At 59.7% G+C, this 57671-nt stretch carries 39 protein-coding genes and 13 pseudogenes (1 of these 52 only partly in view); 36 read left to right on the plus strand and 16 right to left on the minus strand.

Going from position 1 to position 57671, the window contains the following annotated elements; translation table 11 throughout:
- From AC1D3C_RS04365 to AC1D3C_RS04415, 11 genes and pseudogenes are all read left to right on the plus strand, one after another.
- Window positions 1-1433: the 3' portion of a hydantoinase/oxoprolinase family protein gene (locus tag AC1D3C_RS04365; protein ID WP_477482053.1), read on the plus strand. 613 nt of this gene lie to the left of the window's left edge; the window shows 1433 of its 2046 coding nt (coding positions 614-2046); the start codon falls outside the window, past its left edge; it ends in the stop codon at window positions 1431-1433.
- The gene (locus AC1D3C_RS04370; RefSeq protein ID WP_477482054.1) at window positions 1433-3043 is read left to right on the plus strand and encodes a hydantoinase B/oxoprolinase family protein; all 1611 of its coding nucleotides are present in this window, start codon (window positions 1433-1435) and stop codon (window positions 3041-3043) included. Before AC1D3C_RS04365 ends, AC1D3C_RS04370 begins: the two co-directional genes overlap by 1 nt.
- A 23-nt stretch (window positions 3044-3066) precedes the next feature.
- On the plus strand, window positions 3067-4113 hold the full coding sequence (locus tag AC1D3C_RS04375; protein ID WP_477482055.1) for an SIS domain-containing protein: 1047 nt from the start codon (window positions 3067-3069) through the stop codon (window positions 4111-4113).
- A gap of 133 nt (window positions 4114-4246) precedes the next feature.
- Complete coding sequence (locus AC1D3C_RS04380; protein WP_477482056.1) at window positions 4247-5140, plus strand: fructoselysine 6-kinase; 894 nt, start codon at window positions 4247-4249, stop codon at window positions 5138-5140.
- Window positions 5141-5151: 11 nt separating this feature from the next.
- Entirely contained in the window at window positions 5152-6855 is a 1704-nt protein-coding gene (locus AC1D3C_RS04385; protein WP_477482057.1) for an ABC transporter ATP-binding protein, read from the plus strand.
- Window positions 6852-7829 (plus strand): ABC transporter permease, encoded by a 978-nt coding sequence (locus AC1D3C_RS04390; RefSeq protein ID WP_477482058.1) that lies wholly within the window; start codon window positions 6852-6854, stop codon window positions 7827-7829. Before AC1D3C_RS04385 ends, AC1D3C_RS04390 begins: the two co-directional genes overlap by 4 nt.
- The gene (locus AC1D3C_RS04395) at window positions 7826-8662 is read left to right on the plus strand and encodes an ABC transporter permease (protein WP_477482059.1); all 837 of its coding nucleotides are present in this window, start codon (window positions 7826-7828) and stop codon (window positions 8660-8662) included. The genes AC1D3C_RS04390 and AC1D3C_RS04395 overlap by 4 nt, the downstream gene beginning before the upstream one ends.
- Before the next feature lie 50 nt (window positions 8663-8712).
- Window positions 8713-10248: an ABC transporter substrate-binding protein gene (locus AC1D3C_RS04400; protein WP_477482060.1), complete on the plus strand. Its 1536-nt coding sequence runs from the start codon at window positions 8713-8715 to the stop codon at window positions 10246-10248.
- Window positions 10249-10394: 146 nt separating this feature from the next.
- Window positions 10395-10957 (plus strand): annotated as a pseudogene (locus AC1D3C_RS04405) (DUF1403 family protein); the annotation flags it as partial.
- 16 nt (window positions 10958-10973) lie between these two features.
- Window positions 10974-11141, plus strand: a pseudogene (locus AC1D3C_RS04410) (SMC-Scp complex subunit ScpB); the annotation flags it as partial.
- A 236-nt stretch (window positions 11142-11377) separates the two neighbouring features.
- Window positions 11378-11860, plus strand: a complete 483-nt coding sequence (locus AC1D3C_RS04415; RefSeq protein WP_477482061.1) for a hypothetical protein — start codon at window positions 11378-11380, stop codon at window positions 11858-11860.
- A gap of 128 nt (window positions 11861-11988) precedes the next feature.
- Here AC1D3C_RS04415 and AC1D3C_RS04420 read toward each other — a convergent pair whose 3' ends face one another.
- Together AC1D3C_RS04420 and AC1D3C_RS04425 are read right to left on the minus strand one after the other, a co-directional pair.
- Entirely contained in the window at window positions 11989-12957 is a 969-nt protein-coding gene (locus tag AC1D3C_RS04420; RefSeq protein ID WP_477482062.1) for a helix-turn-helix transcriptional regulator, read from the minus strand.
- 909 nt (window positions 12958-13866) lie between these two features.
- Window positions 13867-14733: a trypsin-like serine protease gene (locus tag AC1D3C_RS04425; protein ID WP_477482063.1), complete on the minus strand. Its 867-nt coding sequence runs from the start codon at window positions 14731-14733 to the stop codon at window positions 13867-13869.
- Between the two features lie 499 nt (window positions 14734-15232).
- Between AC1D3C_RS04425 and AC1D3C_RS04430 the strand changes: the two genes are divergently transcribed.
- Entirely contained in the window at window positions 15233-15454 is a 222-nt protein-coding gene (locus AC1D3C_RS04430) for a type II toxin-antitoxin system RelE/ParE family toxin (RefSeq protein WP_477482064.1), read from the plus strand.
- A gap of 144 nt (window positions 15455-15598) precedes the next feature.
- Here the strand turns inward: AC1D3C_RS04430 and AC1D3C_RS04435 are convergent.
- From AC1D3C_RS04435 to AC1D3C_RS04450, 4 genes and pseudogenes are all read right to left on the minus strand, one after another.
- Window positions 15599-15697: pseudogene (locus AC1D3C_RS04435) on the minus strand (XRE family transcriptional regulator); the annotation flags it as partial.
- 193 nt (window positions 15698-15890) lie between these two features.
- Window positions 15891-16217, minus strand: a complete 327-nt coding sequence (locus tag AC1D3C_RS04440) for a hypothetical protein (protein ID WP_477482065.1) — start codon at window positions 16215-16217, stop codon at window positions 15891-15893.
- 394 nt (window positions 16218-16611) lie between these two features.
- Window positions 16612-17331, minus strand: a complete 720-nt coding sequence (locus AC1D3C_RS04445; RefSeq protein ID WP_477482066.1) for a hypothetical protein — start codon at window positions 17329-17331, stop codon at window positions 16612-16614.
- Window positions 17332-17628: 297 nt separating this feature from the next.
- Window positions 17629-18485, minus strand: a pseudogene (locus AC1D3C_RS04450) (Mu transposase domain-containing protein); the annotation flags it as partial.
- Between the two features lie 404 nt (window positions 18486-18889).
- Here AC1D3C_RS04450 and AC1D3C_RS04455 point away from each other — a divergent pair.
- From AC1D3C_RS04455 to AC1D3C_RS04535, 17 genes and pseudogenes are all read left to right on the plus strand, one after another.
- Entirely contained in the window at window positions 18890-19249 is a 360-nt protein-coding gene (locus AC1D3C_RS04455) for a hypothetical protein (protein WP_477482067.1), read from the plus strand.
- Between the two features lie 481 nt (window positions 19250-19730).
- Window positions 19731-19886, plus strand: a pseudogene (locus AC1D3C_RS04460) (SDR family NAD(P)-dependent oxidoreductase); the annotation flags it as partial.
- A gap of 505 nt (window positions 19887-20391) precedes the next feature.
- On the plus strand, window positions 20392-20700 hold the full coding sequence (locus AC1D3C_RS04465; protein ID WP_477482068.1) for a hypothetical protein: 309 nt from the start codon (window positions 20392-20394) through the stop codon (window positions 20698-20700).
- A gap of 488 nt (window positions 20701-21188) precedes the next feature.
- A pseudogene (locus AC1D3C_RS04470) lies at window positions 21189-21308 on the plus strand (transposase); the annotation flags it as partial.
- Window positions 21309-21583: 275 nt separating this feature from the next.
- Window positions 21584-22037 (plus strand): annotated as a pseudogene (locus AC1D3C_RS04475) (hypothetical protein); the annotation flags it as partial.
- Between the two features lie 514 nt (window positions 22038-22551).
- Entirely contained in the window at window positions 22552-23826 is a 1275-nt protein-coding gene (locus tag AC1D3C_RS04480) for a hypothetical protein (RefSeq protein ID WP_477482069.1), read from the plus strand.
- Between the two features lie 535 nt (window positions 23827-24361).
- Window positions 24362-24568, plus strand: a complete 207-nt coding sequence (locus tag AC1D3C_RS04485) for a restriction endonuclease (protein ID WP_477333111.1) — start codon at window positions 24362-24364, stop codon at window positions 24566-24568.
- A gap of 530 nt (window positions 24569-25098) precedes the next feature.
- Entirely contained in the window at window positions 25099-34764 is a 9666-nt protein-coding gene (locus tag AC1D3C_RS04490) for a hypothetical protein (RefSeq protein ID WP_477482070.1), read from the plus strand.
- Window positions 34761-40310: a hypothetical protein gene (locus tag AC1D3C_RS04495; RefSeq protein ID WP_477482071.1), complete on the plus strand. Its 5550-nt coding sequence runs from the start codon at window positions 34761-34763 to the stop codon at window positions 40308-40310. Before AC1D3C_RS04490 ends, AC1D3C_RS04495 begins: the two co-directional genes overlap by 4 nt.
- 103 nt (window positions 40311-40413) lie before the next feature.
- Window positions 40414-40744 (plus strand): annotated as a pseudogene (locus AC1D3C_RS04500) (DDE-type integrase/transposase/recombinase); the annotation flags it as partial.
- 131 nt (window positions 40745-40875) lie between these two features.
- Window positions 40876-41532 carry a hypothetical protein gene (locus AC1D3C_RS04505; RefSeq protein ID WP_477482072.1) on the plus strand — a complete coding sequence of 219 codons (657 nt, stop codon included), beginning with the start codon at window positions 40876-40878 and terminating at the stop codon, window positions 41530-41532.
- Between the two features lie 666 nt (window positions 41533-42198).
- Window positions 42199-43170 carry a cupin domain-containing protein gene (locus tag AC1D3C_RS04510; RefSeq protein WP_477482073.1) on the plus strand — a complete coding sequence of 324 codons (972 nt, stop codon included), beginning with the start codon at window positions 42199-42201 and terminating at the stop codon, window positions 43168-43170.
- Window positions 43171-43265: 95 nt separating this feature from the next.
- On the plus strand, window positions 43266-43919 hold the full coding sequence (locus tag AC1D3C_RS04515; RefSeq protein WP_477482074.1) for a nitroreductase family protein: 654 nt from the start codon (window positions 43266-43268) through the stop codon (window positions 43917-43919).
- A gap of 35 nt (window positions 43920-43954) precedes the next feature.
- Entirely contained in the window at window positions 43955-44500 is a 546-nt protein-coding gene (locus AC1D3C_RS04520) for a carboxymuconolactone decarboxylase family protein (protein WP_477482075.1), read from the plus strand.
- Between the two features lie 43 nt (window positions 44501-44543).
- Complete coding sequence (locus AC1D3C_RS04525; RefSeq protein ID WP_477482076.1) at window positions 44544-45251, plus strand: FMN-dependent NADH-azoreductase; 708 nt, start codon at window positions 44544-44546, stop codon at window positions 45249-45251.
- A 75-nt stretch (window positions 45252-45326) separates the two neighbouring features.
- A complete protein-coding gene (locus AC1D3C_RS04530) occupies window positions 45327-45794 on the plus strand; it encodes a DUF3788 domain-containing protein (protein WP_247039123.1) in 468 nt (155 codons plus the stop codon).
- A 161-nt stretch (window positions 45795-45955) separates the two neighbouring features.
- A complete protein-coding gene (locus tag AC1D3C_RS04535; RefSeq protein ID WP_477482077.1) occupies window positions 45956-46873 on the plus strand; it encodes an NADP-dependent oxidoreductase in 918 nt (305 codons plus the stop codon).
- A gap of 155 nt (window positions 46874-47028) precedes the next feature.
- Here the strand turns inward: AC1D3C_RS04535 and AC1D3C_RS04540 are convergent, their stop codons facing one another.
- Entirely contained in the window at window positions 47029-47355 is a 327-nt protein-coding gene (locus tag AC1D3C_RS04540) for an NIPSNAP family protein (RefSeq protein WP_003551122.1), read from the minus strand.
- 535 nt (window positions 47356-47890) lie between these two features.
- On the opposite strand from AC1D3C_RS04540, the pseudogene AC1D3C_RS04545 reads away from it, so the two are divergent.
- Window positions 47891-48208, plus strand: a pseudogene (locus AC1D3C_RS04545) (hypothetical protein); the annotation flags it as partial.
- Window positions 48209-48507: 299 nt separating this feature from the next.
- On the opposite strand, the pseudogene AC1D3C_RS04550 reads toward AC1D3C_RS04545, so the two are convergent.
- Window positions 48508-48942 (minus strand): annotated as a pseudogene (locus AC1D3C_RS04550) (SOS response-associated peptidase family protein); the annotation flags it as partial.
- A gap of 7 nt (window positions 48943-48949) precedes the next feature.
- Between AC1D3C_RS04550 and AC1D3C_RS04555 the strand changes: the two are divergent.
- The 4 genes and pseudogenes from AC1D3C_RS04555 to AC1D3C_RS04570 all read left to right on the plus strand — a co-directional run.
- Window positions 48950-49287: pseudogene (locus AC1D3C_RS04555) on the plus strand (DUF488 domain-containing protein); the annotation flags it as partial.
- Window positions 49288-49430: 143 nt separating this feature from the next.
- Window positions 49431-49952 (plus strand): DUF4142 domain-containing protein, encoded by a 522-nt coding sequence (locus AC1D3C_RS04560; RefSeq protein ID WP_477482078.1) that lies wholly within the window; start codon window positions 49431-49433, stop codon window positions 49950-49952.
- Window positions 49953-49961: 9 nt separating this feature from the next.
- Entirely contained in the window at window positions 49962-50282 is a 321-nt protein-coding gene (locus AC1D3C_RS04565; RefSeq protein WP_477482079.1) for a cupredoxin domain-containing protein, read from the plus strand.
- A 44-nt stretch (window positions 50283-50326) separates the two neighbouring features.
- Entirely contained in the window at window positions 50327-51040 is a 714-nt protein-coding gene (locus tag AC1D3C_RS04570; RefSeq protein ID WP_477482080.1) for an RNA polymerase sigma factor, read from the plus strand.
- Window positions 51041-51217: 177 nt separating this feature from the next.
- On the opposite strand, the gene AC1D3C_RS04575 is transcribed toward AC1D3C_RS04570, so the two are convergent.
- The 4 genes from AC1D3C_RS04575 to AC1D3C_RS04590 form a co-directional block, all read right to left on the minus strand.
- Window positions 51218-51880: a glutathione S-transferase family protein gene (locus AC1D3C_RS04575; protein ID WP_477482081.1), complete on the minus strand. Its 663-nt coding sequence runs from the start codon at window positions 51878-51880 to the stop codon at window positions 51218-51220.
- A gap of 60 nt (window positions 51881-51940) precedes the next feature.
- On the minus strand, window positions 51941-52180 hold the full coding sequence (locus AC1D3C_RS04580) for a serine hydrolase (RefSeq protein ID WP_477482082.1): 240 nt from the start codon (window positions 52178-52180) through the stop codon (window positions 51941-51943).
- Window positions 52181-52327: 147 nt separating this feature from the next.
- Entirely contained in the window at window positions 52328-52978 is a 651-nt protein-coding gene (locus tag AC1D3C_RS04585; protein WP_477482083.1) for a TetR/AcrR family transcriptional regulator, read from the minus strand.
- 29 nt (window positions 52979-53007) lie between these two features.
- On the minus strand, window positions 53008-53439 hold the full coding sequence (locus AC1D3C_RS04590) for a DUF1772 domain-containing protein (protein WP_477482084.1): 432 nt from the start codon (window positions 53437-53439) through the stop codon (window positions 53008-53010).
- On the opposite strand from AC1D3C_RS04590, the pseudogene nadE reads away from it, so the two are divergent.
- Window positions 53399-53685: pseudogene (gene nadE / locus AC1D3C_RS04595) on the plus strand (NAD(+) synthase); the annotation flags it as partial. The gene AC1D3C_RS04590 and the pseudogene nadE overlap by 41 nt on opposite strands.
- Window positions 53686-53729: 44 nt before the next feature.
- Here the strand turns inward: nadE and gstA are convergent.
- Complete coding sequence (gene gstA, locus AC1D3C_RS04600) at window positions 53730-54413, minus strand: glutathione transferase GstA (protein ID WP_477482085.1); 684 nt, start codon at window positions 54411-54413, stop codon at window positions 53730-53732.
- 116 nt (window positions 54414-54529) lie between these two features.
- On the opposite strand from gstA, the gene AC1D3C_RS04605 reads away from it, so the two are divergent.
- Window positions 54530-55144 carry a TetR/AcrR family transcriptional regulator gene (locus AC1D3C_RS04605; RefSeq protein ID WP_477482086.1) on the plus strand — a complete coding sequence of 205 codons (615 nt, stop codon included), beginning with the start codon at window positions 54530-54532 and terminating at the stop codon, window positions 55142-55144.
- Window positions 55145-55157: 13 nt separating this feature from the next.
- Here AC1D3C_RS04605 and AC1D3C_RS04610 read toward each other — a convergent pair.
- The 3 genes and pseudogenes from AC1D3C_RS04610 to AC1D3C_RS04620 form a co-directional block, all read right to left on the minus strand.
- Window positions 55158-55732 (minus strand): annotated as a pseudogene (locus AC1D3C_RS04610) (IS5 family transposase).
- A 156-nt stretch (window positions 55733-55888) separates the two neighbouring features.
- On the minus strand, window positions 55889-56164 hold the full coding sequence (locus AC1D3C_RS04615; RefSeq protein WP_477482087.1) for a DUF4242 domain-containing protein: 276 nt from the start codon (window positions 56162-56164) through the stop codon (window positions 55889-55891).
- 948 nt (window positions 56165-57112) lie between these two features.
- On the minus strand, window positions 57113-57322 hold the full coding sequence (locus tag AC1D3C_RS04620; RefSeq protein WP_477482088.1) for a hypothetical protein: 210 nt from the start codon (window positions 57320-57322) through the stop codon (window positions 57113-57115).
- Window positions 57323-57671: the final 349 nt, after the last annotated feature.

Below are 57671 nucleotides of genomic sequence, written 5' to 3' on the forward strand. Positions count from 1 at the left end.
CCACCACGGTGATGAACGCCTATCTGATGCCGCGCATGGACGGCTATCTCGATCGCTTCATGAAACGATCGCGCCAAGCCGGCATCGATGCCAAGCCCTATACCATCCATTCCAATGGCGGCTTGATGTCCACCGAGACGGCGCGCAACTACCCGGTGCGGACCTGCCTGTCGGGTCCAGCGGCCGGTGTCGTCGGTGCAGCGCTTGTCGGCAAGGCGGCATCCTTTCCCGACATCATTACCTATGATGTGGGCGGCACCTCTACCGACGTCGCTCTCATCGCCGGCGGCAAGCCCGCCTATTCGGCCGACCGTGACGTGGCCGGCTATTCCATCCGTTGCGCGATGGTCGATGTCAGCGTCATCGGGGCAGGCGGCGGGTCCATCGCATGGCTTGACGATGCCGGCGGCCTGAAGGTCGGCCCGCAGAGCGCGGCGGCGGTTCCGGGTCCGGCTGCCTACGGCAAGGGCGGAACGGATGCCACGATCACCGACGCCAACATCGTCCTGCAGCGCCTGAACCCGATTGCGCTGCTTGATGGCGCCATGCCGGTCGATCGCGAGGCGGCACTGAGTGCGATCAGCGCGGTTGCCGAAAAGATCGATCGCAGCGTCGAAGACACCGCCTGGGGCATTATCCGCATCGCCGTGGCCAACATGGCGCGCGCCATTCGTGCCGTGTCGATGGACAAGGGTCACGACCTCAAGCAGTTCGCGCTGATGGCCTTCGGCGGCGCAGGCCCCCTGCATGCCTCGCTGGTTGCGGCCGAGACCGGTCTTAACACGGTCATCATCCCGGAATCGCCCGGCACCATGTGCGCCCGCGGCGTTCTCCTTTCCGACGTTACCCGAGATTTCGTCTCCACTCAGATCAAACGGGCACAGGGCGAAGGCTGGACCGAGATCACGACAGCCGTCGCAGGTCTTGAAAAGCAGGCGAGAAAATGGCTCGAGGCGGAGACCATCCCCGACGACAGGCGCGCATTGCAGCACATCGCCGAAGCGCGCTATGCGGGCCAGAACCACGAAATTCGTGTCGAAGGCATCTTGTCGAGCGCGGAGGATTTCGCGGTTCGTTTCGCCGAAGCCCACCGCGTCGTCTATGGTTATGCACTGGACAATCATCCGGTTGAAATCGTCAACCTGCGTGTCCAGGCGATCGGCCACGCCGGGCGGCCGCTGCAGACGGTGGAAAGCGCTTCCGACACCATGGCGGATGCCAGGGTTGGCGAGCGCGATGTGTATGTCGGCCCCGAAGGCGGCTGGAAAACTGTGCCAGTCTACAAGCGTGCGCTGATGCCGCAGGGGGAAAAATTCGCCGGCCCAGCCATTATCGAGGAACTCACCTCGACCGCCTACGTGCTTCCCGACCAGACCGGCATCATCGACGCCTATGGCAACATCATCCTCAGCTTTGTGAAGGACCGTGTGTGATGCAGCAGCACGTCAAACCACCGCGCGAGTTCGACGCCATCGAAATGGAGGTCTATTCCAACCGGTTCATGTCGATCACAGACGAGATGGGGCTCAGCCTCGTGCGTTCGTCCTTCTCCACCAACATCAAGGAGCGCAAGGACTGCTCCGTTGGCCTGTTCGATGGTAGAGGGCGCCTGGTCGTCCAGGCATCGCACATTCCGGTGCATCTGGGGTCGCTGCAGGGCGGCGTAGCGGCCGTACTCGAGAACTACAGGCTCGAGGACATCAAGCCGGGCGATGCGTTCATCTGCAACGATCCCTATCTGGCGGGCGGCTCGCACACGCCGGATATTTCCATCCTCACGCCGGTCTTTTATCAAGGCCGCCTTTGTTTCTTCGCCGCCAATCTGGGTCACCATTCCGACGTCGGAGGCGGCGTGCCCGGCTCCTGTGATCCGAGCCAGACCAGCATCTTTGCCGAGGGCCTGCGTATTCCCGTGCTGAAGATCGCGCGCGAGGGCGTGCTCGATGAGCAGATCGTCAAACTCATCAGCACCAACAGCCGCGATCCGCTGGAGCGCATCCTCGATCTCAAGGTGCAGATAGCCACCAACGAAATTGGGCAGCGGAAGCTCGTGGCCCTTGCCGACCAATTCGGCATCGCCACGGTCGAGAAGGCGATCGAGGACCTGATCGCGTATTCGGAAAGCCGGCTGCGCAAGCGCATCAAGGAAATGCCTGACGGCGTCTACAAAGGCGAAGCCTTCATCGACGGCGATGGCGTCGGTTTCGAGCCCTGCCGTATCCAGGTCGCCATCAAAGTGGAAGGTGAGGGGATTACCTTCGACTTCACAGGCACCGACAGTCAGGCGCGAGGCGCGGTCAACATTCCCAAGACCGCCCTCGACGCCACTTGCTACTACACTATCAAGGCGCTTCTGGACCCGTCGCTTCCGCCGAATGAAGGCATGGCGTTGCCAGTCTCGATCATTGCCGAGGAGGGCACACTGGTGCGGCCGAAGTTTCCCGCCGCCGTCGGCATCCGCTCGACGAGTTGCCAGCGGGTAGTGCGCGCTATCTTCCAGGCCTTCTCCGACGTTCTGCCCCGGGAAAAGGTGTTCGCTTCTTCCGCCGACATGAACGCGACGATGATCTTCTTCGGGCCACACAAGACCCGTGAGGGCAGCTTCGTCTATCTCGAAACGGTCGGCGGTGGTGCCGGCGCAAGCCTCGATCATGATGGCATGAACGGCATTCAGGTTCACATCACCAACACGTCGAACCTGCCGGCCGAAGCACTCGAGATCGAATATCCGCTGATGGTCCGTCGTTATGCGCTGGCCGACGGGTCGGGCGGCGAGGGGCACACCACGGGCGGCATGGGCATCGTCCGCGAGGTCGTCGCCATGACGGATGGCATACGCGCCAACGCTTCCTGCGAGGGACTGCGTACTCCAGCCGACGGGGTCTTCGGCGGCGGACGGGGCGAGGTTGCGCGCCTGAAATTCGGCACTGCCGACGGCACTATCACCGAATACGACATCTCGATCACCAATATCCTCATGAACCGTGGCGACAGCCTGTTCCTGCAAACGCCGGGCGGCGGCGGCTTCGGTCGCGCGTCCTGAACTGATTGGAGAATAAAACTATCATGGCTCTCGAAAACCTGACGCCAAGCGACGAAGAGATCAAATCCGCCCCGAACCCGAATTATCTGGAAGGTGACTACCTGAAGGGCGTCCTGGAGATGACCTTCCGTGACGGCAACCCGCCGGCCGAAAAGCTGGTGGAGGACATCTTCTCGTCGCGTGAAATCAACACCGTCTATCTGGTCGGCGCCGGCGGCTCGAATTCCTACATCGAGCCGATCAAGTACATCCTCGACAAGTATTGCGACCTGCGCATCGAGCGTATCAACTCGACCGAGTTCGAAACGCGCCGCCCGAAGCCTGTCAACGAGAAGGCTGTCGTGCTTCTCACCTCGCATAACGGCGAGACCGAAGACACCGTGGTTGCCGCCCGCTGGGCCAAGACCACCGGCGCGGTTACCGTTGCGCTCACCTCCGGCCACGAAAGCGGTCTGGCAAAGATCTGCGACTACCTTCTGCCCTACAGCAAGGAGCTGCCGGGCATGCCGAAGACGATGATCGCTTATCTTTTCGCCGCCTACCTGCTAAAGCACCTCCGCAATCCGGTCGGCGCGCAACTGCTGCGTGACCTCGAAGCGATGCCGGCCAAGCTGCACGACATCAAGGATGCCGAGCGCGAGCGTGGCATGGAGCTCGCCCGCCGTTACAAGGACGAGAACATCTACTACGTGCTCTCCAGCGGTATCCTCTCGGGCCTCAATTACCAGTACTCGATCTGCATCTTCAACGAAATGCTGTGGCTTGATGCATCCGACATCCACTCGGGCGAATTTCGCCATGGTCCATTCGAAGTTGCCGATCCGGAGATGGCCTATGTCTTCCTCATGGACAATGGCGAGAACCGCAAGATCGACCAGCGCGCGCTGAAGTTCACCCGGCGCGTCACCGACAAGATCATCACTTTCGACGCCGGCCGCTACGAAGACATCTCTCCGCTGCTGTCGCCCTTCGTGATCGGCGTCACCTGGTACTGGTTCGCCCACACGCTGTCGGTATTGCGCGAGCATCCGCTGTCCGTGCGCCGCTACATGTGGAAGGTCGACTACTGATGGTCAGGCGCCCGCCCGCATGGTTGTTTCTGCCTCGCGCGAGTTCGTCGCGGTTCGGCACGGCATCGCCTCCGCGGGCGGGCGGTTTCTCCGTCGCGCCCTATGTCTCGCATGAAAAGAAGGCGGCCGAAAAATGATCACGCCCGACACGTCTTTCAACAGGTTCAAGGTGGTCGGGCTCGGCGATAACGTTGTCGACCGCTATCTCAACACCGGCAAGATGTATCCTGGCGGAAATGCCCTGAACTTTGCTGTCTATGCCAAGATGCTTGGCGCGGATGCGGCATTTCTGGGTACCTTCGGTACGGATGCCGCCGCGCGGCATATTCGGGCCACGCTTGAAGCGCTTTGCGTGCCGGCAACGCACAGCCGTATTATCGAAGGCGAAAACGGCCATGCGGATGTGCGTGTCGTCGACGGAAACCGGGAATTCGTGTTCTCCAATAGAGGTGGCGTCGCGCGGGAAAATCCGTTCACGCCGGGTCAGGGCGATATCGACTACCTCTCCGCATTCGCACTGGTGCACACGAGTTGCTACAGTCACCTCAACCAGCATCTCGCGACGCTGAAGAATGGCAGCCATCTGCTGTCCTATGATTTCTCCTATCGCTGGCAGGTGGAGGACCTGATCGCGCCGGTGACACCGCACCTCGATTTCGCCGCTCTGTCGGCCGGCGATGTCGGACGCGACCGTGCATTGGAAGTCCTGCGCGAGGCCGTCGGGCATGGCTGCGGCCTGGCGCTCGCGACCCTCGGGCCGGAGGGCGCTGTTGCCTATAATGGCAAGGACTTCGTGTCCGTTGCGCCCGTACCCACCGATGTCGTCGACACGCTTGGTGCAGGCGATGCATTCATCACCGCGACGCTGCTGACGCTGGCTGCCCGTGGCTGGAAGCGCGGCGAGCATGTGGGGCCGCAGGCCATCCAAGCAGCGATGGAAAAGGGCTCGCAGTTTGCCGCCGAGATCTGCCGGATCGAGGGTGCGTTCGGTTATCCGGCACCCATCCACTCGCAAGTCACGGCTTGATCGGAGGCGCGATGCTGGAAGTCAGGAACCTCTCGATTGCTTTCAAGACCCGCGACGGACTGAAGTCCGCGGTGCGCAATATCGACTTTACCATCGGGCCGGGCGAAATACTCGGTCTGGTCGGGGAAAGCGGTAGCGGCAAGACGATCACCTCGCTTGCGGTGATGGGCTTGCTCCCGCCGAATGCGGTGGTCACGAGCGGCGAGGTTCTGGTCGACGGCATCGACATGCTTCAACTCGGAGCCGGTGAACTGCGCAAGCTGCGCGGCCGGCATATTGCGATGATCTTCCAGGATCCGATGGCATCGCTCGACCCGATCTTCACCTGCGGCGACCAGATCATCGAGGCGATCCGGCTTCACGAAACGGTTGGCAAGGCGCAGGCGCGCCAGAAGGCGATAGAACTTCTTGAGAAGGTCAGGATTCCTGATCCCGAGCGCGCCATGCGTGCCTATCCGCACGAGCTTTCCGGCGGCCAATGTCAACGCATCATGATCGCCATGGCGGTCGCCTGCAAACCCCGCATCATCATTGCCGACGAACCGACCACGGCGCTCGACGTGACCGTGCAGAAACAGGTTCTGGACCTGTTGCGCGGCCTTAACGAGGAGGTGGGGGCAGCCATCCTGCTGATCACGCATGACCTTGGCGTTGTCTACGAAGTCGCGGACCGGGTCGTGGTCATGTATTCCGGAGACAGAATAGAGGAGGCGACCACCGCCGATCTCTTCAATAATCCCAAGAGCAGTTATGCCAAGGCGCTGATAGACTCGATGCCGACGCCCGGCGGCCAGCATGACCGCCTGCCAGTGATCGAGCGTGACGCGCTTGGCAACGTTTTCAGCGTCCGACCCGAACCGCGCGTCCGTTCAAGCAATGTCGCGGCGGCACCGGACGCGAACGCTACGCCGCTGCTCGAGATCAGGGATCTCGTCAAGTCCTACTGGATCAAGCCTGCACCGCTTGCGGTGCCGGTCGAAATGCGGGCTGTGGACCGTGTCAGCCTGAGCATTGCACCGCGCTCGACACTTGGGCTGGTTGGCGAATCCGGTTGCGGTAAAAGCACCCTTTCCCGCGCCGTCATGCGGCTCTATCGCCCCGACGCCGGCGAAATCCTGCTCAAGGGACGAGATATCGCCAGACTTTCGGAAGGCGAGATGCGGCCGTTCCGGCGTGAGATCGCCATGGTCTTCCAGAACCCTTATGGCTCCCTCAATCCGCGCCAGACCGTCGCCGAGCTTGTCGAAGCGCCGTTGGTTATCTTCGGGGAAGGCACTGCGCCCATGCGTCGCCGCCGCGTCGCTGGCCTGCTCGAAGCGGTCGGTCTGCCGGCCGCCGCGGCGGCGAAATATCCACATGAGTTTTCCGGCGGACAACGACAGCGGATTGCCATCGCCCGGGCTCTCGCACTCAATCCGTCGCTCGTGATCTGCGATGAGGCTGTCTCGGCCCTCGACGTTTCCGTACAGGCGCAGGTGCTCAACCTGCTCAAGGATCTGCAGGTGGAGTTCGACCTGACCTATCTCTTCATTTCCCACGACCTTTCCGTGGTCGAACATATCAGTGACACGGTCGCCGTCATGCAGAAGGGCCGCATCGTCGAATACGGGTCGGCGAAGGCAATCTTCGCCAATCCGAAGGAAGCCTATACCCGGATGCTGCTCGATGCGGTGCCGACCATCGGTTCGGACCGTGTCGGAAAGGGGGTTGCATGAACGCCTCTATTGCCGGAGCTTTGCTGCTCGTTGGACGAAAACTGCTGACGGCCTTTATCCAGCTGCTGGTAATCGCCACACTGATCTTCTCGGTCATGTACATCATGCCGGGTGATCCGGTGCTGCTGTTGCTCGGCGCAGACAGCAATCCCTCGCCGGAAGCCGTTGCCTCCATGCGCAGCCAGCTTGGCCTGGACCAGCCGGTCATGTCTCAGTATTTCGTCTGGCTGTGGAAGGCGCTGCATCTTGATTTCGGGGCGTCGCTCGCCAACGGCTATCCGGTTTCGCGATATGTGCTTTCCAACCTGCCGCGCACGCTGGAACTGGCCTTCGCGGCGATCATCATCGCGACGCTGATCGGCGTCCCGCTCGGCATCGCCGCTGCCCTCAAACGTGGCAGTCTGCGCGATACGATCCTGACGTCCGTCGCCACGATCGGGATTTCTGTGCCTGTCTACATCCTGGGCACAATGCTGGTTCTGTTCTTCAGCCTTAAACTCGGTTGGTTGCCCGCCAGCGGCTATACCGACATCTCACGGAACGCGCTTGAGCATTTCCGCAAGCTCACCCTCCCGGCCCTGGCACTCGGATTCGGCCTTGCCGCCTCGATTGCACGCATGACGCGCTCATCGATGCTGGAAATCCTTGGACGGGATTTCGTGCGGGCGCTACGGGCGAAGGGCATGTCGGAGCGACGCATCATCTGGCAGCACGTGCTGCGCAATGCGGCAATCCCGATCGTCACCATCATCGGGCTGCAGCTCGGCAACCTGATGGGCGGCACGGTGCTCGTCGAAGCAATGTTCAATTGGCCGGGGCTCAGCACGCTGCTGGTGGGTGCGGTATCGGCCCGCAACTATCCGTTGGTCCAGGGCGCGATGCTTGCCATCGCTGCGCTTTTCATCTGCATCAATCTGCTGGTCGAACTGCTGTATAGCCTGCTCGACCCGCGCATCAGGAGGAAACGCACGTGACCTCCCGCACCCTTGGCGTCGCTCGCAGTCAGCCGGCATTCGTCGCAAGTCTTGCCGTACTGGCGATCGTCCTTCTGATGGCGGTCTTCGGCGGCTGGCTCGCGCCTCACGACCCGTTCGTGCTCAACCCGCAGGCCGTCAACCAGGGCAGCTCCGCCAGCCACTGGCTGGGAACCGACGAATTCGGCCGCGATCTGCTGAGCCGCCTTCTTATCGGCATCCGTCCGACCCTCATGGTAGCGCTTGGCGCCACGGTGATCGCCGCTGTGTTCGGAACTTTCCTTGGAATCGCAGGTGCTTACGGACGTTTGTGGCTGTCCTTTCTGATCATGCGCGCCGTCGACATCATGTTGAGCTTTCCGCCAATTCTGCTTGCGCTGCTCGCGGTCGGGTTCTGGGAAAGSGGCGTTCTCAGCCTGACCGTCGTGATCGGCGTGCTCTATATCCCACACTTTGCCCGTGTCGCTCATTCTGCCACGCTTCAGGTGACACGCCAGGAGTTCATGGAAGCCGAGCATGCCATGGGGGCCTCGGTGCGGCGTGTCGTCTTCACGGCGATCCTGCCGAACATCCTGTCGCCGCTGGTCGTCCAGGCGACGCTGACGGTCGCCGCGGCCATTCTCCTTGAATCGGGCCTGAGCTTCCTTGGCCTCGGCATTGTGCCGCCGGAGCCGTCCTGGGGCCAGATGATTGGAACCGCACGCGGCTATCTCGGCCAGAACCCGATGTATGTCATCTGGCCGTCCCTTCTTCTCGCGCTGACGGTGCTCGCCATCAACGTGGTGGGCGACCGGTTGCGCGACATTCTCGATCCACGTCTCAGGGAGGAATAGCCGACATGGAAAAGATGAATAAACAAGCACAAGCAAAAAAGGGGTTCAGCATGAAGAAATCAGTTCTCGGGCTTATCTTCGCCCTCGCATCCAGCGTTTCTGCGCATCAGGCCCTGGCGGCTGAGGGCGGTACTCTCTATTTCGGTCTCTCCGGTGAGCCTTCCACGCTCGACAGCACCATCAACGCGGGAACGCCGGCCCGCACGATCCGGCTCGCCATTCACCGTGGCCTCGTCAACTATGGCGCTGATGGAAAGCTGTCGCAGGAACTTGCTCAATCCTATGAGGTCTCCACAGACGCACTGACCTATACATTCAAGCTGCGGGACGCCAAATTTCACGACGGGTCGCCGGTGACCGCGCAGGATGTGAAAGCGTCCATCGAGCGCATCATCGCAGCAGACAGCAAGGCCACTTATCGAAACGAGCTGGGTGTCATCAAAGCGATCGATACGCCCGATGCCAAGACCGTCAAGCTGACGCTTTCCAAGCCATTCGTTCCGCTCATCCACTACCTGGCGCTTCCGGAATCGGCCATCGTGCCCGCCGCCTGGATCAGGGATCATGGCAAGGATCCGAATGCAACGCCGATTGGCGCCGGGCCTTTCAAGTTTTCCGCATGGGAACGTGGTCGCGAATTGACCGTCGAAAAGTTCGACGGCTATTACAAGCAGGGCAGGCCTCACCTCGATGACGTCCACTACGTCTTTTATGCCGACGAAAATACCCGCGTGAATGCGCTGAAATCGAGCGACGTCGACATCATCGATTACGTTCCGTGGAAGGACGCTGCCTCGATCGAGGCCGATTCCAATCTGAAGCTGGCCAGCACGACCGGGCCGTTCATGATGCTGCAGTTCAACACCAAATTCGAGCCGTTTTCGAAGCCGGAGGTGCGGCAGGCCGTATCTTACGCCATCGATCGCGCCACGGTCATCAACACGGCCTTCAATGGTCGGGGCACGCCGATTTACGGAATTGCGGTTCCGGAAGGATACATGGGCTATTCCAAGGAGAAGGCCAACTACTTCAGCTACGACCTTGCCAAGGCGAAGGCCCTGCTGGCGAAGGCGGGTTATCCGAACGGCTTCGAGGCACGGCTGTTGTCGACCGCCCAATACGGCTTCCACAACAATACCGCGATCGCCGTGCAGGCGGAGCTCGCCAAGATCGGCATCAAGGCGAAGCTTGATCTTCCGGACTGGTCCGGTCGCATCGCCAAGAACAACGCCGGCGATTATGATTTTCTTGTCGCGGGAACCGCAGGCGACATCGCCGACCCCGATTGGCTCAGCAACTTCTTCTACGGTGGGCAGCAACTGGTCCGGCTTAACAACTCGGCCTACTTCAACGATTCGGCCATCAACGATCTCCTGGACAAGGGTCGCGTCACGCTCGACACGGCCGAGCGCGGGAAGATCTACGGCCAGTTTGTCGAGCGTGCTCTGGAGCAGTCACCATTCGTTTATCTGATGTGGCGCGACCAGAGTTTCGGCCTCCGCAAGAACGTCAAGGGTTTTACCAACATTCCCGGCTTCCTGACATTCCAGTCCGGAATCACCGTGGAAGACACCGAGCTGGAATAGGCAGTTGAGAATGGCTGATTTATTCCCCCGATCTTTCAGATCGGGGGAACGCACATATTTGCTTGTCGAATGAGTGACCGTGGTTGATGATGATGAACGGTGCTGGTGCAAAACTGGGCTTTCATCGAAGTTTGTCGCCGAACTGGCTGATGGGGTTGGGCTGGGACGATCACCTCGCCGCCACGGTCGATCATGCCGACGTCGCTCTGCAGTCCGGTCGCCCGGCTCCTTTCGCCGTAGTGGAATTGATGAGCGCAATTCATGCCGTGCGCCCGGATGCCGAAGTGCTGGCCTGGGTGGCCGACATCCTGATCGCCGCGATACTGAATGGCCCTTTCCCCTGCCTCTGCTGATGGCCGAACGGTATGAACCGGCCTTCCGGACGATTGGGGGCAGGGGACGGGTGCGGCCCGGCGATCCTGCTTTCCCGCAGGCCGTCTGCCTTGCCCTGGTTGACGGCGCCAGCGCAGCGCTACGCTCCGCGTCGGAAATCGCCCATCGGGCCGACCAGCTTCTTACAGTCGCGCCGAAGCTGCGCACCAAGGGCGCCGAGGCCGTCATCCGCCAGCTGCTCAACGACGATGCCATGCCGGCCTCCGCACCGGGCGCGGGCCTCTCACGATGGGCCAGCACGCGGTTGTTCGAGCGACTAGAAGGTTTTGGGGCGGTTCGCGAATTGTCGGGCCGTTCGTCGTTTCGGATTTACGGATTTACGGATTGTGAGCATGGCAGGATCCCCCGCAACCAAATCCAGACGAAGGACGCAACCAAGTGTGGGAGACGAACGTCTCTTTGATCGGGAGTTGGAGGACCTGCCGTCGGAGCTGCGCTGGCGGGAATGGATGCTGCGCGTCGAGGCGGTGATCTTTGCCTCCGCCGAGCCGGTGATTCGTCCTCCAATTGGAGTAGGCATCGTCAAAAAGGTCACGCATGACCGACGCCACGTCCAATCGCTCCAGTTCCTCGGCGGTCGCCACGCCAACAACCGACGCGAGCGTGGCCTATAGACATTCGATCTGGGCAACTATGTTCGGCAGAGCAGCCCCCTCACCCATTTGGAGGGGGCGCTTGCCGAACCCCCATGCAATCACTTGCAAGCAATTTGCTCAACAAGATTGATGGGTCTCCAATGAACAATAAAGCAACGTCGATGATTTTCGGAGCCTTGGCAGTCTTCCTGCCGCTTTGCGCGAATGCCGCCGAATGCGATTTTCAGAAAGAGGTGGGAAGCTGTAGCGGCAGCATCAAGATTTTGAGTTCCGGCGGCTCGAAGCCCAGCTATTCCGCGGAAATCCGCGTAGCCAGCTCCGCGCCGACATGCTCGAAGGTCGAGTATTATCTCGACAACACGCCGAACGTCACCGTTCTCAAGTCTAGCAATTCAGAGGACGAATCCTTGTTCGGAACGAAGCCGATTTCGAGGAAGAACCTCGTCGTTAAGAATTGCACGACCTATGCTTCCGTAGGAGATACTCCCCAGCAACGATCCACTGAAGCACAGCCGACGGGCGAAGACCCATACGCGTGCATGAAGAGACACAGCGCGTACGTAAAAGAGCGCCAGAGGAACCGTCAGCGTTGGATCGGCCTTATGGAATTCTGTCCGCTGTGAATGAGCCGCTGGCCGATAACACTTATCGGCCACGTCTGCGGATCGCAACTGGCCCTCTAAGGCCTCGCCTGCGCACCGCCGTCAGTCCCTAAAGGGAGAATTCGCGGACGATGAGGTTTCCAGCTTCCTCAGTTGAGCTTGTTGAGAAGCGCAATCAACTGTCCCTGTTTCGATGTATCGGTTTTCGCAAAGATAGCCCTGAGATGCGTCCTTGCAGTCTCGTAGGTGACATTGCAGATGTCTGCGACGTGGCTCAGTTCCTTACCCGTAACAAGGAGCCCTGCGATCTTGGCTTCGGTTCCTGTCAGACCGAACAAGGCACGGGCAACGCGCAAGTCGTCCAGAGTTTGGTTCTCATCAGGATCGACCAGTATTCCTAGCGCCCACCCTGTATTGAAGACATCTAACAGGCTGCCTCGCAGCCTGTGTATCTTTAAGACAAGATCACGCTTCCCGTCACGCGCCAGCCTCACGAGCCCGTTACCGTTGGCGGTTCCATCGGGTCGCTGAATAGCGCTGGAGGCGGCAGCTTTCACACGAGCCCCGTCTCCATTGCGTGGAGTAAAAACCTGCCCCTGCTTCAAATTAATGCCATGTCCGAGCATCGTTTCGACTTTCGCATTGACTCGGATGATGTTGCCGGACCGGTCGAAAAACAATCCGGCGACATCCATCAGATCAAATGCATCCTGCATCGCGTCTATTTTCGTATTTGCAAGTTTGCGAGCCACCGTTCCGGCAACCGACATCTGGTTGCGAAAGCGATGCAGAATCGCCTGCTCCTCCTCTGAAAATGGCGCGTCTTCGACACCCCGATTGAGAAGAACGGCATAAAGGTCGTTGTCTATGTTCAGCCCGACATAAGCGCCGTAAAAGAAACCATGGGGGCGCAGAAATTCCTGGTAATAAGGGTCTGTCCGATATTCTTCTTCGGTTGCGCAATCCTTGTCGGTCATGATGCCCTTTCGTTCCAAGGCGGGAATGCCTCTGGCACGAACACAGGTTTTGTAGAGTTCGTTTCGCAGATAGAATTCGGTCATTTCCTTGGCATTGTGGGTGAATTCTATCGAACCTGGGACCTGAGCGCGAATAGGCATAACATTCGCTCCGGCCGCTCCCCCCCCCCCCCCCCCCGTGCGAAAACATCCAGCGCATTATGCCAAGATGTGATCCCGATCGATGCCTCAAACAGAAGATCGGTTGCTTTCCCCAATAGCTCTACGTCCAAGCCCGCGCCCCTTCGGTTGGAATTCCCGCAACATGATAGCAATTTGGCCCCACACGATATACGTCATCTGTAAACAGTTTTAGATCCTGTCGGCCACAAGCGGCCTAAGGCGGCTGAGGATCGACGCAGGACGCCGTAAATCAATGCCTCATCAATACGCGGCCCCTTTTCTCGAGCTATCGCTGGGGATTGTGATGGGCGATCAAAGGGTTCGAAGAGCTGGTTGCAACACGGTTTCCCGATAGATCGGACATCATCACTGCGATGACTACTATCTCGGAGGGAAAGATCGGTGATTTCGAACTGTTACTCGCCGTGTTCAAGAACGAATTTGATCACATATGGGTGCAGGATTTCGAGCGCCACGGGTTCCGCAAATATAAGGAAGCCAGAAAGCGCACCAAAAATGCGTCGAATTCGCCTTCGAGATCGGCCACGCCGTCCGCGGTGGCTTGATAGCAGCCAGTCCCTGGGAACTCTTTGAGAAGACCATTGGGACGTTCGCTCGCCTTGCTAATGAATAGCGAATCTTGTCGCCATCACCCAGACGGCCGACTGAAGGTTCGAATGGTATTCGCTGAAAAGAACCTGTCGGAAGGGGTTTCGCAGTTGGGTTATAGACCGCCGGATCAGATACGAAAATCACCAACTTCTGATGTCGATGAAGATTTACACTCCTGATCGAGGAAAAATCACTTTCTCCGTAACGGGCCTGTCGGGCCGATAATAGCGATTATCGGCCCGTGGGCGAGGGCGCGGTTTGGTCGCTCGACAACCCTCAGAAACCCTGGCTTTTGAGCCAGAGGTAGCCGGATTTCGAATAAACGGATGCCGGACCCAGCCCCACCGAATTCACTCCGGCGATTATGATCTTCCCCTTTTCTTCGTAGGGCTTGCCCTTATTAAGGAAGAACGATGGACCTCCGCTGTTGCCYGCGCAGGCGGCACTTGTCTTCAGAGACCAAACCCAAGGAAGATGCATTCCGAAGAAACCCGTGTTGTTCTTTTTGACAACAAGGGCTTTGTCGGGGTTCTTCATGGAACACGACTTCAAACCTCCGTTCACAGCCTTGCCAACGTACACGCCGTAGCTGCCACGGCCATACGTTTCGAAGAGGATAGCCTCGGTTTTGAACATTATTTGATCCGGCCACGGGGCATGATCAAATAGGTCTGTGAATTGGTACGAGGCCTTAAAGTTGTCGCCCATGATCTTGGCTGGCGCGACGTACTTCTGATAGCGCCTGAAGAGTTCATCGCTGAAACCAAATATCGTGGTCCCAGCGGGTACGTCCTGTGACAGCGTCAGCACAGCCAGATCGCAGCATTTGTCCGGGTCGGGCCTCGGATACGTCGCGACGTCCTGAGACAGGATCACCTGTCTGCCCGCCGTCGAGAAAAACGTGACAGGGAGGCCACTCCCGCCACGATCCCTGAAGCAGTGCTCAGCCGAAAGAACCTTGCGCTTGGAAACCACGGCACCAGAGCAGAAGTTGCCGCCGATTTGAATATGGACGATGCCGCTGCTGAACTTGGTTTCTGGGGACAAGGCCGAGTCCGTGACATCCAAGGGGTCAGACCAAGCGGGCGAACATATTGCGACAAGGATCGCGATGAGTACGGACTGTACGGCTGCACTAAACATTCACATTTCCCTCCATTGCGCAGCCGGTCACGATCATGTGAGAGGCCATTCGATGGAATGGTCTAGCACCTGGAGATAGGAGGTTACTCCTCCAATTGGAGTACGGTTTGACAAAAGTCTGAGGATCCATACAAGGCGGAAAGCTTTCTCCGCCCTGGTTCGCCGACCGGCTCCCAAGTCTCGTGCGAATGACGTCGCGGTAACGCTCATCGTTGTCAGCCTGGATGTGGCATGTGAACTCTCAGCAGCTAGGCCCTTGGCGTCTTCAATGCAGGGATGGAGGAGCGTGAACTGGCGGATAGCTCGTCGCGATCAACCAAAAAGCCTTTAAGTGCCGGCGCCCCGGGACAGTCAGACATCAAGCCAGTGAATTGATGCGCGGACAGCCTCCCTAGAGCGAGGAAGGCAGTTCAGATGTTGCCGAAAATACTGCAACCGACTTCCTCAACGACTTGAACTTCGTTGCGGCAGGAAAAAACCAAGGTCGGAGTTTAAATCATTGCCCGAGTTGGGAGCGGGCGTCATCGAGCTGATCAAGAATGGCTCGCCAGCTTACCAGGTAGTCTACTGCGCCAAATACTCGGACACGGTCTACGTCCTCCACTCCTTCACGAAGACCACCAACGGTGTCAATCGCAACGCGATGGAGACGGTGAAGATGCGCTACAAGGAAATGATGGCTACCGTCCGCGAGGCGGACGGAGCCCAGAAAAAGAAATGAGCTGAGGATGGAGGCGGTTAAGCCGCCTCCATCTCCACTTCGCAGATCACTTTGTGGTCCCCGATAACCGAGGGCTGCAGGGCGGTAGCCTAGCTTTGCGAGGTAACCGATCAGGCGACCGGACGAGAATAGGCTGATTTTTCCCCGCAGCAGTTCGCTTACGCGCGGTTGCGCGATATTTAGGGCCTCGGCGATCTCGGTCTGTTTCCAACCCTTGTTGTTAATATGTCGATTAGTAACCATGAGTAGATCGGACCTGAATTGTAGGTCAGCGGCTAGCCCGGCGTCGTCTGTGATCGACCCGAAGATGTTCGTGTATTCGAGTTTTCTGGGTGGACTAACGACGGCAAGCTTCGACAATCGAGCTACAAGGGGCTGCGCGGAGTCCAAGACGACGCGCCGATCTACGATCTCGATTTCGGGAACTAACGGCGCACTATGTGACTGGCCCGTACATTCCGGATTCGACCACGGCAACGAAGATTTTCTTCATCGCGATTGCCGTGTCCTGGCTGACGAAAAGCGAGGAGCGATTTCCGTGAGGCTGGCCGAGAAGGCATGGTCGCATCGTCTCCCATGCTTCCCCCACTTGAGACCACCGCCAATTCGGCAGCTCCTGCTCAATCATGAGCGGAACCGCCCAGTTTTTTGGGACCATGTGATTTTCTTCGAGGGGACCATTCTCCATCTCGGCGGGCCCAGAAATCAATCGCGAGGGCATGACTGCTGCCTCGCTGCTCCAGGTCATCTCAACGATACTCATCGATCCGGCTTCCTCTCATCGAGATCATCTTCCCATGCCGACATCGCCCCCCGATGTTCGGCCTTGTAGCCGATGGCTTCGAGCGCGTCGGCGATCTTCTGTAGACCGCCCGCATTCGGCTAACCTTGACGATCTCATCGCGTTCCACAAACGCAAATTTCCCGCCGAACTGATGAGCATCGAAGAACAAGCGATCTGTGGTCGCAAGGAAACAGGCGACGACGGAAGCTCCGACGCTCCTGCAGTTGATGGACGTCATGTTCTGCGTGGAAGTACTGCCTCGCCATACGCTGAAGCCGGAATGACATTACCGGCCACAGCGAATCGCCGGCGAAATAAGATCGACGAGCTATGTACCAAGTTCCGTCTAGGTTCGATAACGGCGAACCCTTTCCTACTGGCGGGAAAGCTTCCCTGTGACGTGGAACAAGGGGCCGCCTTCCGACGACGACGCATCGTAGGAAAGAGTTGTGCTGCTCACCTTCGTCAGTACAACTGTCACGGTCTCACCGTCGGAGTTGTGCTGGTAGGTCATCCGGTTACCCGAAATCGTTCCGTCAATCCGTTGCACACCCCCCTCCACGCTCGCAGAGTTTGATGTCCCGCTCCCATGGTTTCCATTGACCGAGATGTCTAAGATGACAGGTCCGCGCGCCAGGCCCCAGCCGATCGATCCGGTCCATCTACCTTGGAAATAACGCGGCCCGCCGCCGTCAGCCACCTCACCGCCGCCCGGCCTCCTTCCCTCGGATTCTTTCGACGCGTATTGAATACATCTCTTGATCTGCACCGATTTTTTAGTGATTGGCTTGGTCCCGAAAAAGCTCTCGTCTCCGCTGTTACCGTTCTTGATAACGGTAGTCTGCGGAGTGTTGTCGAGGAAGTATTCCACTTTCGAGCATGAGGAAGCCGAACTTTTCACCGTCGCCTCGGCCGAATAATTTCCTTTCGACCCGGAGGTGCTGTCGATCGATATCGTTGCACGGCATGATCCCACTGGCTTGTCGAAATCGCATTCCGAGAAGGCGACTGTCGGCGACAGCGTCACCGCGATGGCCAAAATTAGTTGTCGCATTTTGCTCTCCTTGAAACCTGTATCGATGATCGATACCACGCGAATCTATCCCTCTAATCCTCCAATTGGGGTAGATTCGCGCGACCGCTAGACGTTCGGCGGCCGCGCGGCCAAGAATTCCGGATGGAAAGCTTTTAATTGGTCGCAAGCCGCGCTCGTTGAAGAGCCTTATCGGGTCGATACACGGACCGGCTGTCGTATGACCGGAGTTGGCGCATTGTTGCCGTCAATTTTGCAGCTGTGCTTGAGGAAAACACCGGTGGCGGGCGGAAGCAACAAGTTGACTAAGGTCGCCTGCGCTTGCCACCCCGGTACCGAGGGGAGCGCTAGGCGCAATCATGGCCGCTCGTGCGGCACGCTGTTGGTGGATGGCGAGAATGTCGGGAACATCCTCAGGGAGGTCTTGCCGTACCGTTCGTATGCAGCGGTAGCCTTGGGTTCGTGCAGTAAGGTCAGCGCCTGTGGTGTGTCGATATCGGGACCGTCGGTTGTCTTGCCGTCGATCAGGCGGTGCAGAAGATTCAGCACGTGCGTCTTGGTCGCCACGCCCGCATCCAGGGCGAGTTCCACAGCCTGGACGACGACCTGGTCGTCGTGACGAAGAACGAGAGCGAGAACATCGACAATCTCACGATCACCGCCGGGGCGCCGAAACAGCTGGTCCTGCAATTGCCGAAAGGCCGATGGCAATTCTATAAAGGACGCACCATTGCCTAGCACCGGACTCGCGCCGGATGACTGCAAGGTAATGCGGCCAGTCGTAAATTGTCCGCGGCGGCTTGTCGTGACTGCGTTCTATGATCCGCGGATATTGCCCTCGGCTGCAACGACCAGGCGCTCGGGATAGATCCGAAGGCTGACAGGCCGGTTCGCAAACGATGCAGGCACGCTGTAGCGGGTTCGTTCGAAGGTGATCAGGCAGGTGGGCGAGACACGCTTGCTCTGCTGGACGAAGCCGTCAAACGCGGCGGAGAGCTCCATCAATGCTGGTTGTTCTGCGAACCAAACATCTGCAATCGTGGCGGACAAGGTGCCATGCGCTGTCTCCCGCCACAGGTCCTGGCAATGCTGTTCCAGCAGGCATTCAAAACCGCCAGATGTGGAAAGTCCGGCATCTGTTGCCACAGCCGCGGTCGGGCATCCTGGACGTTCTTCTCGATCTGACCCTTTTCCCAGCCTGCGGCGGAATTGCAGCTACTCTCCCGGATAATTTTCGTCCGCATACTCCAGTTGTGGTAGGCCGCCCGCGAATTGTTCGTGTATCTCTTAAACTCCATTTTGAGGGATTGAGCATGCGCATCGTTGACCCCGTATTCTTAGCTGCTGGATTTTTGGCTTCGCCATCATTCGTCCTCGCAGCGGCCAACTGCAATTTCGATAAGCCAGTGGGTAGCTGCACGGGGACTATTCAAATTTTGAGTGCGGCGGTTCCAAGCCCAGCTACAGCGCCGAGATCAAGGTCACTAGTTCTGCGCCATCCTGCTCGAAGGTCGAATATTACCTCGACAACACGCCGCAGTCGACCATTCTGCGTGCAGGCAATTCCGAGGAGGAAAGCCTGTCTGGCACGACGCCGATTTCCAAGGGCAGCATCGCAGTGCAAAAATGCACTGCGTACGAAGATGCAGCGGGCGGGAAGAAGAATACGGAAGACGCGAATGCGTCGCTGAGCGGGACCTGGTCCTACAACCTCGACTTGGAAACGATCAAGGGAACCGTTACCATCCGTTTTACGGACAACGACGGTTCTATTTCAGGGACGTCGACTTCCAAAACCAACGAACAGTACCTTCCTGGCAAATGGAAGAAGATGACGGAGATAAAATCGTTGAGCGGCACCCGCGAGGGCGCGAGTGTCACCCTGACATGGGCCGGCAATTCATTTCCGCTGCACTTCGAGCTGAAGGGACGCACGCTCGTCGGTGAAGACGGGCAAGTTTGGGCGACACGACGCTAGGCGTAGCGGGCTAAACCGGTGAGAACAATGTGGGAGCGCAAGATCGCTTACGAATGGCTGATCGCTGGCCGTCAACGACTTCGAATGTTCTCCGCCGCTCGATAGGTGCCCCCGTCGCCCACTGAGGCGATGCGCCGAGGCAGGGCGCGAGTTCTGCTATCTGTCGGCGGGCAACAGTCCTCTTGAGAGCCTGCCTGATCGCCGCGCCACCTATCGGAGATATTGATGTAGCAATCTGCCGCCCTGTTCAGCGGCGAAGAAATAGGGTCAGAACAACTTCTGTGGACAGAATGTTTCAAAGACCGAGGCATCACGGCGTCTCGCTTACCGAATTGTAGATGATCAGGACATTACATCCTTCACCTCGCGCGATCCGATCGTGGCCAGCGGTCGATGACCGCGCTCACAGGCCGGACATATGACCGCACCGTCCAATGAAGATTCATGCAACAAAAACCTTGCTAACCGGGCCGTTCCACATATGAGTCAGAGCCGGCTCTCAGTGGAAATCAACACACTCCAAGGAACAACCGCCCTTATTACCGGCGCCTCCAGCGGTATCGGCACAGATTACACACGCCGTCTGGCCGCCCGAGGCCATGACCTCATCCTGGTCGCCCGGGCGAAGGACCGGCTGATTATTTCTTCAGTCGGTCCTGAAGAAAACGGGCAGCGCGCAAGAGCGTGCATCCGAGATGCCCTTCCGCCGGATGTCAGGGACGATGTCTTGATTGTGGTCGGATGCCTGTATTCGTTGTTGTCCGACAGCGGAACGGCAAAGCGGGCGACTTCGCTAGCGAGACCGAAGTGGCCAACGGCTTAGCTGCCGCTTTCCGACCCCCTGCTTCCATTTTCTCCCTCAGCGCCTGCGGTAAGTCACGCTTCGAAGGTACGACGTAAGCGTTCGTGATGATCAGGTCGGCAACGGACTTCCTCGGCTCAATTCCCGATGGAAATATCCTACTACACCGGGTCAATCAGCAGACAGCTCTTGCATCTAAAGCCCCCTTACGATGTCTCCTCCATTTGGAGGATGCGGATATCTGGCTTTTCTGTGTTTATCGGGCTGCTCGCTTCATGGAGCGCGGCATGATTTCGGTCAGGAGCGAGCGTCTCCGCAAATTGAACTGGGGATTAAAAATATGAGCCTGATGAAATCCGTCGGAATGGGTGCGGTCACGTCGATCGTTGTCTTACTGAGCGGGCAATACGCGTTCAGCGCGGACATCTGTTCGGACGCCTACATGACACAGCAGATTCAACCTTATGCCGCCCGTGCACAGCGCGCGACCGGTGTTTGCGGCACCGCAAAGGCAGGCATTGCCCTTTACAAAAAGAGCATCAGTCTTGTGAATCCATGCGTGAGCGATCCAGAGCTGCGGGCTTACAAACAGCAACTCGAGCAGCTTTTGCGCGATGCGCAAGAACAAGCAACGTCCTCGTGCGGTTGATCTCAAGATGAAAACGGCACTCCTGACAGCGGCCTGCATGGTGGCGCTCACTATGACAATGCTGCACACATAGATCAATTTACATCAGAAATACATGGAGAGGGATATGAAAAAATTGAAGCTCGCAGCTATGGTACTATGCGGGATGTTTGCCGCTCCCGTGGCCGCATCTGCAACCTGCTTGACCGTCGACAACAGTTCCAGTTCGAGCTATTGGGTCAACAATTGCAATGTGTGGATAAACGTCCGCTGGCGCGATCAAGGTCTTTGCAATAGCGGCTGTATGGACGACGTCGGGCCGGGCGGCAGAAGGACGATGACGAAAATCAGAGGGCGGGTCGTTTGGAAAGAATGCGAGGGGCGATATTGTAGCCCTTGAATGCGGTCCTGCTGCCATGATGCAGTCTAAGAGCCCGTCCGAGAACTGGGTTGAGTGATCGGGCCGATGATGATTCCAAGAAGGTGTCTGAAGCCTGAATGGAAGCGCCATGTGGAACCCGACCACCCGGCGGCAGTATAGTCGCAAACAGCCACGATACGAAACCGACCTGACGGACGCGGAATGGGCGGTGATAGCGCCTCTTCTTCCGCGATCCTCGTCAGACGGATCGCACGCCGCTCGTGAATTCTCGGACGGACTCTAAGGAGCGTCCTCGGCCCTGGTGGCGATTGTCTCAGCAGGTTGTCGCCACCGATGAGAAATTGACCAATGATTTGAAACGGGCTTTTTAGCCGAGTCTAAGCCTTATGATCAATGACGAGTCTAAGCCTTATGATCAATGAAATGAGTTCGCTTTGGTTGGAAGCGTTGGTTCTGTCGAAGATCGCTCGAAGGTGGCTGCGCGCCGTCTCGTAGGTGATGTTCTCAGTGAAAATCAACATCCGGAAGGGCTGGGACGACCTCGGCAGTTCGCTGGAAAGCGCCGTCACCGATGCCGACTATGCTTCGCTGGCGCGCTGCACCCAGTATGCTCACTTCACCCCCGAGTTCATCATCCGCGCGGATCTGGGCGGCCCTTCAGCGTCTCGGCTGGCATGGCGGACGTGTTCTGGAGCCAGGGATCGGCACGGGACTGTTCCCGGCGCTGATGCCAACAGCTCTCAGGGATACCAGCCATGTTACCGGAATCGAACTCGATCCGGTAACGGCACGGATCGCCCGGCTGCTTCAGCCGAAGGCGCGCGTCATCAACGCCGACTTCGCGCGAACCGATCTCGACGCGATCTATGATCTCGCCATTGGCAACCCGCCCTTCTCCGATCGAACGGTTCGCTCGGATCGGCAGTACCGTCCGCTCGGTCTGCGGCTGCACGACTACTTCATCGCCCGGTCGATCGTTGGTGGGTTCGCCAGGCGTGCTGAGGAAATCATCGATGGCGAGCTCGATGCGTCGCCGACAATCCGGGCTGTCGTGGAAGCATTGATGCGGGCACCTGCCAACATCCTTGAGCAGATCCGTCATCTCGAGGCGAAGGTTCGCTCGCTAGCGCGGCAGAACAATGTTGTCAGACGGCTGATGTCCGTCCCTGGTGTCGGCGTTAACCGCGAACACCACATTTGGTCGACTGAGCCTATCCAACGCCATGATGAGGCGGTCAAAGTGCCGACCTCGAAGAGAACCATGAGCCTGACCTGCGATGCCAGCTGCGACCAGCTTGACAACCGCGATTAGAGAACTCCATGGGACACGATCCCGCGCGGCTCGAATGCATCGCTGGCAGCGCGTGCCAAAAGACTTAGGTCCGCTATACAAAGTGGTATCTTAACGTTCATCTCGTTTGTTGTTTAAACTTTAGCGCGAGGCCAATAGGCGGACCGAAGCTAATGCCCTCGGCCCGAAGGAGAGGATAATGCTCAAGCGGATCGCGTTAGCTTCAGCTCTACTGCTGTTTCAAGACCCTGTTTTTGCAGATACCCCGCTGGATATCATCGGGGTGGAAAAATCCGTCAACGACGTCGCAAGACGCGCGCAGGAAACGGGTGACCAGATCGCGAAAGCCTTCGCCCAACAAGCGATCATCGTCATCTCCGAGTGGAAAAGGGCCAATGAAAGTCTAATCAATCATACATTGGATCGAATTGATGAAGAATCCCGGCGGACCTTCACAAATATCAACAATATTGCGACTCGTCTCCAAGCAGGCCAGGCTGTTGCTGTAGTCGATATTCAGCGAGCGATGGCGGGCGCTGCTGGTATTGTCAGCGCGCTCCCATTGACAAATCAAGAACCTGGAGTTTCGTTTGTTTTCCCGACAATTTTAACTCCTGGGACCGAAGGAACGGCCTCAGTTCACCTAATCGGAGCTAAAATTGCCGACGCGAACCCGAAGATATCGGGAGAGGTCCCTATAAAGAAATACACCGATCATGAGGTCGGTTTCGATATTAGCAGAGACTCTTTAAAATTCGAGGATGGCCATGTTGGGAAGGCAACTTTCAAGCTCAGTTACGACGTGAGTAAATCGCGCTGGTATAACCCATTCTCATGGTGGTCAGTTGAAGAACGAACTCGAGACGTGGAGTTGACCTTACTTCCCCGGATCCCTGGTTCCGTTGAACTTAAGAAGATTGTGCGGAGCGACAGCTGGGAAACGACGGTGGACGGCCCCCATATTGTGGGAGGCGTGGGACAGGACAATACCTATCGGACTGGATACCATCTTACACCAAAACAAATTGAGGAGGGGTGGAATATCGATAAGGTCGCTCAGGAGAAAGCGAAATTTGACGATAATAATGGAGACGGTGACGGGGGAAGTTCATGCACTGGGTGGGATCCGGCTCGTTTCGATAACACCTTTGCGGGATTCAATATCCAGCATGGGCACAAGACCTCAGGCTTTAGTAAATCCGACGCGCATCAGAACTGCCGGATTTGGATTGCTTTGAAACGCAAAAAACAGATTGATACGGCCTTACCTCCCGAAACCAAGGCGTTGCATTGGTCAGAAGACACTGATTTCGATATTCCAGAGAATACCACTGCTTACGCGATGAAAATGACATTATACACCGGCCAAGGTTACACAATTACGAAGGATGATGAGATCCCATATTCACTGTTTCAGATAATAAAAAACAAAACCACCGTGAAATTTCGACCTCTGCCACAACGAGAATTCTAGCGGCACGGCCGGGGCAGATGAAAAATGCGAAGAACTCATTTTTCTCTAACCCTCTTAGGATGCGCGCTTCTCGCATCAATGAGTTCAGCGCGTGCGGAGGATTACACCACGGTTTGGCTTCAGCCAAATCGGGCGGTGGATGTTTATTGGAACATCAACCTCTCAGGCAAGGTGTATTTGGCTGCCGATGTCAAAGGTGAGCCTGCATGCCTAGAGTACTGGTGGATTGCATGGCCATTCACCCAGATCAAGAAACTAGGCACGGTCTGTGGCCGCGCCACTTTCGATCTTCCTGGATTGAGAGACTTCGCGATAGGCGGAAAACTCCGGGCGGGTGGGGCCACTTCTCGCACTCGACTCAGGGGAACCTCCGACGAGCGAGTAGCTCACAGGTTTCCCGGGATAATGTTCTAGAACGCGGAGTAAGCGGTTGATGCGCTACGAGGTACCCTTCAAGCGCCATCCCAATGCCTCTTGAGATCCATAATCGTGCTCGCTTTAGTAAATAAATATTGATTTATTTGCGGATATCACAATGACACCGCCCGGCCTTGGGCAAAAGTTGAGCGCTCAGCAGGCTGCGAACCCCGTAGTCTCTCGCAAGATTTTGGTGCAGGTAAAAACGCGCAAAAAGACGGTCGGCAAGGCGGACATAACCGACGTTCGCGACACGCTTGAGAGACATGATGCTGACGGCATTCTGGTCGTTGTTAGCCCAGGTTGGTGCGAACGACCTCTATAACTATTGCGAACGTTTGGCAGAAAAGGGCGTTTGGATCGATCTTTGGGGACGATCAGAACTCGAACAGCGGCTAGCGCGCGCACCTCACATTGCGAAGCGATTTTCGGACACCGTCTGGGAGAAAAAGTGACTTGATAGCCCACCACAATGTGGAGGCCTGTATCCCAAGGTAAATGGCTTGTTTTACTGGATAAATTTAAGTATATTATATGTTAAGAATAAATTATTACTGTAGACACATTTGTATGATAAATTTATATTATGTTAATAGGAGGCGTAACCGCAATTTATTTAATAAATCTACAAAACTCATTTTTATATGAATTGATAATATATTGTGAAATCTAAGTCGCGATTCGTTCTTAGCCGCGCATCAAATCTCGGTGCTGGGTGTATTTTGCAATCGATGCAATTTAACCGTTTGACACCTTAGCTAAACTACGGAAGTATTGTTCCGCGCACCTTGGTTTCAGACAACTAAGCGACGCCAATGCAGCAACTTTGATTGTGGTATCTGGCAGGGGAATAAGGTGGAAATCAGCAGGGTTGGGGGAAGCCTGGGCGCTGGCGTGCGTCCGGTGGGCTGGCAGGATGTCGTCAATCCACGCTTGACGCGCCGCGGTCTTTTGGGAGGGCTGGTGGCGGCTCCGGTAGTGCTTTATGCGAACGCCGGATATGCGGCGGACACATGGTACGATCTCGAGTTCCTGCTCTCTGACGACCAGAAAATCCTGACGGTGCTTGAGATCAGGGTCGTCTCGCAGCCGTCTCCCGGCGGCGAGGCGCCGGTGGGCGCATCGCCGCCCGAAGTTCGCTCGATCGCCTGCGAATGGAACGTCCCGGCAATGGCGTTCGGTTCGGACGCCTTCTTCGACATGGCTGAACCCGCAGAAAAGTACATCTCTGTGAGCGATCCGGCGCCGACCAGGACCTTTTTCGTGCGCAATGTCCAATATGGAATGCGTTTCGGCCGGGACGACAAAAATACGCTCTCGATCAACAAACGCAGACCGGGCTTCGTCGCCTTCACCTTCGAAAGACGAATGCGCTGGACGATCAGCTACGTAACGGATCTCTGGCTGCTCAGCAACGGCAAGCCGGACAGCCTCGCCAGCAGCCGGAGCGCCTTTCTTCATGTCTTTCTCGGCAAATCGCTCGATCCCGTCATAAAACCGGACCTTCCCGACAGTCTTCGGCAGCGACCTTTCGAAGACGTCGTGCATAGCCGCGTGGGACAGACGCTTAAGATCATGTTCGCCGATCAGATCAATGTCGGTCCCGGGGCCGCCGGCGACCTGCGGATATTCCTCGACCGCGACCTCGTTTGGACCGTCCACCGCATGGAGGGCAACACGCTCATCACGCATGAAGGGCAGGTGCGGCTAAAGGAGTTAGGCTTCACATGGCGGCGTGCCACGATGCTCGATGCCGCCAATGGCAGCAACGTGGTACCGGCCAGGGAGACGATTTATTTCTCCGGCAACGCCGGCCCCGACGACATCGAGATCGCCGGAGTGAACGGATGCCTCGATATCGGCCGTGCGGACGGTCACCATGTGAGGATACGGCCCGGCGATCTGTGTACCTTGCGTTTCGATGCGATCGTCGGCCCGGCGCCGACCCGTTCTAAACACCTGCAGGTGGTTTCGGCGCTCAGCCTCGGCGAAGGCATCGTGGCGGTCGGTGACGGATTGGAAACCCTGAGCGACGGCGTGGCCGGGCGCAATCTTGTTCTCACCCAGACGGATATGCCAGCGAGCCGTCCCGACGACCGGATGCGGCGAACCGCGTTCTGGGGAAATGCAACGGGCACGGGTCCCTTGGTCAGCAGGCCTATGCCGGAAAAGTCGAGATGGCACGAGCGGGGCGAGATCATATCGCCCGTCGGACGCATGCGGATCGGCGAACCGGTTCGCACGGCGATGGAAAAAAAGGCAGATGCCGGAGCCGGGACCGCCGGCGAAGCGGTGATCACCCCGCCGTCGGAAATGGCGACGGTGATAACGGTGACGCGGCGCAACGCCTCATGCGATCTGCCGGGCGACGAGCAGGCTCTGAGAACGCGCGAGCAGCTTGTGCGCTTCTTTCAGGCTGCCAGCGGCGATCGCGGCGGAGCGTTGGATGCCACTCTCTACGTGTTGCAGGATCGTCCTTTCAAAGGCGACGCCCGTGGCTCCATCCGGCGCATCCATCTCGACGTATCGCTGTTCCGCATCAATGCGGCGCTGCCGGATACCAGCTTCAGCGTGCTCACGTTCAAGCAGGCGCCGCTGCGACTGGTCTACGAGGACGGCAAGCCTATCGCCGAGCTCAAGGGGGGAGAGTATCCGCGCCCGCTCGCCTCCAGCTTCGTATGGCTGGGGCGGGATGTCGATCGCGCAGCCTGCTTCGATCTTTCCTTGGCCACGCTGACCTGCGGCCGCGACTACGACCTGATGAAGCTGCGGCTGCGCTTCCACGACTTGCTGCTGGAATACCGTCCCGACCCAAGGATTCGGCCGGCGCGCGAGGATGCGCGGGTCTGGATCGGCGAAGACGGAGCCGTGCACGACAGCCGGCCGATCCTGGTCGCCGAGTTCGATCCCCAGCACGTGATGGAAGAGGCGATCTTCCGCCCCGAAACGCAGCCGCTGCCGGATGTGGAGCTGCAAAAGCCGACGAACGCAGGCCCGGACGATAAGACTTGGACGCACGAGCGCATTCTGAATGAACTCGCCACCGCCAAGGACGAAGCCGTGCGGACCAAAATCCGCAAGGACATTCAGGACGCGAAGATCCTGGCAGAGGATGCGCAGAAAAAACAAGATCCGAACGCGCCGCGGCCGTTCAAGGAGATGGTCGACGCCTTCGCCAAGCTTGCGACCGGGCTGCCGGCGGATCAGCGGCTCTATATCGGAGCGATCGCGCTTGATCCCGACGGCATGGCGATCGCGCGCGGGCTCATGGCGGAGATCGGGCCGGCAGCGGTGCGCTTCGAGGTCGGCAACATGCTGAGCCGCATCGCCGCGCTGGCGTTGCCGCAAGGGGCTCTGGATACCGCCGGGCACCTGCTGCCCCTATCTAATCTCGCTGGGGACGATGCATTCCGCAACGCTCTGCGCAACGAAGCCACCTTCGAGGCGACGGAACCGCTTTACGGGGTCTTCCGAGGCTTCTGGCGCGACCGCATCGCCGTCTATCGCGCGCTCGCGCAGCACGGCACGCCGCTTGAGGATATCGAAAAGAAGCTCGGTTTCAAAATCCCGCCCAAGGCCGACCCGGTCGTGCACGGGAGACTGGGCGAATTTCTTTCCGCCAACAATCGCCCTCCGGGATGGCAGGCCGGCGAGGCGGAGGCGCTGGTCGCGGAGATCCGCGAGGCCTTCGTCAAATTCGCGCTCGGCGGCGAACCCGTGCCGCCACTGGTCGGTGCGCGGCTTTCCGGCCCCAGCCGCCTCGCCTTCCGTATCGAATGCGAGGCGCCAGTCGGCGCGAACGCCCGCGAGGCGAACACGCGGCCGAGTTCCGGCGACGGGCCGGCCCGCGCGGGCCCAGGCACACCGGTATTTCTGCCGATCCCGTTCACCTTCGAGGCGCTCACCGACTGGTCCCGCTACGAGCCGGCGGTGACGAAGCGGGCGCGCAAGCTGTTCACCGCGCTTCCCTCCGGCCTGTTGCCGCAGCCGGGCAGCCGCTCCGCCAATCCGAGCGACCACGCCATGATGCGCTTCCAGGGCTTTTCGCGGGCGCCCACGACCGGCGCCATGCGGATGGCCGAAGTGCAGGCGTCCCTGAAGAGCGAACGGATCGCCGACCTGGAAAGCGGGGCGGGGCAACCCTTCCCGGGCGAGCCGCTGGATTTCGAGACGGCGATCGAGATTCCCTCGCGTCTGACCCTTTCAACGGCGCAGGACGCGATTTGGCGAACCAATCGGCGAATGCCGCCGGAAGTCTATTCCGCGACAACGACCTATCCGCCGATCGGCGACATGCCGGTCGGGCTGGAAGAAGGCCAAGGGCTTGCCGGGCCAACGGCCTCCAGCCCCCAGCCGCGCGACCTGTGGACAGTTCGTCTGGAAACCGGCGGAGACACGCCGTCGCTTCGGGCGGTCTCCTCTCCGGATCTCAGGCCGCAGGCGCTCGGCTATCGCGGCGGTGAAAAGCGGCTGCCCGGACAAGGCGCGCCGCCGCGCGGACCCTACGCGCCGTGGTTCATCGGTCCCGAACAGATGGAAAGCGGAACGCTTAGGGCCGAGGACATGGCGTCCGCGCCTAACGGGGGCAATCTCTGCGCGGCTCCGGAAGGACCTAACAAGTACCGGCTTATCCGCTGGCTGTGCGAGAGGGCGGGTCTGAGAACGGCTCTGCCTGTGGAAGACTACACAATCTTCCGAACCTCGCTCGACGCGTTCGACCGGCATCAGCTCGTCCTCCTGTCCTCCGCCTACGGCCTGCCGGTCATCGGCAAGCGGCTGGCGAGGCCGGGAGCCGGCAAGGACGATGTCGAGCGGCCGGGCGGCCTGATCGCGAATTCGGGCCAGATCGAACCAGGTGAAGCATTCTCGCTGCTCGACGCTTCCGACGACCAGGCGCTGCACAAGCCGGTGCCGCTCAACGTCAAGGCACTGTCGCTCAGTGCGCTCGGCGGCTCGTTCCTGCACGAGACGGCGTTCAAGCCTTCCGCTGGCGCCGACGATCTCTTCATGCGGAAGATTTTCGAAGGTTTCGCGATCGATACCCTGCAACAGGATATCGTGCTCGGCCGCGATATTCGCACCGAAGTCGTCTACAAGGGGTACCTCGTGCCCTTGGGCCATAAGGCATCCTTTGTCAAATTGACGGAAAGGATCTTCATCCGAACGCCGGGACAGGGAATCAAAGCCATGCTGCGCCAGCGCATGTTCCTGCGTATGACGGAGCCGGAAAAGCTCTACGGCGCCCTGGGACAGCCACACTCCGGCCGCATGTGGTGCGGAAAGCGTGTCCGGCTTCTGGCCGACAAGACGCCCGATATCTTCGACCCGACGTTCGATCTGGGTACGCTGAGTTCGGCCACGCCGGAAGCTCTGAACGGCAGGATCCATCTCGGGAGCGCGCCTGGCCTTGCCTTCTGGCCGCGCACGGACATCACCGAAAAGGGGCTGTATCATTTCGAGGTCACGATCGACGGCACGCCGACGTCGCTGCCGATGATCTTCGTCGACAATATTGCCGCCACCACGCCAGCCGCGCTGAAGGCCGCCGTGGATCACTATAACGGCAATCTGGCCGACGGAAACGATGCACTGCGGGCGCGGCTCGTGAAGAATCGCAGGCTGACGATCGGCGGCCGGAAGATCGATTTTGCGCCGAACAGCAAATCGGGTGAGGCACAGTTCGAAACCGACGAAATTGCCATCCGTGCCCATGGCCGCTCGCTCGTCGCCGACTCGGCGAAATGGACCGGGGATCTGGAAGGCGAAGGCAACTTCTCGAGCACCGGTGTCCTGCAAGGCGCCGGCCAGCCGCCCGTCTATCCGGCGATGGAGCGGGCCCGGATCAGGCTCGGCTCGGTCGAGCGCATGGGCGGCGGCGGGCCGCGGCCGATCGACGTCCAGTATGACGGCCACTATGTTCTATATGGTTTCAAGGAGGACCACGTCGCCCGCGGTCTCGACCTGCCGGAGGGAATCAATGCCAATCCCAAGGAAGTATTCCTCAATCTTCGGTCGGCGCTGACCTTCGGCATGGGCGGCAACGGCGACCGGTCGGGTGGCATCGCCCGGCCGGAATCGCATATCGTGGCGATCAGCCGCAGCAAGGGGCCGCTCGGCGGCGACGAGACGACTTGGTGGAGCACGACGCGTCGGAACAGAACGCCGACTGACTGGACGATCCAGCAAGTGGATGGCAAGCCACAGACGGAACGTTTTGACACAGCGATGAAAGTGCCGGGGCTGGTTTCGCTGGCATACTATTTCAACGATGAGATCAACCGCCCCGAGCTGACGGAGATCAAGCGCGACGGCATACAGCCGGCTTTCACGCCGAAGCCCGTAAACCCAGCCAACAACGACGAGCGCGACAAGCAGCAATGGATCAAGCAGATCCAGTCCTTCTTCAGCCTCGACGCCAAACTGCTCGGCACGATCCGGCTCAAGGAGCTTATGGCCTTGCTCGGCGTCAGTGCCGACAGCATTCCGGTACTCAAGGAAGTACAGGAATTCGGGACGGCGGCATTGCGCGCCGGCGAACAGCTCGACGGTCTCGGCAACGACATCCGCAGCCGCGTCCTCGTGCCGTTGAACGACGTCGTCGCGACGCTGCACGCTGAATGGGCAAAGCTCGACCAAAACCTACGGGAAAAGCAAGGAAAGGCGGACATTCTCAGCCTTGCCGACATCTACCCGGAGATCGACGGCGGCCTGAAGGCGCTCGAGACTGCGCTGAGAAATGCGCTGGCCGCGGAAGAGGCAGCGGCGCTGGTGCCGCGGCTCGCCGCGGTCCATTCGGCGGCGCGCGGCTTGATCCGCGGTCTTGCGATCGTCGCGTCGAACCCTGTCGAGCGTCTGGAAGACGCCGTCATCGGCAACCTGCAGGAGCGTATCAGGCAGCTTACGGGCGCGCTGAAGGAACTGGAGGCCATCGCCGCCCGCCTCGAGGCGTTCAGGCGGGCGCTGATCGGCATGACGTCCGACGCGGCGGCGGAGACGGTGACTACCTGGATTTTCGAAAAAATCGCCGCCAACGTGCCGCCTGCAAGCGTGGATGTCACGGCCGCTACCAGGCTCGCCGAACTGCTGCCGCTCGGTCTTTTGCCTCCCAATCTCGGCGCGATCCTCAAGAGCTTCGGCAAGGATGTCGAGAATGACGCCGCCGCTCTGGTGCGAGCCGTCCTCGGTTCGCAGTCGCCGTCCGTGAAGGGTATCAGCCCGACATTGCTGGAAGCCGTGCGTGACGCGAGCCGCGACGCCATCCGGCCGACGATCAAGGCCACGATCCTCGCCCTGCTCGACGGCAAGCCGCCCGAGGATGTGCTGAAGGCGGCCCTTGAAAACTATGTCAAGACGTTGAAGACCCTCATCGAAACCGCGAAGACCAAAGCGACGGCGGAGTTGCGCACGTTCACAACGTCCACCGACCGCACCACCCGCAGGGCCGCGCTGGCGCTGCAAACGGCGCTGGATCGCTATGTCAATGGCCTTCTCGATCGTACGCTGGATTTTGTGCGCGCGCATTACCCCGACGAAATTCAGGCACTGATTGCCGGCCTGGAGCGGCTGACCGTCACCATCGGCAGCGCGCGGAAGGTGGCAGAAGCCGTCAGGGACGGCGCCCCAACGCCGATCCTGAAAGCCGGCGGAACCTTCGCCCGCGAGGTTCTTGGCATCGATGCGGAGGATATCGTCGTCACATTCAGAGACAAGGTGACGAAGGGACTGCTCGAATCCGCGAGGGCCGCCGCGGCAGGTCTTGCGGGTTACCTTCCGGTCGTCGATATTCCAGTACTTCTGGAAGAGGTCGAGCGTTGCGCGCCTCTGAAGCGTAAACCGCCGCGGGCCGCAGACTTGCCCATCCTCGATGGCGGTCAAGTGAAGGCGAGCAGCGCGCTGCTGCTTCGTCTCGGTTCCGCACTCGACGCGCTGAAAAACATCCGTGAAAAACTGCCTGACGTCGAAGATGCCCTTGACGATCCGAACATCAGGACCGACATCGCGACCCCGCTGCGCCGTTTCAACGGACGTGTCGCGGATTTCATCGGCAGCGGGGTCGCGCTGCCGCGCGGCCTCACCGAGGAGCTGACGGCACTCTACAGCGACATCGTTGACCTGCAGGTGTCGATGCGTGACCTCGACACTGCGATGGCGGGCAACGACCTCAACCGCGAGGCGATCGAGGCGATCGGCACGCTGATCGGTCACATCCGCCGGCTCGGAGCCGCCATCGCCAACCGATTGGGCGCGATGGTCGACCTGGTGGACAAGTTCGGCTGGGATAACGCGTCCTTCATCGCGGGGGGCGCGGTCGCCGCAGGGGTGGTGACGTATCTGCGCGCCCAGAACGTCGACTTCAACCAGCTCGATCAGCGGACGCGCGATATTCTGGACGATGTGGAAAGAGACGCCGCGACCATGGAGCGGGCGCTGATCGGCGCGATCGTTCCGGTAGTCGATGTGGCGCTGAAGCTGATCGGCATCAGCGTCGTGGGAGCCGCCCAAGGCATCGACGCGGCCATTGCAGGCTTGCAGGAACTGGCGAGCCATGCCCTCGGCCTCGGCCTGTCGCTCAGCCCGGAAAGCGGCAATGCGATCAAGGCGCTGAACGACGTCAAGGCGCAGCTCGGTACGTTCGTCGATCTGAAGGTGCCGGCCGCTCCGGCAACCTTGAAGGACCTGCTTGCCGCGCCGTTGAAAGCGCAAAACCCGCGGCCGACGCTCGCCGAGCTATTCCGCAAACCGTCCAGCCCTTCGGACACGCGCTCAGTCTTCGAGACAGCCGCGTGGACCCTGCGCGATCTCGAAGGAGCCGTGGTGCGCGAATGGCGCGGGCTGGAACGACGGCTCGCCGGCGCACCCGAAGAGATCAAACGCGCGACGGAAGACGCGCTGGCAGGCTCGGGCTTCTTCGAAACGATCGCGACGGGCTACGCGCAGATCATAAGGCTGCGTAACGATCTGCTGACCCAGGCCACCGGGAACCCCTTCTTCGCGCCGTTCGCGCGCCGGGCGCTGCTGGTGGAGACTGCGCCGGGCTTGGGTCCGGCGACGGGAGATACCTGCGACATCTCCGACAACAACCAGACAAACGCCGCTCTCGCCGAATGCGATCGTCTGGCGCAGGAAGTCAAGGTGCTGGCGGAGGCGCGCACGCTCGCCACGCTAACCGATCCTGTGGCGCGCGCGCGCCTTCGGCAGCGGGTCGCCTTCCTGATGGAAAGCTGGAGCGAAAGCCGGGTCGCCCCACTGATCATTATCGATCAGGCAAGGAACATGGGCAAGGACCTGCTGCGCGGCAATGTGCTGGCGGCGATCGACCTCGGCGCGTTCCGCGACCAGATCGAAGACGCCATCGCGGCCCTGATCCCGACGAAAGTCAAATTCTCCTACGATTTTAATTCGACCGTCGCCGAGCCGCCGAACACCAAGGCCGACATTTTCCAGCCGAAACTGGGGTCCGGCTTCGGTATCGTCGTGCGTGCGTCGTTCGACCTTCTGACGCAGAAAAGCGACTACTCGGCCACCGCCTATATCGGCCCGTTCGACATCTACCTGATCGGTGGGCTGGTCGATGCCCTGCGGTTGAAATTCGGCGGCGCGGCTTTTTCGATGGGCAGCGGCACGAAGGCGCGCCTCGACGTCAAATACGAAGACTTCGAGATCGGCAAGGATCTTGAATTCGCCCAGCAACTGCAAAGCTTCCTGTCACCCAAGGAAGGCAACGGCGTCTTCATCCAGCCGATGACGCGCAGCGCCGGCATCGAGGCGGGCTACGGCATCAATCTAGGGACGATCGGCGTCGGTGCCACATCTTTCTTCAACGTTTCGCTGAACGTTTCGGCCGAACTGCCGTTCGGCGACGAAGAATCGCTGTTCAAGGTTTCCCTCGGCCGCCGCCTTTCGCCGTTCAGCATGGGCGTCCTGCCTTTCGTCGGCTCCGGATATTTCTCGATCTTCGCAGCCGCAGACGGCGTGCGCGGCTTCGAGGCGGCGTTCGAATACGGCGGTGGCGGCGGGATCGGATACGGGCCGCTGACCGCCCAGTGCCGTATCTCGGTGGGCGTCTTCGTGCGTATCCTCAAGGTGAACAAGAAAAAGACGACCGAGATCTACGGCACCTTCTTCGCCGGAGGGTCGGCGAGCATCTGGATCTTCCACTTTTCCACCTCCCTTTACGTGCGCCTCGGCACCGCAGAGGGGGGCTCGATGTACGGCGAGGCGATCTATTCGTTCTCCTTCTCGCTCGGCATCGCCGACTACGATTATTCGATCACCGCCGTTCGCCAGGAAAAGGCGCTGGGTTCGCCGAAGACTGCATCGCTGCGGCCTGACGGGGGAGGCACCCGTTTTGCGGCGGCGGATGCGCCCTTCGGCATCGATTTCACGACGACCGGTGCGACACTCATCGATTCCGGTTTCGTCATCGTCAACGCGCGGGATCAATCGTCCGACTGGGATACCTATTCCGGCTATTTCGACGCCGACCTGCTTCCAGATGCATTCACGGAGGTATCAAGATGAGCGACCCAAAGGTTCTGGTCAGACCTTTCCTGCGCATCGTCGCAAACGGGCGCCGGTGCGCGGAAGGCGGCGACCGGCTGAAGTTCACACTTGTCGCTACCCCCGAATTCGGTGCGGAAAAACCGTTCGCCGAAGAGGAGGGTGCGTTTGAACTCCGGGACTGGCCTTCGGCCATGGCGGAAAGGCTGCGCCGGGGACGCGACGGCGAGCCGTTCGCCGGAAACAGCGGCTTGACACTGCATGCGCGCGGGATCGTCGCCGCACCGGTCCCGGCGATCGGGGAAGCAGGTTCGGATTGGCAGACGGTGCTCCTGTCAGCGGCAGCCGCCAAGGCGTTCGACAATGCCGCGCACTGGACCGAGATCACCCGGTTGTGGCAGCGCGCGCTGGCCGGCCCATGGGCGGAAGGGTGGAATCAACTGGCCGCCGATATCGCACGATCGCTCGGCGGAGCGAAACACAAGGCGGCTCTGTCGGAGACCTATGCGGGCGACAAGGAAAAAGTCCCGCTGGACGGCCGCGGGGCGCTCATCGCCGCATCGCTCGATCCTGCCAAAGCCGTGACCGTCAAAGGGGTCCTGCCAATCCGCCAGAGCGATTTCGCCATCGAGGAAGAGGGTGAACGGGCCGCGCGCGTGCTGGCCAAGCAGCTCAACGGTCCTTTCGTGGTGCTGGACGATCGCGAAGAACGGGATGACGCCACCTACGGCGAAAAATTCAATGCGGCGGTCGAGGGCAGCGACGAGGAACGCAGGCGTACCCGGCAGACGGCCGATGCGGTCGATGGCCTGATGCGGAAGGGAATCGAACCGGCCGTCCCGATAGAGAAGCAGACGAAGGCGCATGTCATTCCGCAGGCCGCCGATGTCGTCGTGGAGAAGTTGGCGACCGATGCCCCGCCGGTCGGCCGCGAGGTCTCGAAATCCGGTCGCGGCATGCGTCGCGCCACGCATCAGTACGGCACCTGGCTCCAGCGGCGGCCTCAATACGCCGTCGAGGCCGACAACCCGCCTCCCAGAATCTCAGATATACCGAGCGAAAGCGAGACGGACCGGCTGCATGCCAGAATGCGCGGCGTATTCTTCGCGCTGCAGGGAGACCCAACGCTGGCGCGCCTTTTTTGCCTCGCCATCGATTTCGAGGTTGCGGAAACCGAATTCCTTGCGAAAGTGGTCCAGGAAAAGGTGCATCTGGCCGTCGCCATGCCGGATCAGCGCATGGCTCTGGTCGCGACGGCCGCCTGGCGCCACGCGAACGGATTCTGGCCGGTCTCGGCTTTCGAGGCGCATGTCGTCGAACAAACAAACGACAAGGGAACGTCAAGCTACGTGGTTCTCGACCGGAAGGAGTTCGTCGAGCAACGCAACGGCATTTGGAAGCTCGGAGAAAAGCGGAAGCTCGTCGAGGAGACCGTGTCGAACGAAGCGACCACCACCGCGGAGGTCGAGGTGCCGCGTTATGACCTAGTTTCGCTCGACCTGCGCCGTTCCATCGATGGCAAGACAACCGGCCGCGATCGCGGCGAACCGCACCAGACGGGTGGTTTCAGCATTCTCGACCGGGGCCGGGCGGACCAGATCGCTCGCGATCTCGCGCTCTCGTCCATGCAGGCCGGCTCGCTTAAGGAGCCAAGCAAGGTGATCGTGCTGCATGCGGAGGAATTGACCATCGGCCGGCGCGTCGATGTTGCCGCCGCCAAACCCGAAACTGTGATTGCCGAACTCACATGGCGCAGCCTGATGCATCGCTATGTCGATTTCGACTTCAAGGCGGTGGCTCCCAACGTCAAAGGCGTTCTGAGGCTGCTGTTTCCCGAACAGGGTCGCAAGGGCCTGCTGGAAGAGGTGTCTTTCCAGGTCGCGGCGCGCTACATGCCCGTCACGGTCGCAAACGTCGATCAGGCCTGCGAGGCCGTGGCGGAAGAGGCGATCTTCCTCTGGGACGGCACGCCGGCCGGCGTCCTGACCGATTCCGGACTCGGGGCCGCGAGCAAGCAGGGAGACTTGCCGTTCGATCGAGTACTCGATTTGCCTGCCGGCAGACCCGATCAGGATATTTGCCCCGCCCCGCTCCGCTTCGGTTATCCCTATCTGTTTCGCTTCAGATCGATGTTTCTCGGCGGCGGCTCGCCCGGGCCGTCGGATTCCGATACGACCGATTGCACCAGGGCGGATTGCATGCTTCCTGCGGCGATTGTCAAGCCGAAGAAGGCCGCAACGGACACGGAGGTCGCGACGGTGAAACCGCGACGGTTCCTGCGTCACGAGAGCATCGGCGCGCCGGTACTGATGCTGCCGAAGGCATTGGCCGAACGTCGTCTGGCCCAGATGGGCTACGAGCAGGCGGATCAGGCGATCGTCCGTTCCTGGAATTCGGATTCCTCTCCTCTCGACGCGATCAGTGATTCAGACGAGATTAGGGGCGCATATGTAGACTCCGACGTACGGACCACGCCCTACGAGACCACACGCGTTTTCATCGCGCCGGAAGTGGCGCTCGACCTGGTGGTGCGTCATGGCATGCTCGACAAGGGCGATACGGCGAAAATCCGCCGCGGCGCGCTCACCGACGTGACCTTCACGCCGCGGCCGAAGGCCCGCCTCGACGAATCGGGCAAAGCCACCGTCGTACCCAGCGGATTTCCGGTGGCGATCACCAGCGAGCGCGATACGCTGGATCGCGAGGGCGCGGTCTATCGGCGAAGGCTCGCGGCGGCGGCGGCCACCGAACGCGGTATCCCGGTCTTCGAGGCCGGCGGCGCGAATACGACGGGCGAGGGCGCGCTCGGTTATCTTCCCGATCCGGCGATCGACCACTATGCGATCAGGGCCCGCATCAGGGGCAGCGACCGATATCTCGACGGCTTTATCGAAGCGAAAGCGTACGGCGCGACCGGATATCCGAACATGGTTCCGCTGGCGGTGACGGTGACGAGGACGGCCGGAGGCGCCAGGGCGGTTCGCCCCCGCCATCCTCGGCGCATTGAGGATATCGCCACACTGGTGAAGGCCACCTGGATGGACGAGGCCGGCAAAATCGACACGAAGAAGCCGCCGCGCGGCACGCTTGTCCACCAGTTGGTCCTGAAACTCTATCCAGGAGAAGACTTCGACATCGAAGTGGCATGCCTGCCTGAAGCTCAGACGTTGTCGCGCTACTTCTCGGTTCCGGAGACGATGGCGATGCAGCTCAAGCTGGCGGGAACGCAGGGACCGCGTTTCGAGCATCTGAAGGCCATTTGCGGAAATGCCGTCGCCAAGGCGTGCCAGTTGGCGGGGGGTGTCCAGCCGCTAACCGGCCTGGGCGGGGAAACCGTCTCCGATCAGGCGACGCTGGATGCCGTGGCGAAGGAATTGCTGACGGCGATGCAGACGAAGTGGGCGGTAGAGGAGATCGCTGCCGTCACGACGCTGCGCGCCTGCCATGCGATCAATAAGCCGGCTTTGTTGGCGCGCTGGCATGATGCTGAACCGGTCGTTGCCTTCAGGCAGCCCGAGACTATTGCCTGCGACCGGGTGACGGATCCGCCGCTCGCCGACCTGCCTGGCTCGACAGGCCTTTTTCTGAAGGGAAAAGTCGAGCTCGATCTCGCCCTGGTCGACAGCTTCCAGATCGTTGCCGAAACGGTGGCGGCCGACGGGCCGCGGCTGGACTCCGGAGAACGCGGCCGCAGCACGATCTCCAGACGATCCGGCCGGTGGCCGCGGCTGCTGACCCAGGTGGGAGAGGAAAGCTATGTCTCGGCGACCGACGTCGTGGGGTTTTCCGTGGCTGAGAACGGTCAGGTCACGCTGCCGCGCCAGACGGTCACGCTTCTCGACGTGGGAAATCTGCCCGCCTTCGGCGCCGTCGGCGAGGTTGAGAAGCGCCTCCTGGATCCCAAAACCCTGACCTGCCGGGTGCCGGAGCACCTGCCGTCGGAAGTCGCTCAGAATGGCGAGCATCCCGGCGCACCGGTTTTCGGCGCCACGCGCGGGCGGCTGACCTCGATAGAGCTTGCGCCGCTGTTTGCCGCCGCCAGTATGGCAGCGCCGATCACCCAGCGTATCGCCATGCAGCCGGGCGCGCGGGATGGCGCGGGCCGCACCCGCATGCTGAAGACCGAGCGGCCGCATATTTTCAAGGACACGCTGGCGCGCAAGCTGACATTGAAGCTGGTATCCGTCTCCCGTCAGGCGGCGGCGTTCGAGACCGCACCGGCCTATTTCCAAGGCAAGGAGCAATTGCTTTACCGCCGGCAGCCGCTGAAGCGGACGGATCAGGCTATGCTCGGCATGTCGGTTGCCGAAATCTGGATGAGGTCGACGCGCCGGCCGGCCGTGCCGGACCTGCGGCGGCCGGAACCGTCCTTCGTGATCGAGCGCAGCGCCGCAACCTCGACGCTCGGCGTCAAGACCTACGGCCTGACGCGCCGGGCGATGACAAGACTGTATTTCGGTCGGGGTTGGTTCAGTTCGGGCGAAGGCGAGCGCGTCGGCATCGTGCTGTGGCCGCCCGACTACCTGAAATTGACGAGCGCCGATATCGACAGGGACATCATCCAGTTCGGCGGCCGGGCGCTGCGGCTGCACGAGTTCGAGGACCGCGATCTGGGCGAAGGCGGCGCCTTCATCACCCGGTGGGGCGGGGACCCCATCCGCCAAGACCGCAGCCCCCAGCAAGGCAATTTCATACCGCCCGAGGCCTTCGACGATCTGAAGCGGCTGGGCCAGGGGCCGCATCGGCCGGGTTTCGAGTCACCCGTGCTGATGCCGATACCAAAATCGGCCTCGGCGAAGAAGGGAGAAGGTGGTGGCGCCGCATCGACCGATGCCATCTATGAACACCTGCCCGTCTCGCTGATTACCTACGAGCCCTGTTTCGATCTTGACCGCGAGGAGTGGTACGTCGATATCGATCTCAAGCCCATCCGTGCTTCCGAGCCCTTCGTCCGCTTCGGCGTCGTGCGGTATCAGAAGCAATCCATCTCGGAGGATCTCTGCGTCTCCGAACCGGTTTCCGTGACGATGCAACTATTGCCGGAGCGGCAGGTTGAGATCTCCGAATCAAAAAAGGCCGGATCCACCAACCGTCCGGTGTCGATCACGGTGAAGGGCCTCGGTTCGACCGACATCAAGGATCTCTCAATGGTCCTGCTTCCCGGCTCAGAAACCGAGCGAAATGAGTGGCAGAAGAATTTCGATACGCTTCGGCGGCCGAAGATGAAACTGGCGCTGTTCCATGAGACCGACATCGAATCCAGAGGCCTTGTCCGCACCCCGATCGAGGCTGAGGGTCTCAGGTTCGATGACGTATTCCAGCACGAGCTGCAGGAGCCTGAACTTGAAAACGCGACGCTAGTGTGGTCCTGCAATTTCAACCTGCCGGATGCGGTGCTAAACGAGCTCGGCAAAGGCCATCTCGTGGCCTATCTCGAAGAAGTCGACCGGCGCATGCCGGCTTCGTACCGCATCGAGCCGATCACGCCCGAGGCTATGTTCGCGCTGGACCGGTTCATCGATTCGGGGCCACGTTTCAGTGCACGGGTACCATTCCTGGAGGTTTGAAGTCCGCGCCGGTCGAAGACTCGCATTCGGATCTAGCACCTTCGGTTTCGGACAACGACAATCAATGCTTTGAAAAAGAGGAGAACAGCGGCTCTGTTGTAAAAATCGATTGACGTCCGAAGGCAGGTGCTCAGGAGAGCTTGTACACCGGCAGGTCAAATATCTGAATAATGTCGTTGAGGCCGATCACGGCAAGCTCAAGCAACTGATCAGGCTCGTGAGAGGACTCAAGATGCTGAGAACTGCATATGCGACGTTCAAGGGGTTTGAGATGATGCGGGCTTTGCGCAAATGGCCAGGCTGCGATTTTCAACCGGACCGGCGACGTCCGTGGCGAAGCTCGCACCGTTGAACGAGCCTTCAAAATTGGGTCCAGCGCGCTCACCGAGGTTGTGGCAGTGCTAGCGCAGAATCTCGACGCAAAAACCGTGTGACTGAGATGTAGGGAGGTCTCTACACGGCCAATGGAAATTTTTGCAACGGAGCCGCCTACGTCCTCCATGCACGAGCATTTCTTCCATCTTCAAAGGATATTTCACTCTCAATAAACCCTGGAGGTAAATCGATGCGCGGCATTCTCATCTTTCTTACTGGCCTGATTGTATGGACGTGGCTGCCACCCAGCGCAAGTGCCCAAGATGTACCGCCTGATTGCATGGCTTCTTTCAACGTAAGAGGTGAAAAAGTATCGACTGATATCAGTTGGCTATTAGCTACGGGGAATACCGCGATCCTAACCTGCGGCGCTGCGGAACTATTGCGCGAGAAACTTTTCGTAGAAGGCGATAAAGTTATCAAGAGCGGTGATCTTGTCGGCCAGCCTCTAGCTGCTCAGCAAAAAGCGATTACTGCACTGAATGACCTCCAAAAGCAAATTCAGCAACTTCCGGGCGATGATGTGCCGGGGACGGTCTTTTCGGCCGGCGGATATCTGGTTGCGAAGCATCTTCTGGCATCGTGCCTTTTGACTGCCGAGGCCGCGGGCGGCACCTGCTGGTTAGCCGCCGCAAAATTCCTAGGCGCAACATATGGCTTCTTCCAAAAAATCTCCAGTAACCAGAATAATGCTCTGAAAAAACAAGAGCTTTTATCCACGGTAGAGAGGATCAGGCCAGCTTTGAACTCTATTGGTTCTGGCCAGGCGGATGTAGCCGGAGCACGACGTCGTTGGGTTGAAACTCAGACAAACTTGTGCAGGGCGATCAAGAGGGACTGCCTGTAGCTGGCTTCCCTCTTAAGGCTGGAGGGTTCGTCGACGCTAGCGCATCTGCCCGCATTGGCAACGGATCGGCTTGAGCTTTCCAACACCTTGGCTCCCTCAAAATTGGGCAGCGTCGGTTCATGTCGCCTGCCCGGCGAAATGAGAAGTTGACCCCAGGGGGTTGGCTCTTCGCTTCGTTTGACAGCCACTTCAAGACTTGTGCCTGCCACCCCTCCCACCGCTGTGTTTCAGTGTGGATATTCCACGCCGACACAGCGGTCGAGGCCGAGCGATCTCAACGGAACGACAGGACGATCCCGATCCTGGCCAAGGGGCCAATGCGCGACCGGGCGAATGTGTTTTACGTGCGTGACGTCTTAACCGGCGCAAACCGTCAGAATGCGATGTACCAGTTCCATAAATCGAGCCCACGAGAAAGATACGTCTTCTCAATGACTTAGACGATCGATTCAGGGGCCGGTGGTTCTAATCGCTTCAAGGCGTGCATCGCTGGTTTTCGCAATGGCGGCTGAAACAATGCCGAACGAAGGCTCTGATCCTCATTGAGCCGTGACATCACTCTCGCCTTGCCTGAAAGCTGTGATCGTCTGACCACCTCGGCCATGCCGGTAAGACAACGAACGTACAATTGCGGTACGATGTTTCGTTTTCGGTTCTCGAGGTCCAATGTCTGAAGTCGATTGGTTAAGCCATTTCCTGCAAATCGTCACGGTAACCGGTCAGCTCGAGGTGCGCTGTGCCTATGGTGCGCCGTGGCGTCTGACGTGGGGCCGGGCGGCGGCGAACGAAATTCCCTACCACGTCATCGTCAAGGGCCGGGCCATCTTCGAGGATCCGCAGACGAGAACGGCGAGGGAGCTGGTGAGCGGGGATATCGTGCTGCTTCCTCACGGTGCGGCGCACGTGCTTCACGACGGTAGCGGACAAACGCCAATCCCCACCCAGCAGCGCAAAGGCTCTGCCGGATGGATGTTGAGCGAGAACGACAGTCAGGGCGAGCAACTCGATTTGTTGTGTGGGCGATTTTTCATTGCACCGCCCCACAATCGGCTGATCCGCAATTATCTGCCCACGAATCTGGTGACAAGGGCGATCGACGGTCTCGGAAAAGACGGTATCGGATCTGCAACCGATCAACTGGCCAGTTTGGTGGGACTGATGCGAATGGAGTCCATCGGCGACCGCGCAGGAGGACGCGCCGTTCTCAACGCGCTTTCTTCGGCCCTGTTCACACTGGTTATGCGGGCGGCCAGTGAATCCGAGAAAGCCCCCGCTGGTTTGTTGGCCCTGGCAGGCCATCCTCGCCTGGCTCCGGCCATTGCGGCCATGTTCGCCGATCCAGTGCACCCATGGAAGCTGCCGAATCTGGCGAACCTGTGTGGCATGTCACGCGCCACATTCATGCGGCACTTTCAGGACAGGCTGGGTTGCTCCGCGCTCGACCTGTTGACCGATCTGCGCATGAGTCTGGCAGCCAATGAATTGAAAAAGCCGACGATCAGCACCGAGGCTGTGGCCGAAACGGTCGGCTATCAATCTGTCTCGGCATTCCGCCGAGTATTTACTGAGAGAATGGGAATGACCCCCGGGGAATGGCGCCGACAAGCGCATGCCGGGCCGGCGCATTCCGACAATTGATCCTTTCGCGCATTATATTGAGGTAGTTCAGTCTCGATATTCGCACTGACGACCGTAAATTGGGCTCCGTAATCACTTGATGAGGGAGCCACCCAATGAACTACATCAGCACCGCAGCCAACGAACTGACGCGGACGAACGCCGTCATCGAAACCATCCTGAGCCGTAGTGCTGCCAAGTACTATGACCGCGCCGCCACCCTGAGCGACGATGAGATCCGCGACCTGGTGCGGATCGGCACGTCCGCACCGACATCGTTCCACCTGCAGAACTGGCGGTTTATCGCCGTCCGTACGCCTGACGCCAAGGCACGGCTCCATCCGATCGCCTGGAAGCAGCCCGCGATCCTCGACGCCGCCGTCACCTTCATCATCGTCGGGCAGTTGGCCGATGCCAGCACGGTCCCCGCGCGCCTGGCGCCGGTCGTGGAAGCCGGCATCATGCCGGCCCATCTGGTGCCGGAATGGGAAATCCCCGCCCGCGGCCTGTATGACGACCAGCCGCAGCGCCAGCGCGACGAGGCGGTGCGCTCCGCTACCTTCGGCAGCGCCGCAATCATCTATGCCGCCCGTTCGCTCGGCCTGGGTTCGACACCCATGATCGGCTTCGACGCAGAGGCCGTGCATCGCGAATTCGGCCTGGCCGAAGACGAAATCCCGGTGATGCTGCTGACCGTCGGGCCGGAGCGGACCGGCAACTGGCCGCAGAAGCCGCGCATGCCGGTGGCCGACGTCCTGTCCTTCGCCTGACAACCGACCCAATCAAAAAACTTATGGAGATTACCATGTCTAGAACCATTGTTCTGACGCCGGAACAGGTGCCGGCTGAATCGAAACCCACTCTCGATGCCTTCACGAAGAACATCGGGTTCACTCCAAACATGATGGCGGCCTTTGCGCAGAGCCCGATCGCGTTCAACGCCTGGGCCACCCTGCTCGGCTCCCTGAGCAAGGCACTCGACGTGAGGACACGCGACAGCATCGGCCTTGCCGTCTCCGAAGTGAACGGTTGCAACTATTGCCTGACGGTTCACAGCTTCACCGCCGAACATATGGCGAGGCTGCCGGCCGATGACATCATCCTGGCCCGAAGGGGCCACTCCAGCGACGCGAAGCGGGATGCCGCTCTCCAGTTTGCGCAAACAGTTATCGAGACCAGCGGGCACGTCAGCGACGCCGATCTCAAAGCCGTCCGCGATGCCGGCTATACCGATGCCAACATCATCGAGATCGTCGCGCTTGTAGCCATGTACTCGCTGACGAACTTCTTCAACAACGTGTTCGATCACGAGAAGGACTTTCCTGCCGTGACACCAGCCGGCTCGATCTGAGCTTTCGCTTGGCGCAACCTTTGAAGCTTTTGAGATCATTGACATGAATATACTCCATATCGATAGCAGTCCGCGTCAGGAATCGCACAGCCGTCAGCTTTCGGCGGCGATCGTCGAAAAGCTTCTTGAGGTTGCGCCGGGCGCAAGCATCACTCGGCGTGACTTGGGAGCTGAACCCCTGCCGCAAACCGAGGCCCTCTACGCCGCCGCATTGGCGTCGCCGGCAACGTTGGCCGCCCCGCCGGTAGGTTCTCTGGATCTTTCTGAAGCGCTTATTCGGGAAGTCGAAGCGACCGACGTGATTGTCATCGGAACGCCGATGCACAATTTGACGCTTCCCTCGGTCCTCAAGGCGTGGATCGACCAGATCCTGCGGGTCGGCCGAACGATGAAGTCGACGCCATCAGGCAAGGTGGGAATGCTCCGGGACCGTCCGGTCTTTGTCGGCGTGGCTTCTGGTGGCTTCTTCACCGGCGAGCGAGCCAACCAGCCGGATTTTCTCACACCCTATCTGTCGCTGGCACTCAGATCCATTGGGCTGAGGACACAACAATTTCTCCCGCTTCAGGGCACGGCCTTCCTGGATCGGAGCCAGGCGCCGTTAGCGAGGGACAAGGCGCTCGCTGCTCTCGACCTGACTGTCATGAAAGAGATTCGAGCCGCTCCCGGTCGCCCTGAATTGCTGTCGAGCACCGATCGACCGTGTCGCGATGCCACTCTGCTTTCGAGAGCGTCGCCAGGAGCATTCTGAGGGCGCGCCAGAAGCTTTTGGCGCTCGGATCCGAAACCTCCGGCCTCGGCCGGACCATTGAACATGAGGCTTGAGATGATCTTACTAGACAGTACCCCCTCCCAAACCGGTGACAGGATCACCGGCAAATCAGCACCGCCCGATGACAGCGCCGTCCGCGAATGGATCGGAGCAGAGGCATTCGCGCATTGGGCCGAACTGCGGAACTGGATCGACGAATTCTACCAAGGGGTTTTCGTGCCGGACTGGCTCTACGGTGGCAAGAACCGCGGTTGGTCCTTGCGCTACAAGAAAACCAAGGCGTTCACCACCTTGGTGCCGGAGTACCGGCGGTTTTCGGCTGTTGTGGTTATGGGTGGAGCAGAGCGTGAGAAGTTCGAGGAGCGGCGTTATGTCTGGCGCCCGGAACTGGTCAAGCTTTACGATGAAGCCAAAACATACATCGACGGAAAGTGGCTGACACTTGCCATCTCATCCGCAGACGATCTGCATGATGTGAGGGAGCTTTTGACGATGAAGCGCCCGCCACTGCCGCGCAGTTGAAGCCGAAATAAGCCAGGCTTTTCGCGCGGCACCAGACAGCAATTCGACAAGGTCTTTGCGAAAGACGTCGAACCGATAACGAGTTTGCGCGGGAGATCGAGAAGGCCTTCCGCGCCTGCAAATTCCCCAAAACCGACAAGTATTCTAAGGAGACAATTCCCATGAAAGCGATCGTAGTGTCCGACCAGGCTGCGGGAACAGCCGGGATGAAGTTGGTGGAGCGGCCCGAGCCGCAGGCGGCGATAAACGACGTCGTCGTTGAGGTCCATGCAGCGGGCTTCGTCAATACCGAACTGGATTGGCCGTCCACTTGGACCGATCGGACCTTTCGTGATCGAGCGCCATCGATCCTCGGCCATGAGCTGGCCGGTGTGATCACCGCGCTGGGCTATGGCACCACGGGACTGTCGATCGGTCAGCGGGTGTTCGGCCTGACTGACTGGTATCGCGACGGCACACTCGCTGAGCACGTCGCGGTGGAATCCCGCAACCTCGCGCCGCTGCCCGGCGACGTCGACTTCACCGTCGGCGCAAGTCTGCCGATATCGGGCCTGACCGCATGGCAGGGACTGTTTCACCATGGCCGCCTTCAGGCGGGGCAGAGCGTCCTCGCACACGGCGCCGCCGGCGCCGTCGGCTCGATCGTGACGCAGCTTGCGCGGGAAGCCGGCGCCTATATCATCGGCACCGGACGCGCCGCTGACCGCCAGAAGGCCCTGGACTTCGGTGCAAATGAATTCGTCGATCTTGGAAACGACACCCTGGAAGACGTCGGCGGCGTCGATCTGGTGTTCGATGTCATCGGCGGCGATGTTCAGAAACGGTCCGCAGCGCTGATCCGGGCGGGAGGAACGCTTGTGACAGCCGTCGGACCGACGGATATTCGACCTGTGGATGGCCTCACGGTTGACTTCGTCGTCGAGGCAGATCGTGCCCAGCTATCCGAGATCGTTCAGCGGGTTCGGGACGGAAGACTGCTGACGAACATCGGCAAGGTTTCAAGTCTGGATGATGCGGTCGCCACCTTCAATTCGACGGAGCGGCGCGCAGGAAAGACGGTCATCTCCGTTTTCCCTTGAGCACGACACGCGCACTCCTTGGAAGGATTCCCCCAGGGGTGCGCATTGCACGGGCAGTGTTGGCGGTTTCCTAAGCCTGCCGTTCGTCATCGCTTCGGCGGATGACCCGATCGGGTGGAAATTCCGACTGGCGGCAAGCGGGGATCGGTAGTGTCTCATTTTACTGCCGAAAAGGCGGTCGGCGACAACAGCTGATTAGAGATATTGGAGAGGATTTGCCCGTCGCGCTCTGACTCGTCGCGGGCCTTGAGCCATGCAGGATCAGTGGTGAACGCTTTCCATTTCACCTCGCGATCGGCTAGCGATTCCCAGGCGATGAGATAGGTGAGACGGTGGCTGCTTTCGCCCACGATTGTGGTGAAGAAACCTGCCTGCTTAATGCCGTGCTTGTCCCATATTGCCAGCGTATGTTCGGCAAAGCGGTTGAGTAGCGCGGGCAATCGGCCGGGCAGGCAGTCGTAAATTCTAAGCTCATAGATCACAGTCTTGCTTCCTTATGTCCCTTCAGAACGACATGTGTTCGGCACTTGCTCCCCGCGTCCACAATGTCCTCAGAACTTGCAGCAACGTCATTTCCACTATTAGAAAGGACCCTGCAGGTATCTCCGAGCCGCTAATCTTCTGTCAAGCTGATCGCCCGTGTTTAGGCGCCGATTGGCAATGATGTTACGTCGAGCACGGTGGCCGTGTTGGCAGCTAATCGTGAGAATGCGCCGGTTAGAGCAGCTCTTGGCAATTAATTTGAGACGGTCGGCACAGGTTCCGCACTGGCCAATCTCCGAAAGCAATCTCTTCCGGCTTGTGCAGCCTTCGAGGCATACTATCTCTGGTGTAACCCACGAACTGGAGCATCGCCATGGATCGAAGCGCGGCCGAAACGCTGTCGGAATTCTATATTGAAATTCTTCCGCCGGACCGCGATGAAACGTGTGAGTCGGATGCAACGACTTGTCCGTGCTGTCGAAGGTTACGTCCGGCCTCGCGCATGGATAACGATGGCTGCGGGATCTGCGACGAATGCCTGGCACCATGAACGGCGGCGGCAAAACACCTCCATCAATTCAGGCGACGTTCGAAGACGCGCTGGCGAAATTGCCGGACGGCTATGTCGACGGATATTTTGGCAAACGATCATGGGGTGTGACGGTCAAGCGGTCGCAGGATGGCAAACGGACCTGGCTTTATGGCGAGGAGCTTAGCGGAAGCGGTATCGTCAGCTTCAACCTCTATGAATTGGCTGCATCGGGGTCGATACTGAAGCCGTGCGAAATGTCCTCCAGCAAGGTGATCGAATTCGTTCTCGGTTTCGAGCCCAGCACAAAGAAAGCTGCGACTCACCATAATGGTCAAAAATCAAGACAGGATCGACATCGCATTGCAGCAAGTGCATGGCTGCACTGCGATCTGAGCGCTGGCGGTCGAGGCGGCCTCTGATATTTTGAGGTCAACGAAGCAATGCACCTCCTCCCGCAGAGCTTCGTGTTTCAGGCGACCCACTCCTCCTCCCAAAGGGCGCCTGACGGAACGGCGGCACTCCTCCTCCCAGCCGTTGTTCAATATTTCGAGAAGCCTGCCGCACCTCCTCCCGCGGCAGGCTTTTTCGTTTCCAATACATCCATGCTCTGAATTCAAAGTCAAAGCAGATTACCCGGTTCGACCGGCTCTCCGGATTTCGACACGATCGTGGATCCATATGGTTCACGCGACGAAATGATCAGCGCGTCATTCGGTAACGGCTTGGCCTCTTCCCAGGGCGCCCGCATCCAGATGTCGGTCTCTTCCGTCGTCAGCAACAGGACGGGCGTCGGCTTTCCATAGATTGGCTTCACTAGGTCGTTGGGATCCGTGGTCAAGAAGCCATAGAGGTCGTCGGTGGTCAGGCCGTCTCTGACCTTTCGAACACTCTGCCATTGCGGCACATGGAGACCGGCAAAGAACATCAGCGACTTCTGCTCATCGCGGGCGAACCAGGCGTTCGGAACGTTGCCGCCCTGCTCCTGGCTCGCCGGATCCGGTTCGGCGAAACTGGTGACCGGGACGAGGCATCTGTTTTCGACGCCAAACCATCGGACACAAATGGCTTTACACATCAAACGAATTTACGAGCCGAAAAACGATAAGGACGGCATGCGCATCCTGGTCGACAGGCTATGGCCTCGCGGGTTGAACAAACAGGATGCAGCAGTTGATATCTGGCTGAAGGATATCGCGCCAAGCCCGGCGCTGCGCCGATGGTTCGGCCACGACCCGCCAAATGGACAGAGTTCCAGCGCCGCTATCGAGACGAATTGGAAAAGAACCCATCGGCCGTCGAGGAACTGAAACGCCAGATTGGGCAATCGGACGCGACGCTTCTCGACGCTGCGAAAGACCTGCACCACAATAACGCTATCGTTCTTCGGCACTTCGTCGGCGACTGGCAATCGATGACACGCGGCCTTTTTGTGTCGGAAATTTCGGGAACCCTTTCGACAAACCTGCATCCAATGTTCGCTTCCGAAGGCGCACCACCGTTGCCACCGGAAGACATTCGGTCACGACACAAGGGAGACAGATCATGTTCAAACGAATTCTCGGTGCCACCCTGATGGCGGCGTCGCTTGGTACGGCTTCGATCGCCGCCGACGCCAAACCGACCGATCCACAGATCGCCCACATCGCCTATATCGCAGGGCAGATCGATGTCACCGCGGCAGAGCAGGCGTTGAAGAAAAGTAAGAATGCAGAAGTCATCGCATTCGCCAAAACCATGGAGCGCGACCACAAGGCTGTGAACGACCAGGCGCTCGCCCTCGTCAAGAAGCTGAAGGTGACGCCCGAAGACAACCCGATCAGCCAGTCCTTATCGACACAGGCAGCTAAGGAACTGACGGCGCTGAAGGCACTCGACGGCGCTGCATTCGACAAGGCTTATGTTGAAAACGAAGTTGCCTATCACAAGTCGGTCAACAACGCGCTTGCCAACACCTTGATCCCTTCTGCGCAAAATAAAGAGCTCAAATCACTGCTGGAAACGGGCCTGACCCTTTTCAAGGAGCATCAGATGCATGCCGAGCATCTGGCTTCGATGATCAAATAGGCAGGAGGGATGGGCTCGCTCATGAAATCGCTCCCGCTGCTGGCTGCGCTGCTTTGGGCGAGCAACGGGGTTGCCTCGGCGACCGAGTATCAAATTACCATCGCGGGCATGAAATTCGCCTCGCCGACTGCTGAACTGCATGTCGGTGATGTGATCGTCTGGCGAAATGATGATATATTCCGACACACGGCAACCGCTCGTGACAAGAGCTTCGATATCGATCTGCCGCCGAAATCGGAAAGCCGAATGACGATCGGCGGAGCGGGAGCCATCGATTTCTATTGTCGTTTTCATCCCGCGATGACGGGCATACTGGAGGTTCGGCCGTAGGCCGGGCTTCCATCGAAAGACAGGCGAGCAGACGGAGGATTTCCATGGCAGCCATTCCAGTTCCGGCGGGGCAACATCGGCCGCAGACGTCGACACTGTCCGACGCCGATCTGGTGCCGCTGGCGAAAATAGGCGACGAGTCCGCCATCCGAACCATAGTGCAGCGGCACAATCAGCGCCTGTTCCGCACCGCGCGCGCGGTCGTCCGCAACGATTGGGAAGCTGAAGATGTCGTCCAGGTGGCCTACACTAAGGCTTTCACCAATCTCGCGGCATTCCGCGGCGAGGCGCAACTCTCGACGTGGCTGACCCGCATTACGCTCAACGAGGCGCTCGGCCGTGTGCGGGCCCGAAAGAACACCACCGGCCTCGAGGAAATCGACATGCAGACAATGGCGCCGGGTGGCGAAGTGTTACAGTTTCCGTCCTCACTATCTGCAACCGACCCGGAAAGTGAGCTGTCGCGGAGCCAGGCGCGGCATCTCCTCGAAAATGCTGTCGACGAACTTCCGGACGATTTTCGCGCGGTCTTCGTGCTGCGGGATGTCGAGGGCATGAGTACGGATGAGGCCGCGTCTTATCTCGGCATAAGACCAGAAACAGCCAAGACCCGGCTGCACCGGGCGCGCAAGATGATGCGCCAGTCGATCGAGAAGAAGCTCTCGGGAGCTTTCTCGGCCCTGTTCCCATTCGATGGCGCCCGTTGCGCATTCATGGGCGATCGCGTCATCGCTGCGCTTCGTCACAAAACCTTATGATCCCTCATCTCAAAGTCGATGCGGCTTGCCGGGAAGCACAACAATTCGTGCCGATACAGACAGCTCCGGGGAGGCGCCAGCGCCGGAAGTCGGAAAGCGATGAGTCGGTGCGACCGTCGGCATAATGTTCCGGCGACATGCCTTGTCCAGACGCCTGGGCCACGCCGACGGCGCGAGCTATTGCGGGATGTTCGCAAGCGGTACTCCGCTGCGCTCGGCGCAAAGGCTACGCGTGCGCTGCCATGCCGGGCGTGCCAGGGCCCTTGCGTAGTATGCCTTCAGCCGCGGGTACGGTTCGAGGAGATTGGTCTGGCCGACTTCGCGTAGCACCGTAACAAGGAGAATATCGGCGACGGTGAACATGTCGCATGCGATCCATTCGCGGCCTTCGAGCCGACGCTCGAGCCCCGCGAACCAGCGGCCAGCCTCCTCTACCAGCGCCGCCCGCCGCTCGGCGGCGCCCACACCGCCCATGCCGGCGTCTATCCCATCGATCCCGGACAGCGGCGGTTCGACCGTCGTCACCGCGGCGAAGCACCATTGCACGACTTCCATGCGGCCGGTGAAGTCAGCGGGAATCAGCTTTCCCGCTTTCTCGGCGATGTAGAGCACCACCGCGCCGGACTCGGCAACGATGATGCCGTCGTCGTCGATCACTGGCACTTGGCGGAAGGTGCTGACCCGGCTGTAGGCCGGACTGCCGAGTTCGCCTGCGACGAAGTCGAGGGCATGGAAACGATAGGGCAACCCGATTTCCTCCAGCGCCCATTGCACACGCAGGTCGCGCCCCATACCAAGCATCTCGGGATAAACGTGTCCGAAGCCATACAGCGTGATCATGGACCCTCCATTGTGTGTCGATGTCGCCCGGAAAGCTGCCGAGCCCGTGGGTTCCGTCCGTTATCTCGACTGCGAGCCCGCCAGTGTGTGGGCCATCAGCGACGTTGCAAAATAGCGGATGATCCATGCCGTGGCCACCGTCAGCTTCGTGGTCGATGCAATCCGGAAAATCATGTCCCGCTGCATTGAACGCCCACCCCCGAATTGGTGCGATTCCCCAGCGTCGAAGTGAACTCCGCCACCGCGAGCAACTAGTGCCACGGCGCCGCGTCTGTCGCCGCTGCCGACCAATCTCGTCATGGCGCCGCGGAGTTGTCGCAGCACGCGCGCCAAAATTTTTTGTCATGCATCGTTCTCCCCTTGGCCGATGAATTTCGAACTTGGGAGAGTGAAAGGCGAGCATCGGGATCGAGCGAAGATTGCCGCACACTTTTTTGCGACAAGCCCTCATGACGCCATCGCTCCTGTTCCGGCAAGAATCAGGGACAGACCAAAGTCGAAACTCGCGTCGAAATCCCATCTCGAAGGCAAGTTAAGGCGCTCAGTTGGCTCGTATCCCCTCCCGGCGATGCGCGTGGCTCTGACCCGCTCCGATGGCTCAAACCCTTCAACCGGTCCTCGCGTCTGATAGGCTGCTTGGCCGAGGGTGAAACTGATCAGCAGGAAATAGGTCCGGGTGCTATCGAGTTCGTCGAATCCGGCACTGCGCAGCGCTCGCAGGGTGACTTCCAACGGCGCGAAAACGCTCGCCGGAGCGGCGCCGTCTTGCTCGAGTAGACTGGGCAGTCCCGGGTGACGGAGGCAGAGGCTGCGGAGTGCCCGGAAACAATGGCTGATCTGGTCACGCCAGTCTTCGTGTCCGCCGTCGAACTTCGCTGCGCTAATGACGTGATCCGCGACGGCGGTGAGCAGATCGCGCTTGCTGCTGAAATGGTTGTAGATCGCCATCGGCGTCACGCCGACAGCTTCCGAGACGGCGCGCATCGTCAGAGCCTCGGCGCCCTTTTCATCGAGCAGATGGAGCGCGACGGCGATCAGTTTGTCCCGGGAGAGGTCCCGCCGTTTTCGCTTTGGCGGCTCCGTCGCAGATTTCTTCAACTGCGGTCTTCCGGATATCGCCCGCGTGCTCAACGAACGGCTGCTAGCGCTGTGGCGATGAAGCCGAGCGTGGCAAGACAGGCCCGCGCCACATGTGACCACTCCCAGACATTTCGCATGTGCCTCCAATCCGCATCGGGAGCGGCAAGAAGCCCAAAGAAAAGCTTGCTTGCGCCTGTAAGCTGTGTGTCCTTCAGCCACGCATTGTTCGCAGGATGCGTGACGGCCCAATAGACCGCGTGGCCGGCAAGCAGGAAACCAAGCGCCGCTGCGGTCCACCAGAACCGCCCCGAGCCGGCTGGAATGAAGAAGAGCAGAGCGGCGAGCAAGAGCATGCTCCCGAACTCGCCTACGAGACCGCCGATGGTGAAGCCGGGATAGTAGACTGCCTGCACCGCTCGGTAGGTCGGCTCATCGAGCGACGGCGCAGCCGATATCCTGCCGCTCGCCGGCTTCAACAAGCGCTGCGTCCGCCTGCTGGCAAAGCAGCTCGGCGCCCGGACGAGCTGGTGTTCAAGGTGCCCATAGCCGATCTCGAGGACCAGTGACCGCTGCGCCCCGACGAGGAGGCCCATGGCGTCAGCTATGACGAGATCGACGATTTCTTCGAAGGCAAGCCGGTCGACGAGGTCGCCCGCCGACGCATCCTCGCCGCCTATCGGGCGACCGCTCACAAGCGCACTTTGCCGGTGGCTGTCAGCGCGCTCCGACGATCGCCCGAGCGCGGCATTCGTGCGGGCGCGACCCGGTTTTACGGCCTGACCGGCTCGCCCGTCCGTCCTGACGAAGCGAGATAGGCATGCGGCGCGAAATAGACGCCGTCGGCATCGAAGGCTTCGAGCCCTTCGGCCTGCAGTGCCTCGCGCACCTTCGGCCGTGCTGCCACGCGGGCCATGAAGGCGTGCAGCGCCGGCCATTGCTTGAGACCGATGTCTGTCCAGGGCGACCAGTTCAGGCAGACGAAGAGATAGGCATCCGCCACCGTAAACGTATCGCCGGTGAGATAGGGTCCGGCAAGACGCTCGTTCAGCCATGTCAGCCGCTTCGATATCAGCGCGCGGACCTCTCCATGAACGCTGGAATAAATCGGATTGAAGAGCAGCACCATCGGCTTGTGCAACTCGGCGGTGATGAAGTTGAGATAGGATTGCACCTCGTTGCGGCGGATGTTGCCGACCTCCGGCAACAGGGCTGCCCCTTCGGGCACGCTGTCGGCGAGGAACTGCACGATCGCTGGCCCCTCGGTCAGCACCTTGCCATCGTCGAGCATCAGCGCTGGCACATAGCCGTTGCCGTTGATTGCGAGGTAATCCTCGCCGTTGCTCGTCCTATGGGTTTGCCGGTCGACCTGGACGAGCTCGATATCGAGCCCCAGCTCCCGGCAGATGATGTGCGGCGAAAGCGAGCAGGCCGCGGCGTGCATATAAAGTTTCATTGTGGTTTCCTCTCCTTGTGGAGGCGGTCGATGCCGCCCATTGATAACGTTTGAACATCTGTACTGTTTCGCATAAAATGGCTCTCGTCAAGAATTTAATGCGAAACGGTACAGATATGAAAGACGAGAAGAAGCGTGGCCGTCCGAGGGCCTTCGACGCCAAGGCGGCGCTCGGCAGGGCGCGGGATGTCTTCTGGGACAGAGGTTTTGCCGCCGCCTCGCTCGACAATCTAAGCGCTGCGACCAACCTCAACCGTCCGAGCCTCTACGGCGCCTTCGGCGACAAGGAGGATCTCTATCTCGATACGCTGGAGGGTTATCGGCAGGACGGCATGAATACGCTCGCCGAAGCGCTCGACCCGTCATTGTCGCTTCGCGACAATATCGCCCGCGTCTATGCCGGTGCATTGGCGATCTATCTGCACGGTGAAACCGCTGCCCGCGGCTGTCTCCTGATCGGCACGGCATCGGCCGAGGCGGTCCAGCATGATCGGGTCCGCGAGGTGCTCGGCCGCAGCCTCAACGATTTCGACGACGAGATCGAAAAGCGTATGCGCCTCGGCCTGGAAAGGGGCGAGCTTCCTCAAAGCGCCGATCCGCAGATGCTCGCCAGGCTCGCCTCCGCGGTCATGCATTCGCTCGCCGTCCGCGCCCGCGCCGGCGACAGCCGCGAGACGCTGGAAGCGATCGCCAGGTCAGGCGTCGAGCTGATCTGCGGGAGCGCGCCCTAGTAGGAATCGACATTCATCGCAGCCAGATCATAGCGGCGACGAGATAGAGGAAGCCTTCGAAGTGAATGGTTCTGCGGTCGTAGCGGGTGGCGAAGCGGCGGAAGTGCTTCATTCGGTTGAAGCGCCGCTCGATGCGGTTGCGCTGTTTGTAGAGGAGTTCATCGTGCGGAATAATAATCTTGCGCGAGCGGTTTGACGGGATCACCGCCTCGGCTCCCATGTCGGCAATCGTTCCCGCAAGGCATTGCTGTCATAGGCTTTGTCAGCCAGCACGGCACTCCAACGCCTGATCCTTGGCCCCCCTTTTCCGGAAGCTGTCTGCTGATGGGCACGGACGATCGTGCTGTCGATCATCAGGTATTGGTTGTCACGATCGGCCGTCAGCGTCTCGAACACCTGCTCCCAGATGCCAGCATGGCACCAGCGGCTGAAGCGCTTATGCACCGTCTTCCACTTGCCATACCGCTCCGGCAGATCGCGCCAATGTGCGCCGGAGCGCAAAACCCAGAGGCAACCATTGATAAACAAACGGTTATCCGAGCCTGTACGCCCCGGATCGCCCACCTTGCCCGGCAACAAGGACACGATCTTCGTCCACTACCCATCACTCAGTTCATAACGCTTAGCCGCCATAACGACCCCCGTGGTTCAACACGGTGTCCTATGAATTAGCGGTCAGGCGATTTGGGAATCCTGAATGTCGATCCGACCTAGGCCTCCCCGGTGTCCAATCGGACTTTCGGGTCAGGCGTTAGCGGTCTCAGGTCCGATCACGGATGTAACTTCGGTAATTTTGTTCGCTGGGAAGCCGCCCTTATCCGCATGTTCACGAATGGCATCGGCACTTGGGGCCTCGTGAACGCAGTAGATCTTATCGCCAGCGACATAGCTTGTGATCCAAGTGTAGGGCACGCCCAGGTTCTCAACGACCTCGTTGGACTTGGCCGATATCGCGCGCAGATCAGCTTTTGAAAGATTACTCGCTCCGGGGATATCTCGTTCGATGATGAAAGTAGGCATCTGCTTATCCTCTCCTCGACGTGAAGGGGCATTGGGCGCGGGGGTCGAAATAATGTCAACTTGTCCATATGGTGGGTAAGAGGCGATAGTCCGCCGCACCATGCGGCGGCACCTAGGAACCTGGAGCGCTATACCGGAGGGACGTGGAAGCCGTCTCGTCAGCCCCGTCAGCAATGGCGGGTTTGCTATGCCGGAAATACTTGGGTTTGATCTCGTTCCAACCAATGACCGTGCCCGCACCCCGATCGACATCGAAGTGACTATTGGAGGCTCGCTATTCAGACCGAAGTCCGACGCCGGAACATGTGGAAGACCGCAGGGTTTATCTCGCAAGTACGCGAAGCCATATCTCCCCCGGCACCATTCAACGGGCTTCGCCAGAATGGTGTGTCTCCCCATAAACCCGTCGCCTCACAGCGGCGGGTTTATCGGAAGCAGGCTTAAAATGATAAAGTGAGCCAGAGATTGGACGTGACGTGGCCAACACTGTGTAGATGTATGGGCAGTCTAGGGGCCGGCCTTTCTTCCCATGCAAGAAAGCTTGCCAATGTTATCCAAGGTGTAAGTGCCGAGCTCCGTTTGTTCCCGCGCATTTGGGTCCCACTCGTAGGCCGCGATCAACTTGTACTTCCCTCCACGCAGGAGACGAAGAGCTGAATGCTCCAGCTCCGGCATATCGTCGAAGTAAGCTTCGGCGTCTGGAGGTTCCGCGGATCGTGGTGTGATCCAGCACCGGATTGCAAAACGCCCCTGGACCATATCATCCCTCATTTTGCCAATGCCAACATGCATCCGCATGAGAATTTGGATCGATTAAGAAGTGACCTGCAATTGCCTCGGCGCGTTTCCTACGCCGTGTTCAAGGGCAGCTTGCATTCGAAGGTAGAAAAAGTCGAGGGTAGAAAATAGCGGGTGGAAGTTGAGAGACCCGATAAGGTGAGCCGGGGCTTAAGGCCCACTCCAAGGCTTGCCGAATATTGCGCTGCTGATCGGCATCCCCTTGAAAGCTTCCCAGTCGGCGCCTGTTGCTCCATCTGGAGCATAGAGCCCAACAGGTGTGTTCGTCGGCACGTTCGTTCTGATGACCTCGGCTGCTTCCACCGATGTGGCAAATTCCAGGTAGTCCGAGTCTACCTTGATCGACCAGTTGGCTCTCATCCTATCCTCCCAGGGTTGAGCGCAGAAGCTCGCTCCCTTTCATTGCAAATGCAAGCAGCCGCTCAGACCGGCAAAGGTGAACACATGGCAGCCCCCAAAGGGAATAAGTTCTGGATGGCTCGCACCAGTCATGGCGACAAACCGATGTTCGCGAGCCCTGATATCGGAGCCGAGACGATGCCGGACGTTGGCTATTACTGGCCGTCCACAATAACGCGTGGACGGTTATCGAACCGCCTTCCGCCGAGTTCCTCGCCGAGCATCCGTGGCCGGAAGACACGATCGAAGTGCCTACCTGCGGAGGGTGGCGGCGTTCCCCGCTATGAAAATGGGGTGTTCACCTTGCAGC

The sequence above is a fragment of the Neorhizobium sp. P1_A6 genome (genome assembly GCF_056406795.1).

Excerpts from the sequence above, each read along its gene's own strand:
- AC1D3C_RS04370 (WP_477482054.1), top strand. The coding sequence starts at position 1,433 with ATGCAGCAGCACGTCAAACCACCGCGCGAGTTCGACGCCATCGAAATG.
- AC1D3C_RS04375 (WP_477482055.1), top strand. The coding sequence starts at position 3,067 with ATGGCTCTCGAAAACCTGACGCCAAGCGACGAAGAGATCAAATCCGCC.
- AC1D3C_RS04380 (WP_477482056.1), top strand. The coding sequence starts at position 4,247 with ATGATCACGCCCGACACGTCTTTCAACAGGTTCAAGGTGGTCGGGCTC.
- AC1D3C_RS04385 (WP_477482057.1), top strand. The coding sequence starts at position 5,152 with ATGCTGGAAGTCAGGAACCTCTCGATTGCTTTCAAGACCCGCGACGGA.
- AC1D3C_RS04390 (WP_477482058.1), top strand. The coding sequence starts at position 6,852 with ATGAACGCCTCTATTGCCGGAGCTTTGCTGCTCGTTGGACGAAAACTG.
- AC1D3C_RS04400 (WP_477482060.1), top strand. The coding sequence starts at position 8,713 with ATGAAGAAATCAGTTCTCGGGCTTATCTTCGCCCTCGCATCCAGCGTT.
- AC1D3C_RS04415 (WP_477482061.1), top strand. The coding sequence starts at position 11,378 with ATGAACAATAAAGCAACGTCGATGATTTTCGGAGCCTTGGCAGTCTTC.
- AC1D3C_RS04420 (WP_477482062.1), bottom strand. The coding sequence starts at position 12,957 with ATGCCTATTCGCGCTCAGGTCCCAGGTTCGATAGAATTCACCCACAAT.
- AC1D3C_RS04440 (WP_477482065.1), bottom strand. The coding sequence starts at position 16,217 with ATGAGTATCGTTGAGATGACCTGGAGCAGCGAGGCAGCAGTCATGCCC.
- AC1D3C_RS04465 (WP_477482068.1), top strand. The coding sequence starts at position 20,392 with ATGAGCCTGATGAAATCCGTCGGAATGGGTGCGGTCACGTCGATCGTT.
- AC1D3C_RS04480 (WP_477482069.1), top strand. The coding sequence starts at position 22,552 with ATGCTCAAGCGGATCGCGTTAGCTTCAGCTCTACTGCTGTTTCAAGAC.
- AC1D3C_RS04485 (WP_477333111.1), top strand. The coding sequence starts at position 24,362 with ATGACACCGCCCGGCCTTGGGCAAAAGTTGAGCGCTCAGCAGGCTGCG.
- AC1D3C_RS04495 (WP_477482071.1), top strand. The coding sequence starts at position 34,761 with ATGAGCGACCCAAAGGTTCTGGTCAGACCTTTCCTGCGCATCGTCGCA.
- AC1D3C_RS04505 (WP_477482072.1), top strand. The coding sequence starts at position 40,876 with ATGCGCGGCATTCTCATCTTTCTTACTGGCCTGATTGTATGGACGTGG.
- AC1D3C_RS04510 (WP_477482073.1), top strand. The coding sequence starts at position 42,199 with ATGTCTGAAGTCGATTGGTTAAGCCATTTCCTGCAAATCGTCACGGTA.
- AC1D3C_RS04515 (WP_477482074.1), top strand. The coding sequence starts at position 43,266 with ATGAACTACATCAGCACCGCAGCCAACGAACTGACGCGGACGAACGCC.
- AC1D3C_RS04520 (WP_477482075.1), top strand. The coding sequence starts at position 43,955 with ATGTCTAGAACCATTGTTCTGACGCCGGAACAGGTGCCGGCTGAATCG.
- AC1D3C_RS04525 (WP_477482076.1), top strand. The coding sequence starts at position 44,544 with ATGAATATACTCCATATCGATAGCAGTCCGCGTCAGGAATCGCACAGC.
- AC1D3C_RS04530 (WP_247039123.1), top strand. The coding sequence starts at position 45,327 with ATGATCTTACTAGACAGTACCCCCTCCCAAACCGGTGACAGGATCACC.
- AC1D3C_RS04535 (WP_477482077.1), top strand. The coding sequence starts at position 45,956 with ATGAAAGCGATCGTAGTGTCCGACCAGGCTGCGGGAACAGCCGGGATG.
- AC1D3C_RS04560 (WP_477482078.1), top strand. The coding sequence starts at position 49,431 with ATGTTCAAACGAATTCTCGGTGCCACCCTGATGGCGGCGTCGCTTGGT.
- AC1D3C_RS04565 (WP_477482079.1), top strand. The coding sequence starts at position 49,962 with ATGGGCTCGCTCATGAAATCGCTCCCGCTGCTGGCTGCGCTGCTTTGG.
- AC1D3C_RS04570 (WP_477482080.1), top strand. The coding sequence starts at position 50,327 with ATGGCAGCCATTCCAGTTCCGGCGGGGCAACATCGGCCGCAGACGTCG.
- AC1D3C_RS04575 (WP_477482081.1), bottom strand. The coding sequence starts at position 51,880 with ATGATCACGCTGTATGGCTTCGGACACGTTTATCCCGAGATGCTTGGT.
- AC1D3C_RS04580 (WP_477482082.1), bottom strand. The coding sequence starts at position 52,180 with ATGACGAGATTGGTCGGCAGCGGCGACAGACGCGGCGCCGTGGCACTA.
- gstA (WP_477482085.1), bottom strand. The coding sequence starts at position 54,413 with ATGAAACTTTATATGCACGCCGCGGCCTGCTCGCTTTCGCCGCACATC.
- AC1D3C_RS04605 (WP_477482086.1), top strand. The coding sequence starts at position 54,530 with ATGAAAGACGAGAAGAAGCGTGGCCGTCCGAGGGCCTTCGACGCCAAG.
- AC1D3C_RS04615 (WP_477482087.1), bottom strand. The coding sequence starts at position 56,164 with ATGCCTACTTTCATCATCGAACGAGATATCCCCGGAGCGAGTAATCTT.
- AC1D3C_RS04620 (WP_477482088.1), bottom strand. The coding sequence starts at position 57,322 with ATGAGAGCCAACTGGTCGATCAAGGTAGACTCGGACTACCTGGAATTT.